Genomic DNA, 57012 nt, shown 5'->3' on the forward strand with positions numbered 1-57012 from the left:
GAAAAAAGGGCCCCAGAAGGACCCATAACTTATTTTTCATATTGAAAGTGGCGGATCGATAGGGATTCGAACCCTAGAGACGGTTCCCCGCCTACACACTTTCCAGGCGTGCGCCTTCGACCACTCGGCCACCGATCCGTTGCGGGGTGTTTAGCCTGCTCGTATGGGTGGGCGCAAGGGGGCAAATGGGCGGTTTTTGGGGTATTTCTGTCAGTGATATGGCCGCAATTGCGAAAACCCGCGCCTTGGGCCCTGCCCTAGATCGGGCTTTGGGTCCGGCCTCTCACTTTGAGGCGAAACGCGGCGCCTTAGGCCAGCAGCATCAGGTTCACGCGGCGGTTTTGTTTGCCCTTATTCTCGATCTTACCGATTTCGACGCGGCCAATTTCGGCGGTGCGGGCAACATGGGTTCCGCCGCAGGGTTGTAGATCAATATCGCCGATCTGGACCAGCCTCACCTGCCCCTGCCCCATAGGCGGGCGCACTGACATGGTTTTGACCAGCTCGGGTTTGGCCTCGAGCTCGGCATCGGTGATAAAACTGGTGCTGACCACCAAATCGCGGGCGATCAGCGCGTTCAAGGCCGTGTTAAGTGCTGCCACATCCACGGGCGGCTCTGGCATCATGAAATCCAGCCGGCCGCGCTCGGCTCCGATCTGGCCACCGGTGACCGGAAGCGGGATCACCACCGACAAAAGATGCAGCGCGGTATGCATTCGCATCAGTTTATGGCGCCGCGTCCAGTCAATTTGCTGCACCACTTCGACGCCTTCACGCGGCAGGGCTGCGGCCTCGGCGGGCACCAGAGCGATCAGCCCGCCCTCGATCCGCACCGCCGTGGCAATCTCAAGCTTGCGACCTTCCCAATAAATAAAGCCGCTGTCGCCAGGCTGGCCGCCGCTGGTGGCGTAAAACACCGAGGCCTGCACCACGATGCCGCCTTCGGGGGTATGGCCCAGCACCTGGGTCTTGGCCTCGCGCAGATAGGCATCGTCGCGAAACAGCAGCTGCGTCGTCATAGCTCTGGCTTTCCTTTTGCCGGGGCGGCCTTGGGCTGCGGTATGCTGCGCAGCGCTGCGGCCAATTCGTCGATATTGCGCAGGTGAATATCCTGCTGGGTGAAGGGAATTTCAATGCCATGTTCAGTGAAGGCACGCGCGATCTCGTGATTGATTTCCGAGCGCACAGAGACGCCAAAGTTCACATCGCGCAAGATCACCCGCATCTCGAAGTTGATCGAATCCGCGCCAAAGCCTGCCAGCACAATCTGCGGCGGCGGGGTCAGCACCACCATCGGCTGGGCTTCGGCAATCTCGAGCAGCACGGCCTCGACCTTGCGGGTGTCAGAGCCATAGGCCACCCCAATCGGCACGATCAGCCGACCCGACAGGCTAAAACGGGTGTAATTGGTCACCCGCCCCGAGATCAGATCCGAATTTGGCACGATGACATCGGACCGATCAAAGGTCTGGATCCGCGTCGAGCGCACCGAGATAGATTTGACGATGCCTTGGGTGGTGCCGACCTCGATCCAATCGCCCTCGGACACCGGGCGTTCGATCAGCAAAATGATGCCCGAAACAAAGTTCGACACCACCGTTTGCAAGCCAAAACCAATGCCCACCGACAGGGCCCCAGCCACAATTGCAAGGCCAGACAGATCAATCCCTGCGGCATTGATCCCCACCAAGGCCGCAAGGAAAATGCCGATATAACCTATGCCCGAGACAACCGCATTCTGCCCGCCCTGATCGAGCGCGGTGCGCGGCAAAACGCTGGTCTTCAGCGCGCTTTGAAACAGCCGGGTCAGCCCATAGCCAATACCAAAAATCGCGGCAAAAATCAAAAACACCGTGGGCGAGATGCGGGTATCGCCCAGCTGCACGCCCTCGCGGAATTGCGTCCAAAGCTCGGTCAGATCCGCCAGCCGCGCACCCCAGATCAGCGCAAACAGCGGCAGGGTCGCCAGCATCAGCGCAAAGCCGATCAGCACAGGAGCAAGGGCGGTCCGGCTGGCATCCTCGTCCTGCCGCGTCAGCAAAGCATAGCCGTCTTCGGTCAGTTGCTGCACCACCAAAAGCAGAGCCACCAAGCCCATCGACATCACCGCAGGATAAACCATTGCCGAGGCCGCCGAGATATAGCCGACAGCCGCCAGCACGGGCCCCAAGAGCCCCAGCAACATCGCCCCGCGCGCCAGCAGCAGGGCAAATTGCGTGACATAACCCGGCTTATCCTCGCTCGTCTCTGCGGCAGAAAGATGCTGCTGCAAGAAATGCCCCATCCGGAACAGCAAAAGCCCACAAATCACGATCAGCGGAAAGGAAATGACAGAGGTTGCGGCTTCGCTGGCCTGTTGTTGGTCCAATACCACCCGCCGCAGGGTCTCTAGGGCAAGCAAAACCCCGAAAGAGGCCGAAAGCACCCGCCCCTCGCCACGCCGCTCTGTCACCAAACCCAGCGGCGATGGCGCATGGGCTGCGGTTGGAAAAATCCGTCCCCCCAGCCAACGCACGCCGAAAAACTGCAAGCCCATCATCGGCAAAGCGCTGACAACCGCCGCACTTAACCCGCCCAGCATCGCGGTCATTTGCAGCGCCACCGTGATCAGCGCCACCCCCGCCAGCGGAATGGCAATCTGCCCCAGCGAGGCCGCAAAAGCCACCAACCGCTGCCCGCGTGCCGAGGTGCGGTCTTGCAGCCAGTCGATCTGGCGATCCACCCACAGCCGGCCACGCCACAAAATTGCCACCGCCAACACCAACAGCGCAAGCACAACCGGCAGCATATCGGCCAATTCGGCCCGCGCGATTGGGCTGGCCCATTTCAGCCGCAGCTCGTTGTAAAGTGACAGCGTGATCGAGGTGGCAGCCCCAAAAGCCGCAGGCCAATTGGCCGGATTGATCGGCATCGGCCAAAGTTGCAGCAGCTGATCGGCTTGGCGTTCGCGCAGCAGGGTGTCAATCTCGCGGATCAGACCATCGGCGCGCTGATAGGCCTCATCGGCGGCAATTCCGGGCGCTTGCAGTCGCACCAGCTGATCGGCCAATTCCGAGCGCCGCTTGGCAATCTCGTCGCTTTCGGTGGCACCTTCGGCAGGTGCTGGCCCCAAGGCTTCGATCTGGGTGCGCAGGGTTGCAATGCGGGCTGCATTGGCGTTCTGCGCGCCCAAAAATGCCGTGCGCCAATCCACCAGCAGGCTGCGCAGCTGTTCAATCGCCGCCGTGGTCGAGGCAGGTGCGGCAATCACCGCCTCGGCGCGATCAGCCATCGCCCCCCAAGCGGTATAATCCAAAGCAGCGCTTGCGTCGGGCTGTGGCACCACAGGGCTTGCAGGCGCCAAGACCATCGCCCCGCTGGCATCCACCGACGGCAGGTTTTGGCTTTGGCCCTGCCCTACAAAGGCAAGCGACAGCGTCAAAACGGCGAGAAAGGTCTTCAGCTGAAAGCTCATGCCTCTTCAAACACGCTGGGCAAAGTCAGTGGCGCGCGGTCAAGCCAAGTCGGCACTGGCAGGCCCTTTTCCTTCAGGAAAGCGGGGTTATACAGCTTTGACTGATAGCGATTGCCATAATCGCACAGGATGGTGACGATAGTATGGCCCGGCCCCATCTCGCGCGCCATGCGGATGGCGCCTGCGATATTTATCCCCGACGACCCACCAAGGCAGATGCCTTCCTCAGCCAACATCTCAAACACCAAAGGCAAGGCCTCGGCGTCTGAAATCCGGTAGCTCATGTCTGGGCGAAAGCCTTCCAGATTGGCGGTGATCCGGCCCTGACCGATGCCTTCGGTGATCGAGGATCCCGGGGCCTCAAAAGCGCCAGTGGTGTAATAGGCATGCAAGGCCGCCCCCTCGGGGTCTGCCAGACCAATCTTGACGCCATGGGGCTGCAAGGCCATGCCAACGCCAGCCAAAGTGCCGCCCGAGCCCACCGCGCAGATAAAGCCGTCGACCTTGCCGTCGGTTTGCTGCCAAATCTCTGGTCCCGTGGTTTCAATATGGGCTTGGCGGTTGGCGATATTGTCAAACTGATTGGCCCAGATAGCACCCTTGGGTTCGGTCATCGCCAAGGCCTGCGCCAAGCGGCCCGAATAGCGCACATAGTTGTTGGGGTTCTTATAGGGCGCTGCGGGCACCTGCACCAATTCAGCGCCTGCCAACCGCAGCATATCTTTCTTTTCCTGCGATTGGGTTTCAGGAATAACGATCACAGTGCGAAAGCCCATGCTGGCACCGACCAAAGCCAGACCAATGCCGGTATTGCCGGCAGTGCCTTCGACAATCGTGCCGCCGGGCTGCAACTGCCCCTTGGCCACCGCATCGCGGATCATAAACAGCGCCGCGCGGTCCTTGACCGATTGGCCGGGGTTCAAAAACTCGCATTTTCCCAAGATCGTGCAGCCGGTAATCTCGGAGGCCCGCTTCAATTTCAAAAGCGGCGTGTTGCCGATTGTCTCTGCCAGATCGCGGTGAATACGCATGATGCATCCTTTTATCTTTGCCTTAGGTGTAGGCTGCAAGGCGCATAAACTCAAGCGATGCCGCACGAAAAGAACCCTGCAAGCGAAATCCCCTGCGGGCTGGAACCCGCGCGTGATGGCCCGTGGTGTTTTAGAATAATTTTCCGCGCTCTTGGCGGTCTTGGGATGAAAATCAGGATAGAACCGTCGAAAAACCCTTCAAATCAGGTGCAATGTCCCGTTTTCCCCCATGCGATTGCTTGGAAGTTTCAGCATCATCTGCCGCTCAAAGGCAACGATACGCCCGATCGGCTGATAGCGGGACAGATCGACAAACTCCACATCCGTGCCAACTGACGCCTCGACATCCAGCTGCACCAAGCCGGCCGCCCACCCTTCTTCGTGGCAGAGGAACGCCTTGCACAGCACCACCACCTGCTCGCCAAAACGCAGCCGCACGCCAAGCCCCTGATCGTCACCATAAAACGCCAAGATAGCCCCCATGACCATCGGACTGGCCGGACCGCCGAACAGGCCATATTCCACGCCCTCTGCGGCCACCTCGCCCCCTTCGCTTAGCAAAATATCCCGCTCGGCAATCACGGCGGCGGCGGCAGCAATCGGGCAAATGCAGCGCAAACTGCCATAATCATCGCGCTTGGCCCCAAGGTCGGAGGGTCGCAGCTTGCGGCTCGCCTCAAGATAGGCGATCACCAGATCCACCCCTGCCACACCTCGGTTCTCCAACCACCAAGCCGATTGCGCCAAGGCCGCAGCGATTTCCATCGAATGCCCGGCATGCTGCGCCGCCAAGACCAAAGCCGCTTTCACTGTCTGATACGGAAGCTCTTGCACTGGTTACCCCATCCACACTTTGTGCAAAACTTTGCCCCAAAGGATTTTTAAAATCCAGCAGCAAAGTCATCTTTGAGGATGGCAAAAGAAAACGGGCGGCAGGTTTCCCCGCCACCCGTTTGCCCGCGCAAGCCGCCTCTGCTCAGCCGCGCGAAACCATCAGCCCATCGGCCTTCAGACCCATGTAGCATTCATCCAGCGATACCTTGGCGCGATCCACCAGAATATCAATCTCGTCCGGCGTGATCACCAAAGGCGGCGAGATGATCATCCGGTCGCCAACATGGCGCATGATTAGATCATTGGCAAAACAGCGCTCGCGGCAGCGATAGCCGACAGTGCCGGTCTCGGCTGCAAATTTGGCGCGATGCGCCTTATCGGGGGTCAGCGCAATCGAACCCATCAGACCTACCAACTTAGCCTCGCCCACCAAAGGATGATCCGCCAGTTCCGCCCAGCGCTTGGCCAGATGCGGATTGGCGACGTTTTGCACATGTTCGATGATCTTTTCTTCCTGCAAGATCCGCAGGTTCTCCAAAGCCACAGCTGCCGCAACCGGATGGCCCGAATAGGTGTAGCCATGGTTGAAATCGCCCGCCGAGCCCATCACCTCGGCCACCTCGTCACAAACGATCGAGCCGCCAATCGGCTGATAGCCCGAGGACAGACCCTTGGCGATGGTCATGATATGCGGCTTGATGCCAAAGGTCTGGCTGCCAAACCAATTGCCGGTGCGGCCAAAGCCGGTGATGACCTCGTCGGCGATCAGCAAAATGCCGTATTTATCAACAATGCGCTGAATCTCGGGCCAATAGGTCGAAGGCGGAATGATCACGCCGCCTGCACCCTGCACCGGCTCGCCGATGAAAGCGCCGACATTTTCGACGCCCAGCTGCAAGATCATCGTCTCCAGCTCTTGCGCCCGCATCAGCCCGAAAGCCTCGGGCGTCATATCGCCGCCCTGCTCCCACCAATTCGGCTCGCCAATATGCACGATGCCTGCGATCTTGCCGCCATGGGCGTGAATGCCCGACATGCCGCCCAAAGACCCGCCACCCATGGTCGAGCCATGATAGCCGTTCAACCGCGCAATGATGATGCGCTTTTCAGGCTGGCCCTTAATGTCCCAATAGCGCCGCACCATGCGGATATTGGTGTCATTGGCCTCTGACCCAGATCCAGCAAAGAAGATGTGGTTCATCCCCTCCGGTGCCAGTTCGGCAATCTTGGCGGCAAGTGCGATGGCAGGCACATGGCTGGTCTGAAAGAAGGTGTTATAATAGGCAAGCTGATCCATCTGCGCCTTGGCCACATCCCCCATCGAGGTGCGCCCATAACCAATGTTAACACACCAAAGCCCCGCCATGCCGTCAATAATACGGTGGCCCTCGCTGTCGGTCAGCCAAACCCCCTTGCCCGCCGTCATGATCCGCGCGCCCTTTTGGGCCAGCGCCGAATTGTCGGTGAAAGGATGCATGTGATGCGCTGCATCCAGCGCCTGAAGCTCTGCCGTGGGCATGTGGTTGGTGATCTTATTCATCTGCGGACCTTTCGCCTGACCAAATGGCAACCGCGATTCCGGCAGCCTTTGCCCCAGCCTAAGAGCAATCTGCGCAGGCTTCAAGGAATTTGATCAAATTCCGCCGTGCAACAACCCCGCCCGCACATGATCGACACCTTGGGTGATATCGCGCGCCATCGCAGCGGCCACCGCCGGCGCATCCCCCGCCCTTAACGCCGCCAGCGCCTCCTTATGCGCATCCGGCAGGCTCGAAGCCCCCGCCTCCCGCGTCACCACCCGCAGGCTTGGCCCAAAGCGCAACCAAAGCGAGCGCGCCATATCCAGCAAAACCCCCGCTCCCGCCGCCTCGTAAAGCGCAAAGTGAAAGGCGTGATTGCTTTGCAAATAGGCCTGCACATCGCCCGCAGCAATTGCAGCATCGACCTGCGCATCCAAATCCTGCAAATCTGCAATCAGCTCAGGCGTCACCGCCGCCGTCGCCAGCTCCGCAAGTCGTGGCTCTATGGTCAGCCGGGCAAAAGCCACCTGCTCCAGATCACTGCCCAATAGCCGTGGCACCGTCACCCGCCGATTGCCCTGCGGCAACAAAGCCCCCTCAGCCGTCAAACGTCGAATGGCCTCGCGCACCGGCGTCATGCCCGCGCCAAGATCAGCGATCAACCCCTGAATGGTCACCGGCTGACCGGGGGCGAGAACACCAAACAAAATCATATCGCGCAGCCGCGCATAGGTGAGCTCATGCGTGGGTATCTTGCGGCTGTCGTCACTCATGCAGACCAGACTCCCTTGAGGTGCTGGCCAGTTATGCCACCCAGCGCAGCTCATGCAACCCTCTCTTGCAGCCCAAGCCATCGCACAAGCCGCAAAATCCGCCAAAGTGGCGCAACTCTTGCCCTTTCATCTGTCTAAAAATATCCCACGGGGGTGCGGGGGTGTGAAACCCCCGCTGCGCGGCAAGCAGCTCTCGACCGATTTGGTCGGTCTTCGATCTGGCCAAAAGCGGGGGTTTCACACCCCCGCACCCCCGTGGGATATTTTTAGACAGATGAAGCAGGACAGGCACGGCGCAGCTGGATACGGTTGGCGGCAAGCCAATAGGCCAAGAGCAGCAAAGGTCCATTGCCGATCTCACCCGATTGCGCCAAGGCCATCAATTGATCAAAGGAGATCAGGTGGCCGCGAATATCCTCGGACTCTTCGGCGAGGCCAAAGATCCCTGCGGCATGGTCGGGGAGGTTGGTGAGGGCGAGATAGCTGTAGAGGAACTCGGTCAGAATGCCCGGGGAGGGGTAATACTGGGCCACCGGAAGCAAGGCGGTCAGGGTCAAGCCTGCCTCTTCCAGCGCCTCGCGGCGGGCGGCCTCTTCGGGGGTTTCGCCCGCGTCTATGCGTCCTGCAATCGCTTCAAGTTGCCAAGGCTGCGGATCGCCGCGCAGGAAGGGGCCGGTGCGGAATTGCTCGACCAAAAGCACACGGTCGCGCTGCGCATCATAGGGCAGCACCGTGACCGCGTCACAGCTGATAAAGCCGGCGCGGGTGACCTGCGGGCTGAGGCTGCCATCAAAGCGGCGAAAGCGCAGATCGGCCTCTTCCACCGCGAAAAACCGTTTATAGGGTTGGCGCAGGGCCTGACAGGCAACATCTTGGGTGCCAGCGGAGTGGCGCCGCGTCACCGGTGCCACTTGGGCTGCGGCGCGCAGGCGGGCCCCCGCCCGGGCCAGCAGCGGGCCAAGCCGGGCGGCCTCAACCTCGGCTTGCGCCACCAACGCGTATTCCGCGCCGTAACGCGCCGCCCATTGCGCCAAATCCCAAGCCGCAAAGCCCTGATCTGCCAGCGCGGTTTGCGGCAGCAGTGCTGTGGCTTGAACCTGTCCGCCCTGCGCCAGCTCGACCGTCACGCGCGCGCACCTTAGGCTGTTGCCTTCGAGCGCCGCCATCGTCTGTAAGTCTTCCGCCGCAAGTCCGCGCAGCAAAGCCCCCTGAGCCAGCCCGTCGTGCTGGCTTACCAGCAGCGCAGCGCCTGTCTCGGGATCGGCCGCCACCATCACGCCGCGCAGACTGGCAGGCTCGAAATCCAGATCGCGGCCCCTCCACAGCGGCGGATAGCGCAGCACCCCCCAGAGAAAGCAGCCCTCGCTCATGTAAACCGCCGCGCGGCCCATTCGGTCGCAAGCCCGCCCAAGACCCCGCCAGCCAGCAAAATCAGCAGCACATCTGGCTGCACCAGCAAGCGGCCCTGCGCATAAAAGATATCAAACACGCTTAAAAGCGCCTCAACCAAACCGTGATATTTTCCGCTGATCGAGCGCTTCAGCATCAGATAAATCGCCAAAAACAACAGGGCCCAGATCACTATAAACAGGCTTGTACGCAGCCCAGCGCCTGCGGCCTTGCCAAAGTTTTGGTGCCGACCTTTGGCGCCAAGCGTCGACCAGCCCAGCACGGCTCCGGTAACTGCCGCGATTTCGCGCATCCAAGCTGGGCTGCTGGTTGCGGGCAGTTGGGCGGCATAGGCCTGTGCGGCAAAGAAAGCTAGAACCGCAAATATCACGCCTGCCACCAGTTTCGCCGCAGTTGGCATCGCATCCTCACACACACTAGGGTCGTGTAAACGTCACTTGTATTACCTCACAGTTTCCTCCTTCAAAGGTTCCAGCACAAGAGGTCAAATAAAAGTTCCACATCCGTTTAAACCGCGCGTCAAAGCCCAGCTTTTCCACTTCGGACCAGCGATCATTGAACACATCATACCAACGCCGAAGGGTCTGGCTGTAGCTGCGGCCAAATTCCAGCGTATCGGTGACAGCAAGCCCCACCTTGCCCGCCTCTTGCGCCAAGATTGCAGCCGAGGGCAGCATTCCGCCCGGGAAGATGTATTTCTGAATGAAATCAACGTTCTTACGGTATGTGGCAAAGCGGTCATCCTGCACGGTGATCACCTGCACCACCGCCTGCGCCTTGGGTTTCAGCCTTGCGCGCAGGGTGCGGAAATAGCTGGGCCAATAGGCCTCGCCCACGGCTTCGAACATCTCGATGCTGGCGATGCCGTCATATTCACCGCGCACATCGCGGTAATCTTGCATCCGAATTTCAACCAGATCCGACAGGCCAAGCCGCGCCATCCGCGCCACGGCGTAATCATGTTGCGCCTGCGAGATCGTCAGCGCCGTCACCCGAAGCCCACGCTCTTTCGCGGCATATTCGGCAAAGCCGCCCCAGCCGCAGCCAATCTCCAGCACGTGATCGCCCGCCTGCACGCCCATGCGGTCGACCATCGAGGCGTATTTGCGCGCCTGCGCGGTCTCGAGGCTTTCTTGCCCATCGGCAAACAGCGCCGAGGAATAGGTCATGCTGTCATCCAGCCAAAGGCTGTAGAAGTCATTGCCCAGATCGTAATGCGCCGCGATATTCTTTTTTGCGCCGCGTTTGGTGTTGGATTGCATCCAGAACCGCAGCTTTTCAAACAGCCGCATCATTCCCATGCCGGGGAAGCTGTCGTAGACATCGTTGTTGCCCTGATGCACCAGATCCATAAAAGCCATCAGATCGGGACTGGACCATTCGCCTTCGACGTAGGCCTCGCTGAACCCCAAATCGCCTTCGCGGATCAGGCGGGCAAAGACATCATTGCTGTGCAAGGTCAGTTCAGCTACGGGGCCCGCCTCGGCGCCCTCAATGCGAAAGCGGCGGCCATCAGGCAGCACAAAATCCAGCCGCCCGCGTTGCAGCCGCTTGGCAATCGCAAAAACCGCGCCGAAATAGCGCGGCAAATTGCTTTGCCCTTGGGTCGAGGTTAAAATCCCCGCAGATGGACCTGCCATTGCCTCAGACGTCGCCATCATTTCCGCCGTTCCCTTCTTTTTGCGCGCTATAGGCCGCCAAAGCCCGCGCCCGCCCTTCTGCCAGTTCTACTATCGGTGCCGGATAACGCGCGCTTGCGTCAAGCCCCCAGCTTTTGGGGCAAGCGTCAAAAAACGACAAGGCCTGAGCTGCCGGCACACGCGCGCCCTCGGCGATCCAGCGCCGCCGATAGCGTTGATCGGCGTCAAATTTCTCGGCCTGACCTGCGGGATTGAACACCCGAAAATACGGTGCGGCATCGGGACCGCAACCTGCAACCCATTGCCAGCCCATGGCATTTGCCGCCGGATCCCAATCGGTCAGCACTTCGGCAAACCAAGCCAGCCCAACGCGCCAATCGGTCAGCAGATGTTTGGTCAGATAAGACCCCACGATCATGCGGGCGCGGTTGTGCATGCGGCCGGTGACATAAACCTCGCGCATGGCGGCATCGACAAAGGGTTCGCCCGTCATGCCGCGGCGCCAGCGTTCGGCATCGGCGTTATCGCCGCGCCAGCCAAAGCCTTCCCATTCGGGCCGCCAACAGGTTGTCTCGATCTGCGGCGCATGGTGCAGCAGATGATAGGCAAATTCGCGCCAGACCAGTTCTTTGCAAAAATGCTCGGCCCCAGCGGCGCCTTGGTGCAGCGCCCGCTGCCCCGCCGCCCAGATCGTGCGCGGGCCAATTTCACCCCAAGCCAGATTTTCAGACAACCCCGAGGTCGCCTGCGTCTCGGCTGGAAAGTCGCGCTCGATGCGGTAATCGGCCACCGAGGCTGCGATAAAGCCATCCAGCCGCGCCAGCGCTGCCGCTTCGCCAACCCGCTGATGCGGCAGCACAACGCCCGCACCGCGCCGCATCGCAGCGCCCATCTGCCAACTGCCCAGATCCTCGGACGCAGGCCAAAGCTCTGGGGCTGGCAGATGCGCAGGGGCGGGCACTGGCGGTGCAAAGCCGCGCGCCGAAACCGCGCGCCAGAACGGCGTATAGACCTTGTAATAGCCGCCCGTCCCCGTTGCGACCTGCCAAGGTTCGATCAGCAGCGCGCCTGAAAAGCTTTCAGCCTCAAAACCATCGGCGCGCAGACTTGCCTTTACCTCGGCGTCGCGGGTCTTGGCGGCGGGGTCATACATGCGCTGCCAATAGACCCCTGCTGCCCCCGTCTCGGCCAACAGGGCGCGCAAAACCGGCAAAGCCGCCCCGCGCCGCAGGATCAGCCGCGAGCCGATATCCGCCAAAACGCCGCCAAAATGCGCAAGCCCTAGCCCAAGGCGAAACCGCGCTGCGGCCCCCATCGCCTCGGTTTCAGGATCAAGGATGAACACAGGCAGCAAAGGCCGCCCTGTTGCAACAGCGGCGGCCAGCATGGGATGATCCGACAGGCGCAAATCCCGTCGAAACCATAAAATCAAAGGTGTTTTTGTCATCCCAACCCACGTTCTTTCAAGGGTTTACGCCCGAAAACGGGCCTTGGATCACTCGCACATCTCAGAAAGTCAGAAATCTTAACAAAAGGGGGGCCGCAGCCCCCCTGCCCGCGGTTACAGCACGCGGTCAAGCGCTGCGATCAGGCGCGCCACATCTTCGGCGCTGGTGTAATGGGCCAAAGACATCCGCAGCACACCGCGCCCCAGATCAACACCCATCGCCTCTAAAGGCCGCACGGCATAGAAATCGCCCGCCCAGCAGGCAATGCCTTCGCGGCCCAGCGCCTCGGAAATCGGCTCGGCTGCGCGGTCAAAGGCCACGGCCACGGTGGGCGCGCGGTCCTCGGCCCGCCTTGGGCCCAACAAGCGCAGATCGTTGCGCGCCGCCAGATAGTCCAGCAAGGGCGCGACCGCCGCCACCTCTTGCGCCCGCATCAGCCCATGCACCGCGCGGTTGCGCGCTGCCGGATCGGCTTCGGGGGCAAAGTGATGCGCGTGCAGCGCGTCGATATAATCGGCCATGCCCGCACAAGCCGCAATCTGCGCGTGATCGGGGCCAGCGGGGGTAAAGCGTTTGTACAAAGACCCTGCATTAAACGAATGGCCCTGCGCGGGCAGTTCTGCGCCAAAATCTTCGGTGATCACCATGATGCCCTGATGCGGCCCATAGGTTTTATAGGCAGAAAACAAATAGACATCGCAGCCAAGGCCTGGAAAATCGGGAAAGCCATGCGGGGCATAGGACACGCCATCGACCACGGTGCGCGCGCCTGCGGCACGGGCAATCTCGCAAATGGCTGATACGTCGTTGATCTCGGCCACCACATTCGAGCAATGCGGAAAGGCCACAAGTTTCACCCGACCGTCGGCCAAAAGTGCTGCTAGTCCCGCCGGATCAAGGCTGCCTGTGACAGGATCAATCTGCCACTCGCGCACCTCGATGCCCTCATCCGCCAGCCTGCGCCAGACGCCTGAATTGGCCTCATGGTCCTGATTTGTCACCACAATCGCCGCATTCGCGCCGCGCAACCATTGCCGCACCGCTTGCGCCAAAACGTAAGTGTTCGCCGAGGTCGAAGGCCCAAAAGACACCTGCGGCCCCGCCACACCCATCATCGCGGCAAGCCGCGCGCGGGCCTCGTCCATCTCGGCCCCGCCAGCTTGGGCGGCAGGATAGGGGCCATAGGGCTGCACCTTACGCTCGGTGTAAAACCGATGCAGCCGGTCCACCACTTGGGCGCAGGGGTAAGAGCCGCCCGCATTTTCAAAGAACGCATGGCTGGCGGTCAAATCTTGCGCAAAGGCCGGAAACTGGCTGCGCACGAAGGTCATATCAAGAGATGTCATCGCTGCTGTCTCGCTCATTTGTTCAGATCCACAACCACGCGGCCCTGCACCGCGCCGGTCAAAATATCGGCGCCAAGCTGTGGCAGATCGCCAAGACCGACCTCGCGCACCATGCTTTCCAGCTTGGCCATCGGCAGCTCTGCCGCGATGCGGGCCCAAGCCAGCTTGCGCCGCTCGAAGGGGCAAAGCACCGAATCAATCCCCAAAAGGTTGATGCCGCGCAACAAAAACGGAATGACCGATGCAGGCAGCGCCGAGCCGCCCGCAAGCCCCACGGCTGCAACCGAGCCGCCGTGTTTGATCTGGCCCAAGACCCGCGCCAGCATCGCGCCGCCCACGGCGTCAATGCATCCAGCCCAAGTTTCCGCTTCAAGCGGGCGCTTGACCGTCTCGGCCAGCTCCTCGCGCGCCACGATGCGCGATGCCCCCAGGGCGTGCAGATAGTCCGCCGTCTCGGGCCGGCCGGTGACCGCCGCCACCTGATAGCCGCGCGCGGCAAGAATAGCGGTGGCCACTGACCCCACACCGCCCGCAGCGCCGGTGACCAAAACCTCGCCCTTTTCTGGCGTAAGCCCATGATCTTCCAGCGCCATCACCGCCAGCATCGCGGTAAAGCCTGCCGTGCCAACCGCCATGGCTTGGCGCGTGCTGAGGCCCTGGGGCAGCGGCACCAGCCAATCGGCCTTGACCCGCGCCTTTTGCGCATAGCCGCCCCAATGCGCCTCGCCCACCCGCCAGCCTGTCAGCACAACCCGGTCGCCCGCCGCGTAGCGCGGATCGTCCGACGCCTCGACAACGCCGGCAAAATCGATGCCCGCCACATGCGGATAGTTGCGCACCAAACCGCCACCTTTGGCCGAAAGGCACAACCCGTCTTTATAGTTCAGCGTCGAATAGTCGACAGCCACCGTCACCTCGGCTTCGGGCAGCGCCGAGATCTCCAGATCGCGCAGCACCGCAACCGCCCCTGCATCGCCCTGCTGCTCCATCACAAGTGCCTTGAAACCCATCATCTGCCCTCGATTTGATCAAATTTTCCGAATTGACGTAGGGGAAGTCTTGTCAAACGCCCCTTTCCGCGCCGATCTTGCAATAAGACCTTGAGACAAGACCAGAGCCAATCTAGCTTAAATGCGATTTCGGCAAGTCAGAAGCAAATCTGGCACCGAACCCACCAACCGAGGAGCCTCCATGACCAAAGTTAAAACCCTACTGACCAGCACCGCCGCCGCCTTGGCTTTTGCCTCTGTCGCTCATGGCGAGGACGTCAATCTGACCGTCTTTGACTGGGCCGGCTTTGAAGAGCCATCGCTGATCACCTCGTTTATTGCCAAGCATGGCATGCCGACCTATGCCTTCTTTGGCGATGACGACGAGGCTTTCCAGAAAGTTTCTTCGGGCTTTAAGGCCGATGTGGCGCATCCATGCTCGCAGATGGTGCAGAAATACCGTGACGCCGGGCTGATCGAGCCTTGGGATGTCAGCCGTATCCCAGAATACGCCAATATTGCGCCGCGTTTTAAGGATTCGAAGATTTTCGCGGATGAGGCAGGGGTTTGGTATATTCCAACCGATTACGCCTATACCGCCATTGCCTATAACACCGAAAAGGTGCCCGCCGAAGACGTCGCCTCGCTGCAAGTCTTCGTGAACCCAAAATATGCCGGCAAAATCTCGCTGCCCGACAACACCGATGATGCCTTCTCGCTGGCCTATCTGGCCACAGGCGTGTCGGATTGGACCAATGTGACCGACGCTCAATTCACCGCCGCCGCCGCTTGGCTGCGTCAGGCGCATCAGAACGTGAAAACTTATTGGGTCGATCCGGCCGAATTGGCGCAGTTGATGAAATCGGGCGAGATTGACATCTCGTGGAACTGGAACGACGCCGTTGCCAATATGCGCAGCGAAGGCGTGCCAGTGGCGTTTCAGCGCAGCCCAAGCGAAGGCGTCTCAAGCTGGTTCTGCGGCTATGTGAACTTCAAAGACGCGCCGGGCTCGGAAGATCAGGCCTATGATTTCATCAACGCTTGGCTCGAGCATGATTCTGCCAAGGGTCTTTTGGCGAATTTTGGCTATGCCAGCGCCAATGACGCTGCCTTGAAAGATATTCCGCTTGCAGATCTGAAAGCAGGCGACGTTGACCCAATCGACACCACGTTGCTGGCTCAGGTGCCAATTGACCCAGGCTTCCGTGACAAGATGGTTCAGGAATTCGAACTGATCAAATCCGGTTTCTGATCACACAACACGCCACCGCCCAAGCCCTTGGTTTGGGCGGTGTTTTCAGCATCTCGCGGGCTCGTATTTTCAAGCCAGAAAGGCCCAGATGGCCGCCACAAAAGCCGTCGAAACCACCGAATTCACCGTCATCTCGCGGCGGATCAAGGGCTGGACGCCCTCGGTGATCTTGGATGTGGGGGCCAATGTCGGTCAAAGCGCCTTGGGGTTCATCAAGGCCTATCCGCAGGCCATGGTGCATTGCTTTGAACCCTTTCCCGCCAGCTATCGCAAATTGCTGGCCAATACCCGCGGTCATGACAGCATTATGGCGCATCAGATCGGTCTGGGGGCCAAGCCTGCGCTGCTGCAAATGTCAGACAGCGCAATTTCCACTCAAAACCGCGTTCTCTCGGACCACGACCCCGAAACCGGCATCGAGGTGGCCATCCACCAAGGCGCGGCGGTACTGAAACGGCTTGGTCTGGAGCATGTCTCTTATCTCAAGATCGACACCGAGGGCCATGATCTAGAGGTGTTGCAAGGCTTTGCGCCCTCGCTTGGCTGCATCGACTTTATTCAGGTCGAGGCCGGCATGAACCGTTATAACACCACCCATGTGCCCTATCAGCGGCTGGCTGATTTCATGAACGACCATGGTTTTTTGCTGTTCTATATCTTCGAACAGATCCTAGAATTCAAAAAGGCCGGTCGGCCGGTGCTGCGCCGCGCCAATCCGGTGTTTATCAATGCGCGGCTGGTTGATCTGGAGGGGATTTCCTGACGCGATGCGCCGGATCAAACCTGCCCTGCGACTGTCGTGACGCAAGCGCCTTGCACCTGCCTGCGCGCCGCCCTATATTAAAGCTGTCGCAGGCTTGCTTGCGACTATGGCGATAAACGCACCCATAATACACGGCTCGGACTCGGGGGCGGTACCCGACGACTCCACCAATACCCCTGTCTTTGCAGGTGCTTGGGGTCGAAATAGGATCGACGAACGTCTAAAGGGGCCAGCTTTTGCTCGGTGAGGTACCACCGTTATCGGTCCGAAACGTACAGTTGCAAATGACAACCGTGCTCCGGCAATGGCTTTGGCTGCGTAAGCAGTTCGAGTCGCCGAAACTAAGTCCCTGCGCTTAGCCGCGTAGGGCGGGGTCCGCCGGAACCTGGCAACAGAATCCGGCACTTTCCCCCTATGCAAAACCAGATGGCAGGCCTAACCTGCTTCGCGTCTATTCGCGACGAATATGACAGTTTTACAACAGGTTAGTGACAATGCCCCCAGCCAGCTTGGCCGATCTGACGGCGGTGTTTTTGCGCATTGGTCTGCTGTCTTTTGGCGGTCCGGCCGCGCAAATCAGCCTGATGCACCGCGAGGTGGTGGAAAAGCGCGGCTGGCTCAGCGAGCAAGACTATCTTTCGGCGCTCTCGTTTTGCATGCTGCTGCCTGGGCCCGAGGCGATGCAACTGGCCACATGGATCGGTTGGCGCAAGCATGGCACGCTCGGCGGGCTGATTGCGGGCGGATTATTCGTGCTGCCAGGCGCGGTTGTGGTGCTGCTTTTATCCATGATTTACGTCACTTGGGGCGAAATTCCGCTGGTGGCTGGTCTGTTTGCCGGCCTGCAAGCCGCGGTACTGGCCGTGGTCATCGAAGCGCTGCTGCGGGTGGCCAAGCGCGCGCTGAAAACACCACAGCAGAGGGTGATCGCCACACTGGCCTTCACGGCGCTGGCGGTCTTTGCCCTGCCATTTCCGCTGGTGATTCTAAGCGCAGCGCTTTGGGGATTTTTGCGCAGCCCTATCGCCCACCGCGCTGAAAACACAGCGAAACCCTGGCGGCAAAGCCTGCGCGCCGCCACGATCTGGGGCACGGTTTGGCTGGGACCACTTGCGCTAATGCTGGGCTTTGCCCCACCCTTGCTGGCCGAGATCGCACTGTTCTTTTCGAAACTGTCGCTGCTGACCTTTGGCGGCGCCTATGCGGTGCTGGCTTGGATGGCGCAAGAGGTGGTGCAGCAAAAACAATGGCTTAGTCTGCCACAAATGATCGACGGCCTGGGCCTTGCCGAAACCACGCCCGGGCCATTAATCCTTGTGACGCAGTTTGTGGGCTTTGTGGCGGCGGCAAAATCGGGGCTGCTGATGGGGCTTGCCGGTGCCGCCACAGCGCTTTGGATGACCTTTGCACCCTGCTTTTTATGGATATTCGCGGGTGGCCCGTGGATTGCGCATCTGCGCCAAGCCCCCCGTCTTGCGGCGGGCTTACAGGCCATCACCGCCGCCGTTGTTGGTGTGATTGCCAGCCTCTCGCTTTGGTTTGCAGGCCATGTGCTGTTTACCGCAAGCCTGCCGATCTGGCTTGGCCCGCTGCGGCTTAATCTGCCGGATCCAAGCAGTTTACGCCCGCTGCCAATCGCGCTCTTGATCGTGGCGGCCTATCTGCTGTTGCGCAGGCATTGGCCGCTTGGCTGGGTCTTGGCGCTTTGTGCCCTGACCAGCGCTGCACTTGCAGCAATCGTCACGCTGCCCCCTTCCCTTTGAGGCCGAATCCCCTATGCTGACCACAATTAGAAGGGGCTGCTCATGACAAAGTCGATTGAATACGGACTGCTGATGCACCGCGCAATGCGGGGCTTGATCCAGACCGTTCTCAGCGATGTTGCAGCAGCTGGCCTGCCCGGCGATCACCATTTCTTCATCACTTTTGACACCACGGTGCCCGAAGTTGTCATGGCCGATTGGCTACGCTCGCGCTATCCGGGTGAGATGACGATCGTGGTGCAGCACTGGTTTGAAGATCTGATCGTCACCGATGACGGCTTTGAAATCACGCTGAACTTCGGCAATCAGCCAGAGCATTTGGTGATCCCCTTTGACGCGGTGCGCACCTTTGTCGACCCTTCGGTCGAGTTCGGCCTGCGCTTTGAAAGCCATGAGGACGACGAAGACGACGAGGATGAGGGCCCAGAAGACGATCCAACACCGCCGCCGCAAGGCGAGGCACAGATCCTCAGTCTTGATAAGTTCCGCAAACAGTAACAGCGGATTTTTAGTCTGGAGGCCAGTATGGCCCACGAAGCACAGGTTTTTTTACGACAACTTCTTTCGAAACCTAAACAAATCTCGGCAATCGCGCCGTCTTCGCCTTGGCTTGCAAAAGCAATGTCGCAGGGCTTGGGGCCAAGCTCTGGCCGGGTGGTTGAATTTGGCCCCGGCACCGGCGCTTTGACGCGGGGCATTCTGGCGGCAGGAGTGGCGCCCGCCGATATCACCCTGTTCGAGATGAGCCCCGATTTTGTCACACATCTGCGCCAAACTCTGCCGGGGGTAACGATCCACAGCGCCGCCGCCCAGCTTGCGCCCAACCTTGTGCCAAAGGGCGTGGCGCGGGTGATCTCGGGCCTGCCGCTGTTGTCGATGCCCAGCGGCTTGCGCCATGCGATTGTGAAAGCCGGTTTTGACATTTTGGCCCCCGATGGGGTGTTCAGCCAGTTCACCTATGGGCCGAACCTGCCAATTTCTCCCGATGTGATGGCGGATCTGGGTCTAAGCGTGCGCAAGGGGCCAAAAGTCTGGCTCAATCTGCCGCCCGCGCGGGTTTATCATTTTTACCGCGCCTAAAAGCCGCAATCTTCAGTATACTGTCGCATACAGATTGAATTCTTAACCCTTCCGCGTTATGCCGCCCCTATCCCAAATAGGAGGCTTGCACATGTCCGCCACCCGCACCGAAACCGACAGCTTTGGCCCGCTTGAAGTTCCTGCAGACAAATACTGGGGCGCGCAAACGCAGCGCTCGATCATGAACTTCCCCATCGGCTGGGAACGCCAGCCCGTCGCGATCATTCGCGCGCTTGGGGTGATCAAAAAGGCCTGCGCTTTGGTTAATATTGCCCAAGGCGATCTGGACAAAGATCTGGGCACCACCATCGCCCGCGCCGCGCAAGAAGTGATCGACGGCAAGTTCGACGACAACTTCCCGCTGGTGGTCTGGCAGACCGGGTCGGGCACCCAGTCGAATATGAACGCCAATGAGGTGATCTCGAACCGCGCGATCGAGATGTTGGGCGGCGTGATGGGCAGCAAAAAGCCTGTCCACCCCAATGATCACTGCAACATGGGGCAATCCTCGAACGACACGTTCCCCACTGCGATGCATGTCGCCATTGGCATGATGGCGCGCGATGTGCTGCTGCCGGGGCTGCAAAAACTGCACGCGGCACTGGATGCCAAAGCGGTTGAATTCAAAGACATTATCAAGATTGGCCGCACCCATACCCAAGATGCGACACCGCTGACGCTGGGCCAAGAATTCTCGGGCTATGCCGCCCAAGTCGCCAAGGGCATCGCGCGGGTCAAGATGTGCCTGCCCGATATTTACGAGCTTGCGCAGGGCGGCACGGCGGTCGGCACCGGCCTGAACACCCGCGTCGGCTGGGATACCCGCGTCGCGGCTGAAATCGCTGCGATCACCGATCTGCCCTTTGTCACCGCCCCCAATAAGTTCGAAGCCCTTGCAGCACATGACGCCATGGTGATGTTCTCGGGTGCTTTGAAAACCGTGGCCGCCAGCCTGTTCAAAATCGCTAACGATTTGCGGCTGCTGGGCTCTGGCCCGCGTTCGGGTCTGGGCGAACTGATCCTGCCTGAAAACGAGCCAGGCTCGTCGATCATGCCGGGCAAGGTCAACCCGACCCAAGCCGAAGCGCTGACCATGGTCTGCGCACATGTGATGGGCAATGACGCGGCCGTGGGCTTTGCCGGATCGCAGGGTCATTTCGAGTTGAACGTCTACAACCCGATGATGTCCTATAACGTCTTGCAATCCATGCAGCTTTTGGGCGATGCGGCGGGCAGCTTTACCGATAATATGGTGGTCGGCACCCAAGCCAATACCGCCCGTATCGACAAGCTGATGAAGGAATCGCTGATGCTGGTGACAGCGCTTGCACCGACCATCGGCTATGATGCCGCCACCAAAGTTGCCAAAACCGCGCATAAAAACGGCACCACCCTGCGCGAAGAGGCGATTGCCTTGGGCTATGTCGACGGCGAAACCTTTGACCGCGTGGTGCGGCCCGAAGATATGATCGGCCCCAAAGGCTGATCATGGCAGAAATCATCAATCTGCGCGCGGCCCGAAAGGCCAAAGATCAGGCCAAGGCCCGCGCGCAGGCGGATGCAAACTCGGTGAAATACGGGCGGCGCAAGACCGATAAGGCGCTGGACGCCGCCCGGCTTGAAAAAGAAAAGCGCGATCTGGATGGCCACCAGCGCGACGACGCGCCATGAGCGGCCGCCCCGTCAAACACTCGCTGACCCTGCGCGGCCACCGCACCAGCGTGTCGCTGGAACTGGCGTTCTGGCAGGCCTTTCGCGAGATTGCCGAGGCCGAGGGCAAGACGCTGAACGCGCTGGCCGCCCAAATTGACGGCAGCCGCGAGGCCGATGTCGGCCTTGCCTCGGCGATCCGGGTGTTTATTCTGCGCCGCCTCAGCGGCGGCTGATCCGCAGCCTGATGCCATCGCGCGCGCGCACCGTCAGATGCGCGACGGGCACCGGATCTTCGCCCGCAACCGGTTCAAACCGAAAGCCGCGCGCCAATTGCGCCAGCAGCAAGACCCCCTCGACCATGGCAAAGCCAGCCCCAGTGCAAACCCTTGGTCCGGCGGAAAACGGCAGATAGGCATCGCGCGCGCAGGCCCTATTTTCCTCGGTCTGCCAACGGCTTGGGTCAAAATCATCGGGATTTTTCCAGATGCGTTCATGCCGGTGCAAATGCCAGGGGCTTAGCACGATCTGCCCGCCCTTTGCCACCAAACGCCCGCGCAAATCCTCGGGCGCGGTATTTTCGCGCACCATCATCGGCACCGGCGGATAAAGCCGCAGCACCTCGCGAAACACATCACGGGTATAGCGCAGCTTGGACAGCGCGGCGAAATCTGGCGCATCGCCCAAGGCTGCGGCCTCGGCTGCGACCTGCTCTTGCACCTGTGGATAAAGCGCGAGCATCAACAGCGCCCAAGCCAAGGCCGAGGCGCTGGTCTCATGGCCGGCCAGAAAGAAGATCGCCACCTGATCGACCATCTCGGACGTCTCAAAGCAGGCGCCGGTCAGCGGATCGGCCGTGGTCATGATCTTGGTTGCCAGATCATCGGGGGCGGTGCCTGCGGCAATTTGGGCGGCGCGCGCCTCGGTCATCTGGGTGATCAGCGCGCGGATCTTGGCCGCCGAAGCCTTGGTGCCACGCCGATGAAACCGCGGAACCCAAGCAGGCAGGGGCAGAAAGGCCGCCAAGTTCAGCAAAGGCTGGGTGCGTTGATAGTCGCGAAAGGCGTCAAAGACTTGCGAGGCGATCTGATCTTCGATCGGGATCGAGAACAGCGTGCGAAAGATCACATCGGCAGCGGCATGGCTCATTTCCGCCTCGACTTCGACCACGCCCAAGGGCATCCGCGCCACCGCCGCCTGCCCCGCCGCCGCGATGGCCGGAAAGGTATCGCGCAGCCGCCCGCCCTCAAAAGCCGGATCAATAATCCGGCGCTGCCGCTTCCAAACCTCGCCATTGGTGACGAAAACCGAATTGCCCAAGATCGGCCGCAACCCCTCGCTGATGCGGTTGGACTTTGGGAAATCTTCGGGACGCTCGACCAAGACCCGCGCCACCAAGGCCGGATCGTTGCACAGATAGCTGCGGAAAAACGGCGTGCGAAATTCGGCCATCCAAGCCCGATAGAGCCGCGCTGGCTGTGCAGACAGGATATCGGCGCGAAACAGCCGCAGATAGTGCCAAAGGGATACCCGATCAGCGCGGGCTTTCGGTTTTGGCGCGGTCATAGCATGTCTCGATAGCCAGAAAGTGGCGTCTCGATCCGGCTTTTCGAGGCCATGCGGCCCGCGTAGCGCTGTCGCAACGGCAGCGGGCCTGCGGTGATCTGGAAATAATCGTAATCCTTGGGCCGATCAAAAGCGCAAAGATACTGAAAATGCAGCCGAAAAAACCGCCAACGCAGCGCAGACCAGCGTTGCGGACTTAGCGATTGGGTGAAGGCCGCCGAAACCACCAGCGGCCAGCGCTTGCCAGCCGGAGCCACGCCAGTAACCGCCACCGGATCGCAAAGCGCAAAGGCGCAGCCGTCGCCGGGGGCGGTGACATCGACCCAAGCCAGCTGATCTTGCGCCGACAGATAGGCAAGATCGGCGCGCAGCCGCCGCGCTTGCGGCAGGAAAGACACCATCGGCACCACCTGCCCCAGCGACAGAAACGCCAGCGCACTCGCCCGCTCTGGCAGCCCCTCGCGCAGCAGGTCCGACAAGATCGACACCGCCAGATGCGCGCCAGAGGAATGGCCAACCACCAGCACCTCGTCATAGCCTTCGGTCAGGCTGGCGCGCAATGGCGCGCGAAAGGCGGCCATCCGCGCCTCAAGCTCGGGCGGATTGGCCCCGCCCGCTTGCGCCGAATAGGCATAGTCATGCATCAGGTAATAGGCAAAAATCTTATTGTCCCAGCGCCGAAACAGCGACAGCGCCGCCCAGATCACCGCAAGCGCCACGCCACAGCCCAAAACCGGATGCAGCCGTGCTGCAAGCCCGCCCAGCCCCCAGCCCGTGAGACAGGCCAGCCCCAGTTGCACCAGCAAAAACACAATCGGATAAAGCGCCGCGATCATCGGCCCCTTGCGCAGCCGCATCAGCCGAAACAGCGCGCCCGAGCCGATATAGGCCCAAGCGGTGCGCAAAAGCTGCACATAAGTCGCTGCAATCCCCTGCTGCATCGAGGTTTTGACGATGTCAGACCAGACCAGAACCTCGATATCCGCCTCAGCGCGCGCCGCGCCAAACTGGCCCGCCACATGCCAACCATAGGGGCCCTTGGTGGTTTTGGGTGTCAGCTCTAAGCCATAGCCCGAGATCTGCGCCTGATCCCTGCCCTCTTTGCGATAAAGCTCGCGGTAGCGGCGCGGGTGGATAGGATCATAGCCCGGAATATAGAACACGCGACGCCGAAACGGCGCTGCGGTCTGGGCGGTGCTGTGATCGGTTTGCATCAAAGCCTCGGGTTGCTGCAACGCTATCCTGACCAGCGAATGCGGCATTTCCAAGGGCAAATTCTAGCCAAGGCTGGCCAAGAACGGCAGATGTTCCAACAGCCAATAGGAAAACGACGAAAAGCCCCCCGTCAGCATCATCAAGCCGATGGTCCAAAGCAGCAGGCCCATGATCCGCTCGATCCGCTCGGCGTGGCGCTTGAAAAACGCAACCGCTGGCGAAAGCCGCGAGAAAAACGCGGCCACGGCCAAAAACGGCAGCCCCAAGCCTGCCGCATAGACCGCAAGCAGGGTCATGCCGCGCGCAACATTACCCTCTTGGGCGGCCAGCGACAAAATCGCGCCCAGTTGCGGGCCGATGCACGGCGTCCAGCCAAAGGCAAAGGCCAGCCCCAAAACATAGGCACCAAAGGCCGAGCCGCCCTTATCGCCCGCATCCAGCCGCATCTCGCGGTCCAGAAAGCCGATGCGAAACACGCCCACAAAATGCGCGCCAAAGATCATCACCACCACGCCTGCGGCAGTCGAAAAGGTTTCGGCATTGCCAAGGAAAAACGCCCCAAAGGCCGAGGCCGCAAGGCCAAAGATCATGAAGACCGTCGAAAGCCCCAGCACAAAGAACAGCGCTGCAAGGATGGGCGAGCGTCCGCCCTTCATCTCGCTGACGGAAATTCCCGACATATAGGCCAGATAAGGCGGCACAATCGGCAGCACGCAGGGGCTAAGGAACGACAGAACCCCTGCCAAAAGCGCCACAAGCATGGCGGGGAACAGGCTTGCGTCAATGATGTCTATGCCGAACATGGGGCCTCCGTTTTGGCAGATCTAGCGCGGTTTTCGGCAAAGGTCACGCGGTTGCGGCTCACTTCCGCGTGGGGAAATGTTTCACCCATGCAATTCGGGCTGGCGTGGGCTGCGCGGGCAGGCGAAACTGCGCCCGACAAGGAGGCGAAGATGCAGTGGGACGTCGAGATTGATTGCGCGGGGCTTTTGTGCCCGCTGCCAGTGCTGCGCGCGCGCAAGCGGCTGATGGGCATGGCTGCGGGCGAGGTTTTGCGGGTGCTGGCCACCGATAAAATGGCCGCGATAGATCTGCCGCATTTTTGCGCCCAAAGCGGGCATGAGCTGCTGGGCAGCAGCGAAAGCTGCGGCATCGACGCCTATCTGATCCGGCGCGGGGCCTAGAGCGAAAAAAGGGCGGCAGGTTTCCCCGCCGCCCCAATATCTTAGCCTTCAACAGCTTAGCGTCCCAAGGACCACCAGCCGCGCTTTTTCGGCTTTGGCTCGCCATCATCGGGCTCTGCCACAGCTTCAGGCTGGGCGGCGACAGGGGCCGGTTCAGCGACAGCTTCTGGCGCTGGGGGAGCAACGGCTGCCGGAGCGGGAGCTTCGACCACGGCTGCGGGCTCTGCCGCTACAGGCGCAGGCGCTGCGGCGACTTCAGGCGCAGGCTCGGCCACAACCACAGCGGCTTTGGCGCGGCTGCGGCGTGGCTTTGGTGCGACGGCTTCGGCATCACCGACCACGGCTTCCGCAACAGGAGCGGCTGCCTTTGCACGACCACGGCCACGCGACTTTGGCTTCTCAGCCTCAGCCGCCGGAGCCTCTACCACCACCACATCGGCTTCGGCTTTGGGTTCTGCTAGCGCTTCGGCGACCACGGCCAGCTCTGGCGCAGCTGCTTCAGCAGGCGCTGCCACAGCTTCGGCGGCTTTGCTGCCACCACGAACGCGGGTGCGGCGCCTGGGACCGGCAGGTTTTGCCGCATCCTCCACCACCACAGGCTGTTCAGCTGCGGTCTCTTCGCCTTCGTCATCCGCATCATCTGCGCTTGCGCCTTCGCCCATCGCCTCGCCGTTCTGGCCTGGCTTTTTGCGACGACGACGACGACGGCGCTTTTTGCCATTGCCCTGCGCGGCCTCGCCGGTCGTGGCTTCGGTGGTTTCCACCTCCTCCGCCTCTTCGACCTCATCCACTTCGTCGATCAGATCTTCGTCTTCTTCGACCACCGGCGCGCCCATCAGGCTGGCGTTGCCCGAGATCGCGGTTGGGGTTTCCGCCACGATCCGCGTCGCCGTCTTGAACTTTTCAATGGTGAAATCGGGGCTGATCATCGTCGGATCGCATTCAATGCGCACCGCCATGCCATAGCGGGCCTCGATCAGCGCGATATGCTCGCGCTTGCCATTGATCAGGAAGTTGACGATGCCAATCGGCGCACGCAGCAGAACTTCTTTCGACCGCTTGCGCGTGCCCTCTTCTTCCAGCGCGCGCAGAACCTGCAAGCCAAGGCTGTCGTCCGAACGGATCAGGCCGGTGCCATGGCAATGCGAACAAGGCTGTGTGGTGCTTTCCAGCATCCCCGGACGCAGACGCTGGCGCGACATCTCCATCAGACCAAAGCCGGAAATCCGGCCAACCTGAATGCGCGCGCGGTCGGTTTTCAGCTTGTCTTTCAGGCGCTTCTCGACGGCGGCGTTGTTGCGACGCTCTTCCATGTCGATAAAGTCGATCACGATCAGACCGGCCAAATCGCGCAGACGCAACTGACGCGCCACCTCTTCGGCGGCCTCGAGGTTGGTCTTCAGCGCGGTGTCCTCGATCGAGCCTTCTTTGGTGGCACGACCCGAGTTCACGTCGATGGCCACCAGGGCCTCGGTGATGCCGATCACGATATAGCCGCCCGATTTCAGCTGCACGGTCGGGTTGAACATCCCGCCCAGATAGCTTTCGACCTGATAGCGCGCGAACAGCGGCGTCGGCTCGTCATAGCGCTGCACGATTTTCGCGTGGCTTGGCATGATCATCCGCATGAAGTCTTTGGCGGTGCGATAGCCTGCCTCGCCCTCGACCAGAATTTCGTCGATTTCCGACGAATGCAGATCGCGGATCGAGCGTTTGATCAGATTGCCTTCCTCGTAGATCGCAGCAGGAGCAATCGACTTGAGCGTCAGCTCGCGGATCTGTTCCCAAAGCCGCATCAGATATTCGTAATCACGGCGAATTTCGGGCTTGGTGCGCTTGGCGCCTGCGGTGCGAATGATCAGACCTGCGCCTTCTGGCACTTCGATCTCTTGCGCGATTTCTTTCAGTTTCTTGCGGTCAGCGGCTTGGGTGATCTTGCGGCTGATGCCGCCGCCGCGCGCGGTGTTGGGCATCAGCACGCAGTAGCGGCCGGCGAGCGACAGATAGGTCGTCAGCGCAGCCCCCTTGTTGCCGCGCTCTTCTTTGACCACCTGCACCAGCATGATCTGGCGGGTCTTGATGACCTCTTGGATCTTATAGCGGCGCACGCGGGGTTTGCGCGGCGCGCTGATTTCTTCCGAGACATCTTCCTCGGCAATCGATTCAATCTCGTCATCGGTGTCCGAGGCGTGATCAATCGAACGATAAGGCGCATCGCCCTCTTCGCCAGAGCCGTGGGCGTCATCATGGTCATGGGCGTGATCGTGGTCGTGATCATGCGCTTCGGCTTCAACCGGGGCTTCGACGGGGGCTGCAACGACGGCTTCGGCTTGGCTGGTCTCGACCAAGGCGCTGTCGTTGCTGTCTTCGTCCAGATCGACGACATCCATGCCGTTGATTTCGCCGCTATGCAACGTTGGTGCGGGTTTTGCCGCCTCGGCACGCGGGCGCTGGTTGCGCTGTGGGCGGGGTTTCGAGCGACGGTTGTCTTCCTCGTCCTCGGCCCGGTTCAGCGCGCGTTCTTCTTCCAACAAGGCCTGACGATCCGCTGTCGGGATCTGGTAGTAATCAGGATGGATTTCGGCAAAGGCCAAAAATCCGTGCCGGTTGCCGCCGTAATCGACAAAGGCCGCTTGAAGCGAAGGCTCCACCCGGGTGACTTTGGCAAGATAGATGTTTCCGGCAAGTTGGCGTTTGTTCAGGGTTTCAAAATCGAACTCTTCGACCTTGTTTCCATCCACCACGACGACCCGAGTTTCCTCGGCATGTGTGGCGTCGATAAGCATTTTCTTAGACATATTGATCCATTGCGCCCAGCAGGAAATCTTCGCCTTGGCGGACCAAAGCGAGGGGAAAACATGTCAGGGCGGCTTGTTCGGGCGGCTGCGCGCAACGCAAGACGCAAGGCAGCGCCCTGTGGGCGCCCCTCGTCAGTCATTGCCAATGTCGCGCACATCATCGCGGTTCACGTCTGAGCGGCTTTTAGGCGCCCACCTTAAAAAGCACGCTTATGTCTGTTTTATCAGTCACTTACGCGCAATGCTCCGACCTTTCGGTCGATCTTAAGCCACTGGTTTCGGCGCGCAAAGGCGCATCACAGCACAGTGGCAGGGAATGTCGTGGCCACGCAACGTGACCTGATTTCACCCTAGTGGCAAACAGGGCCATCTGACAATGGGTGATTTGCGCAGAATGCGGTGTAAACAACCCAAGCGCGATCTAAACATAGTCCGATCGGCTGAGCGCGTATTTCGCCATCTTTTCGTTCAGCGTGCGGCGCGGCAGGCACAGCTCGTCCATCACCGCCGTAATGCTGCCCTTGTGGCGGCGCATGGTGTTGTCGATCAACATGCGCTCGAAGGCCTCGACATAGTCTTTCAGCGGCTTGCCTTCGGTGGTCAGCGCCGGACCAGAGGCCTCGTTATCGGCCATCAGCAGGCTGGCAATCGACCCCGAACCGCGGCGGTTTTGCAGCACCGCGCGTTCTGCGATATTGACCATCTGGCGCACATTGCCCGGCCAAGGCGCTTGCAGCAGTTGGGCGGCCTCTTGCGCGGTGACTTGCGGGGCATCGCAGCCATATTCTTCGGCGAATTGCTCGCTCGCACGGGTGAACAGCGTCAGGATGTCTTCGCCACGCGCGCGCAGCGGTGGGCAAATGATCGTCATCGCGCCCAAGCGGTAAAACAGATCGGGCCGCAGCACATCTTCCAGCGTTTTATCGGGCGCATGTTCGTTGCAGATCGCGATGATCCGCGTTTCGGGGGGCAGACCCTGTTCGTTGATCAGCGTCAGCAGCCGCGATTGCAAACCATGGCTCAGGCTTTCGATGTCTTCCAGACACAGCGTGCCGCCGCGTGCATCCTCGATCATCGGCAGATTGCCATCCTCGGAGGGGCCAAACAGCTTGGCCGCCAGCTGATCTTCGCCCCAAGCCGCACAAGACACGGTGATGAATTTCTTTGACGCGCGCGGCCCCACCGCATGCAGCGCATGGGCGACCAGTGTTTTGCCGGTGCCGGTTTCGCCGTCAATCAGCACATGGCTGTCGGCTTGGCCCAGATCGAGGATATCTTCGCGCAGCCGCTCCATCGCGGGGCTGGCCCCGACCAGCTTTTTCATCAAGACCGAGCCATCCGACAGTTCTTTGCGCAGCGCGCGGTTGTCCAGCGTCAGGCGGCGCGCGATGGTGGCGCGTTTGGCAAGTTCGGTCATCCGGTCTGGGTTGAACGGCTTTTCCAGAAAATCATAAGCCCCGATCCGCATCGCTTCGACCGCCATCGGCACATCGCCGTGGCCGGTGATCATGATCACCGGCAGGCCCGAATCCATGCCCATCAGACGTTTCAGAAACGCCATCCCGTCCATGCCCGGCATTTTGATATCCGAGACCACAACCCCCGGCCAATCCGGCCCCAGCGTTTTCAGCGCTTCTTCGGCACTGGCAAAGGTTTCGGTGTCAAAGCCCGACAGCGCCAGCCACTGGCTGATCGAGGCGCGCATATCGGCCTCGTCATCCACGATCGCCACTTTCATTGCCCGTGCCATACCACCCTCATTCCGCTGCTTTGGTTTCTGTGCCCAAGACGGGCAATTGTATCTCAAAGACCGCGCCACCCTCATCGGCATTGCGCGCGGTCAAACGGCCCCCCAGATCGGTGACAATCCCAGAAGAGATCGCCAGCCCAAGGCCAACCCCGTCTCCGGGTTTCTTGGTGGTGTAAAACGGCTCAAACACCGAGCCGATTTCCGAAATACCTGTGCCATTGTCGCGCACCGCCAAAATCGCGGTCTCGCCCAGCGACAGCAACAGGTCAATCTGCGGGTCTTTCACATCCTTGGTGGCATCCAGCGCATTGCGCAGCAGGTTGATAATCACCTGTTCCAGCCGCAATCGATCGGCCATGACCATCACTGGCTGGCGCGGCACGGTGCGGGTGATCTTGACCACGCGCTGTTTCAGCTGCGGCTCCATCATCGCCAGCGCCGAGGACACACAAGCGCGCATATCCACCGGCTCAAAGGCCTCACCGCCCTTGCGGGCATAGGATTTCAGCTGCCGCGTGATCGCGCCCATGCGGTCAATCAGATCGTCGATGCGCTGAAACGACGACAGCGCCTCGTCGGGGCGTTTGCGCTGCAACAACAGCCGCGCGCCCGCCAGATAGGTTTTCATCGCCGCAAGCGGTTGGTTCAACTCATGGCTGACCGCCGCCGACATCTCGCCCAAGGCTGCCAGTTTTGACGATTGCGCCAGCGTCAGCTCGGCCACCTCAAGGTTCTTTTGCGCCTTTTCCCGCTCGGCAATCTCGCGCGACAGCCGCGCGTTCAGCAGACGCAATTCCGCCGATTCCCGCTGGAACGACATCGACTGCGACCAGGCCCTGCGCGACAAAAGATAAAACGTCAGCGCAGCCAGTATCGCAAAGCCCATGATTTCAAGCGCAATGACGCCATTCACCCTTTCGCGCACGGAATCGTAAGCGGTAAAGGTCAGCATGCGCCAGCCCTGAAACGGCACCCGTGCCTCGGTGCGCAGCACGGCCTCGCCCGACAGATAAGCATCGGGTGGGTTCTGCGCCCATTCGGTGGCGTTTTTCAGCGCCCGATCCAAGGCCGAAGCGCTGTCAACCGAGGTAAGCGCCTGATCTATCGGCTTGCTGCGCCAAGCAGAGTTGGTCGCCAAAATCACCGTGCCTGCGGAATCTGTGACCACCACCGCATCTTGCAGCCCCGCCCAAGCGCGTTCATGCTTCATCATATCGACCGCCACGACGATGGCGCCAAGGATCTGGCCGTTTGCCTCGATCACCCGCGAATAGGTGAAATCAAAGCCACCACCCTCCTGCGGGCTGGCCGAAAACACGGTATCGCGCGAGCGCAGCGCATCGACAAAATAGGGTGCGCTGCGGTGGCTTGCGCCCAGAACATTGCGATTGGTCGCCCCCACGGCAAAGCCGTGCCGATCCAGCAGCATGATCGAGGCCACACCAATCTCACGCTGCACTTCGATCAGACGCAGGGTTGTGCCGATAAAATTGCTTTTGACCAAGGCATCCCGGATCGCCGGATCATCGGCCAAAAGCAAAGGTACAACCGAGGTGCGTTGCAACTCGGAAATGATATTGCCGGAATAAAGCGCAAGCCGCAGTTCGGCGCGATTGCGGGTGGTTTCGGTGAACCGCTCACTCAGCCAGCGATTGGTGGTCAGCACCACAGCAATCGCCAGCAACATCAAAAGCATAACCGCCAGCCGAATGCCCCATGACACACCGGTTTCTGACTCGTTCAGCTGATTTGATCTTTGGCGCATACGCATGGGCACAGTTTAAGCTCTGCCGCTTTGCGCCTCAAGCAGGGGCGCTTTAGGCAAGCGCCATCCCGCCCATCAGGGCTGCAAACAGCGCAGCCCCATCGGTGCCGCCTGCGGCTGCATCCACAACCCGCTCGGGGTGCGGCATCATCCCCAGCACACGACGATTTGCCGACAACACGCCGGCGATATCGGCCACAGCACCATTTGGGTTCTGGCTGTAGGTAAAGGCCACGCGATCTTCGGCCTGCAACTGCGCCAAACCTTCGGCGTCGATGGTGTAATTGCCATCATGATGCGCCACAGGCACAGAAATCTCGGCGCCCTTGGCATAGCCTGCGGTAAAGGCGCTGTCGGTGGTCGCAACCTTAAGCCCAACGGTCTTGCAGATAAACTTCAGCCCTGCATTGCGCATCAAAGCGCCGGGCAGCAACTGCATCTCGGTCAGAACCTGAAAGCCGTTGCAGATTCCCAGCACATAGCCGCCGCGTGCCGCATGGGTCTGAATTGCCGCTGCAATCGGGCTTTGCGCCGCAATCGCGCCGCAGCGCAGATAATCGCCAAAGGAAAAGCCGCCCGGCACGCCGACGACATCGACGCCCTGCGGCAACGTGCTATCTTTATGCCAAACCCGCGCAACCTCGAAACCGGCGCGCTCAAAAGCAACGGCAAGATCACGGTCGCAATTGGACCCCGGAAAGGTAACGACAGCGGCTTTCATGGACAGGCTCCGATCTTACAGGATTTCGACGCGGTAGCTTTCGATCACCGCATTGGCGAGCAGCTTGTCGCACATGGCATCGACAGCGGTTTTGGCAGCGGCGGCATCGGTTTCGGCCAGATCAAGCTCGATCACCTTGCCCTGACGCACCCCGTTTACCCCGGCAAACCCCAAGCTGCCCAGCGCATGGCGCACGGCCTCACCCTGCACATCCAGAACTCCAGCTTTCAACATGACAGTCACGCGCGCTTTCATAGCTTTCCCTTCAGGCTCAGGTTTCGCCGCCCCATACCGCCCCACGTCGCGCACGACAAGGGGTCAGTTGATCAGCGTTGGTTTCATCGGATGCGTCACATTCGAGGGCAGAACCCCCAAGCGCCGCGCAAGTTCGGTATAGACGTCGGGCAAAGGCCCCGGTTCGGCCAAAGGCAGGCCATCGCCACGATCGACCACGGGTCGCATATCCCACAACCGGCAGCTGTCTGGCGTGATCTCATCGGCCACGATCAGCCGCATGAAATCGCCATCCCAGACCCGGCCAATCTCTAGCCGGAAATCTGCCAGCCGAATGCCGATGCCCAGCATCACACCCGACAAAAAGTCATTCACCCGCAGCGAAAGCGCAATGATATCATCCAGATCCTGCTGGGTGGCCCAGTTAAAGGCGACGATATGTTCTTCGGCGACCATCGGCAACTGAAGCCGGTCGTCCTTCAGGTAATATTCCACAATCGGGCGCGGCAGCGGCGTGCCTTCGGGAATGCCCAAACGCTCGGCCAATTCGCCTGCGGCAAAGTTGCGCACCACGACTTCAAGCGGAATGATCTCGGCCATCCGCACCATCTGCTCGCGCATGTTCAAACGGCGGATGAAATGCGTCGGCACCCCGACCGAGTTCAAACCCGCCATAAAGAATTCTGACAGCCGGTTGTTCAACACGCCCTTGCCTTCAACAGCCGCAGGGGCCGCCTCTTGCGCGGTGGGCGCGGAATCATCCTTGAAATATTGGATCAGAGTGCCCGGTTCCGGTCCTTCATAAAGGATCTTCGCCTTGCCCTCGTAAACCTTCTTCCTGCGCGCCATGGATGCTCCGATACGAAAAGGCCGATAGGGTGGCATAGTCCACCCCTGCCCCTGTTGACTGCGCTATAGTCCAAGCCAAGCCCTGCGGCAAGGCGCGCAACCCCGATAATGGCGCGCAAAGCGGCGGCTGTGCGGCCAAAGTGGCTTTCCCACTTGAAGCGCGCGGCACAGATGGGCATATGGAAGGCAATATTTCCTGACCAAGAGGGCCTGCCATGACCAGCTTTGACAACCGCGAACACGCCTTTGAAGCCAAATTCGCGCATGACGCCGAAATGCAGTTTCGCGCCGAAGCCCGCCGCAATAAGCTGGTTGGCCTTTGGGCCGCCGCTTTGCTGGGCAAAACCGGCGAAGAGGCAGACGCCTATGCGCTGAGCGTGATTGCCGCCGATTTTGAAGAAGCCGGCATCGAAGATGTGGTGCGCAAAGTCGCCGCTGATCTTGCAGGCAAGGCCAGCGAAGACGAGGTGCGCGCGCAAGTGGGCGCTTTGTTGGCTGTCGCGAAATCGCAGCTTATGGCTGAATTCTAAGCCCGGGCTTATCACATCTGTCTTTGGGCCGCCCCTTCACGGGGGCGGCCCTTTTTTATGCCGCGGCGGCGGCTTAAATTTCACTACAATTTGAAGTGTTAAGCTCATCTTTGCCCAATTGCGCGACACCTAGGCTCTGGGTCGCGGGGTCGGGCATGAAACACCACATCAAATCCGCGCAGGCTTTGGCCCGCGCAGAGGATCATACGGTCCATTGGCTGAAATTTGGCCTGCGCGCGGCGCTGTCTGTGCTGGTCTCGCTTGGCTTTATCTGGCTCCTGCTGCAACGGCTGAACCACATCGATCTGGCAGAGCTTCTTGCAGGATTTGAACGACTTAGCCCCGAAAGCTGGCTGGGGGCACTGGCGCTTACGGTGGTAAGCTTTACCGCCATTGGTCATTATGACGCGGCGCTGCACCAGCATCTGGGCAGCGCGGTTGCTCCGGCTGTTGCGCGCCGCGCGGGCATCTGTGCGATTGCGGTGTCGCAAACGCTGGGCCTCGGGCTGCTGACCGGATCGATTCTGCGCTGGCGGCTGTTGCCAGGCACCTCGCTTTGGCAGGCCACACGATTAACCGCGCTGGTAGCTTTGTCGTTTCTGGCGGGCTGGGGCTTTGTGACCGCGCTGACGCTGTGCCTTTTGCCCGATGCGCCGTTTCGACTGCCTGCGAGTTTGGCCTTGGGGCTGCTTTGTCTTACTGGCGCGGTTGCGCTCGCCCCGCCGATCTGGGCCAGGGCGCTGCCGAATGGCTTTACCCTTGCCAAACTGGGGGTGCTGACGGCGATTGACACATTTGCGGCGGCGGCGGCACTGTGGATGCTGTGCCCGCCCGAGATGGCGCTGCCCTTTGCAACGCTGCTGCCTGCCTTTTTGCTGGCCTTTGGCGCGGGTTTGATCTCGGGCGCACCAGGCGGTGTCGGCCCTTTCGAAATGGCGCTGCTGGCGCTTTTGCCCAGCCAGCCCGAAGCCGCCCTTTTGACGGCGGTTCTGGCATGGCGAGCCTGCTATTACGCGCTGCCAGCGCTTTTGGGCGCGGCGGCTGCGCTTCACGGCAGCAAACCCTGCACCGAGGCGCCCGCTGCAACTGCTTGGCAGCTTTTGCGCTTGGCCAAACGCGCCGAATCCGGCTTGGCGCTGCAAGGCGAGCATCAGCTGATCGCAGCCCCCCCACAGGCGGCGTTATTGGTCGCACGCACGCGACATTTTGTCGTGGGTCTGTTTGATCCAATTGCCGCGCGCGCGCCCGCAGAGCTGGCTGCAAGCTTAAGGCATCTCCAAAAAACTGCCCGCGCCGCCAATTGCAGCATGGCCTTTTACAAAGCCAGCGCCAGAACCGCCGTCACGGCGCGCGCAGCAGGCCAAGCCTGCCTGCGCATCGCGCAAGAGGCGGTTATCGAGCCCGCGCGCTATCAACTGGACAGCCCCCGCCGCGCCGGTCTGCGTCGCAAGCTGCGCCGCGCCACCCAAGCCGGTCTGCACATCAGCCAACCCAGCGTGCAGCGCGACTGGGCGAAGCTACGCGCGCTGGCTGAAGATTGGGCGAAACTGCATGGCGGCGAGCGCGGCTTTTCTATGGGACGGTTTTGCCCGCACTATTTGAACTACCAAAGGCTTTATATTGCTTGGCAAAACGCGGCACCGATTGCCTTTGTCAGCTTTCACATCGGTAAAAACGAATGGACGCTGGATCTGATGCGCCATGGCGCGGCGCTGCCCGATGGCTGCATGCATCTGCTGATCCAGACTGCGATCGAAGATGCCGCCCGGCTGGGGGTGGCGCGGCTGTCACTGGCAGCAGTGCCGGAATGCCGGCTGAAAAATCGGCTGCTGAACCGCCTCTTGGGGCGGATGACGGCGCAAACTCAGGGGCTTGTGCGGTTCAAATCCAGCTTTGCGCCGCGCTGGCAGCCGCTTTATCTGACCGCACCAAACCCCGCCGCTCTTTTGGCCGCAGCAGCCGAGATTGCCCAAGCCATCCACCACCCCGCCCCGCTGCGCCCACCAAACCCGCGCGCAATCGAACATGATCATGCAGAGTTTGAATTTGCCTCTGACGCCACGGCATGGCAGAGACAAAAGGAATGAAGTCTGACGAGGTATTCCATGGACGCGCTTTCAAATCTGCTTGCAACCCGTGATTGGCTGATGGCCGATGGCGCGACGGGCACCAATCTGTTCAACATGGGCCTCTCGGCGGGCGAGCCACCAGAGTTCTGGAACAGCGACAAGCCCGACAATATCCGCCAGCTTTACCGCGCGGCCGTCGAGGCGGGGTCGGATATTTTCCTGACCAATACCTTTGGCGGCAACGCCAGCCGGCTGAAACTGCACGGGGCGCAGGGCCGCGTGCGCGAGTTGAACCGTCTTGGTGCCGCACTTGGCCGCGAGATTGCCGATGCCTCGGGCCGCAAGATTGTGGTTGCAGGCTCGATCGGGCCTACGGGTGAGATTTTCGAGCCGATGGGCACACTGACCCATGCCGCTGCGGTCGAGATGTTTCACGAACAGGCCGAAGGGCTGAAAGAGGGCGGCGCGGATGTGCTGTGGGTCGAGACCATCTCGGCGCCCGAAGAATATGCGGCGGCGGCAGAGGCCGCAGCGCTGGCGGGCATGCCTTGGTGCGGCACGATGAGCTTTGACACCGCAGGGCGCACCATGATGGGCACCACTTCGGCTGCGATGGCTGCAATGGTGGATGCGCTGGCAAACCCGCCGCTGGCCTTTGGCGCAAATTGCGGCGTAGGTGCCTCGGATCTGCTGCGCACGGTGCTGGGCTTTGCTGCTGCGGGGTCAGCGCGGCCGCTGATTGCCAAGGGCAACGCCGGCATTCCGAAATATCACGACGGCCATATCCATTATGACGGCACCCCCGAGTTGATGGCCGAATATGCGGTTTTGGCACGCGATGCCGGGGTGAAAATCATCGGCGGCTGCTGCGGCACCATGCCAGAGCATCTGAAGGCGATGCGGGCCGCACTGGAAAGCCGCCCCAAGGGCCCGACACCGTCTTTGGAAGATATTGCCGCCAAAATGGGCGGATTTTCATCGGCCTCGGATGGCACCGGCGACACCTCGGGCGACCCCAAGCGCGAAAGACGCGGGCGGCGCGGCTAAATCACAGGGCGGAGGGGGCGCTGCCCCCAAGCGGCGCTTGCCAAGGCAAGAGCCGCTTCCCCCGGGATATTTGTGCCAAGATGAAAGCCTAGAACAGGGTGAGCTGATCGCCTACGCGTTGTGGTGGCGCAAACAGGTCGCAGCGCAGCGGCGGCAGTTTGACCGCAAGGCCGAGCCTGTCGATCGCGATATTGAAGCGGCGAGCCAAGAGATCGGCCCAGAGCCCGTGACCGCGCATGCGGGTGCCAAAGCTGGGGTCATAGTCTTGGCCGCCCTGCATCTCGCGCAGGCGCGCCATCACCTTAGTGGCGCGGTCGGGGGCGTGTTGGGCAAGCCAGTCTTGAAACAAAGGCGAGACCTCCCGCGGCAGGCGCAGCGGGATATAACTTGCGGCCGAGGCGCCGGCACTTTTTGCGGCGGCGAGCAGGTTTTCGACTTCGTGATCGGTCAGGCCCGGGATCACCGGCGCGATCATCACGCGCACCGGAATGCCGGCCTGGGCCAGCCGTTCGATACTCTGCAAGCGGCGAGCCGGCGCAGGCGCGCGCGGCTCCATCCGGCGCGAGAGGTCAGGGTCGAGGGTGGTGAGCGAGATGCCGACGCGCAAAAGGCCTTGGGCGGCAAGATCGGCGAGGAGATCGAGATCGGCCTCGATCAGCGCGCCTTTGGTGGTGATGGCAACGGGATGGCGGAAGGCATGCAGCACGCAGAGAAGCTCGCGCATCACGCCATATTGCGCCTCGATCGGTTGGTAGGGGTCGGTATTGGTGCCAAGCGCCATCACCGCGACGCGGTAGCTTTTGGCGCGCAGCTCGCGATCGAGCACCGCGCCAAGGCCCGGGCGGGCGATTAGCCGGGTTTCGAAATCCAACCCCGGCGAGAGGTTCAGATAGGCATGGCTGGGGCGGGCATAGCAATAGATGCAGCCATGTTCACAGCCACGATAGGGGTTTATTGAGCGGTCAAACGGCAAATCAGGCGAGCGATTGTAGCTGATGGCCGAGCGCGCCACCTCGACCCGCGTTTGCGTGCGCAGCATCTGCGGATCGGGCGGATGCCAACCATCGGCGATGGCGTTGCGGGTCTGGCCTTCGAACCGGCCCATGGCGTTTTCCAGCGCGCCACGGCCGCGCGCCTGAAGCCCCAAAGGCAGGGTGGTTTTCAGATCATCCATCAGTCAAAATTAGAACAAAGCAGCAACGAATCCAAGCGATTTCTTTAATGCGACCTCTTGAAGTCGGCTTTCACTTGGCGCATGTCGCAAATCGAAAAGTGTCTAACGGGCTTTGGCCTCATCACCCTAGTAACTGCCCAAGGAGTTCCAAGATGGCCGACGACGAAATCATCCTGTCCGAGCTTTCGGATGACGAACTCGTGCTGCAAATGCACGATGACCTTTATGACGGCCTGAAGGAAGAGATTGAGGATGCCGTAAACATCCTGATCGAACGCGGCTGGGCCCCCTATGATGTGCTGACCAAGGCTTTGGTCGCCGGCATGACCATCGTGGGTGCTGACTTCCGCGATGGCATCTTGTTCGTGCCAGAGGTGCTTTTGGCCGCCAATGCGATGAAGGGTGGCATGTTCATCCTGAAGCCGCTTTTGGTTGCGACCGGCGCGCCGCGCATGGGCAAAATGGTGATCGGCACCGTCAAGGGCGACATCCATGACATCGGCAAGAACCTTGTCGGCATGATGATGGAAGGCGCGGGCTTTGAGGTGCGCGATCTTGGCATCAACAATTCGGTCGAGAAGTATCTGGAAGCGCTGGAAGCAGAGCAGCCTGATATCCTTGGCATGTCGGCTTTGTTGACCACCACCATGCCCTATATGAAGGTCGTGATCGACACGATGAAGGAAAAAGGTCTGCGCGATGACTATATCGTGCTGGTTGGTGGCGCGCCGCTGAACGAAGAGTTCAGCAAGGCCATCGGCGCTGACGCTTATTGCCGTGACGCAGCCGTTGCTGTCGAAACCGCCAAAGCTTTGGTGTTGCGCAAGCACAACCAAGCCAACGCCTAAATCCGATCACTTTCGTGCAATGAATCGCCTCGGGCCCTTGTCCCGAGGCGTTTTCATAGCCACGTTAGCAGGGAGATCGGAGGACGTCATGCCATTGCCAACTTTCCTATTCCTGATTCTGACAGTGCTTCTTGCCGCGGGGCTAAGCATCACCTTGGTGCATATGACTGGGGCTTCGATGGTCTGGCTGGGCCTGCTGGCGTTGTTTGCCGCTTGGGGTGTGCGCGGGCTGAAATGGCTTTAGCGCTGGACGACGGCACGCTGACCGAGGTTGGCTTGCCGCCAAGTCATCAAGGCCGGATCTTGCTGATCGCTTGCGGGGCCTTGGCGCATGAGGTGCTGGCGCTGAAACGGCAAAACGGCTGGGATCACATGGATCTGCAATGCCTGCCCGCCAATCTGCACCTTTACCCCGAGAAGATCACCGCAGCCGTCGCCGCAGCCGTGGCGCAATACCGCAGAGCCTATCAAAGCCTGTTTGTGCTTTACGCCGATTGCGGCACCGGCGGGCTTTTGCAGGCCAAGTGCCAAGAGCTTGGCGTCGAGATGATCGCGGGCCCGCATTGCTATTCGTTTTTCGAAGGCAACGCGGTTTTCGCCGAAAAGGCCGAGACCGAATTTACCGCCTTTTATCTGACCGATTTTCTGGTGCGCCAGTTTGATGCCTTTGTCTGGCGGCCAATGGGCCTCGACCGGCATCCGCAATTGCGCGACATGTATTTTGGCAATTACACCAAGCTGGTCTATCAGGCGCAGACCGACGATCCCGCGCTGGACCTGAAGGCCGAAGACTGCGCCAGACGGCTTGGCCTGGCTTACGAGCGCCGCTTTACCGGCTATGGTGATCTTGCCACGACCATGGCTGCGGTCGCAAAAGGCTAAGGCGCAGAGAAAGCTTGCCCAAAGCCACCGCGCCCAATTGGCAAGCCCCCTGCAAAAGCCTATCTTTGCGCCATGGCCGCTTTGAACCCGATCTTTGATGCACTTGCTGACCTGCGCAGCTTTCTGGGTGACCGGCTGTCGACGGCTGCGCCGATCTTGGCGCAACATGCGCAAAGCGAAACCCATATCACGGCGCGCGCGCCCGATGCGGTGGCCTTTCCAAACAGCACCGAAGAGGTGGCACGCATTGCCGCCGTTTGTGCCAGCCACGCCATGCCGATGGTGGGTTGGGGGGCAGGCAGCTCGCTTGAAGGCCATGCTTTGGCGGTGCAGGGTGGGCTGACGGTTGATTTTCGGCTGATGAATCAAATCCTTGCCGTCTACCCCGAGGATATGTTGGTCGTGGTGCAACCCGGCATCACGCGCGAAAGGTTGAACCTGGATCTGCGCGACACCGGCCTGTTCTTTCCCGTCGATCCTGGTGCCAATGCCAGCCTTGGCGGCATGGCCTCGACCAGGGCTTCGGGGACAACGACGGTGCGCTATGGCTCGATGCGCGACAATGTGCTGGGACTTGAGGTGGTGCTGGCAGGCGGGCGGGTAATCCGCACTGGCAGCTCGGCGCCGAAAACCGCTGCGGGCTATGACCTGACGGCGCTGATGGTGGGATCAGAGGGCACGCTGGGGCTGATCACCGAGCTGACGCTGCGCCTGCATGGCCAGCCCGAAGCGGTTTCGGCCGCGACCTGCGGCTTTGCCGACATCGCATCGGCGGTCGATTGCGTGATTGCCACCATTCAGACCGGCCTGCCGATGGCGCGGATCGAGTTTCTGGACGAAGCCAGCGTGCGCGCCTGCAACGCCTTTCACGCCACCGCCCTGCCCGAGCAGCCACAGCTTTTGGTCGAATTTCACGGCAGTCCCGCAAGCGTGCAGGAACAGGCCGAACGCTTTGGCGCGATTGCGCGCGAATTTGGCGGCAGCGCCTTTGCTTGGGCGCGTGCGGCTGAAGACCGCAACCGGCTTTGGCGGATGCGCCATCAGGCATATCCAGCCATTCTGGCTATGCGTCCGGGGGCCACCGCCTATGTCACCGACGTCTGCGTGCCGATCTCGGCGCTGGCGCAAGCGGTGCTGGAAACCCAAGCCGATATCGCCGCCAGCGGCATCACCGGCCCGATCTTGGGCCATGTGGGCGATGGCAATTTTCACGCGATCCTTTTGGTGTCGCATGACAATCCTGCCGAACATCTTGCAGCCGAGCGTCTGTCCACCCGCATGGCCGAACGCGCGCTGCGTTTGGGTGGCACGGTGACGGGCGAGCATGGCATCGGCTTTGGCAAGCTGCATATGATGGCCGCCGAACATGGCGCGGCCTGGACGGTGATGGGCCAGATCAAACGCGCGCTTGATCCGCATAACCTTATGAATCCTGGAAAGCTGGTACCCCAAAAATGACTCCCGAAGATTTCCCTCGGCTTTTCGCCGCCGCCTTTGCCGCGCGCGATGCCAGCCAAATGGCCGCTTTCTTTCAACCCGACGCCACCTTTGGCAGCCTGACTGGCCTTTGGGTGGAAACCCCCGAAGAGATTTTGGCAGGATTCGAGGCCGAAATGACCGGCGTCTTCAAATCCGCACGGCTGGTGACGGGTAAAGGCACGCTGCGCGATTTGTCGCCCGAGGCCACGCTGCTGCGGCAACGCTATACGGTTTCGGGCGCACAAGACGAACAGGGGGGCGAACTGCCGCGCTTTGCCGCCATGCTGGTTGCCGTGTTGGAAAATGGCCGCGACGGCTGGCAGGTGCAGGCGATGACCTTTATCGCCCTGCCCTGATTAGCCCAAAAGCGCGCGCGCAGCCTCGCGCGCGGCTTCGGTGACACTGTCGCCAGATAGCATCCGCCCGATCTCTTCGATGCGCTCGTCAGGGTTCAGCGGCACCACGGTGGAGAGGGTCTGGCCCTTGACCACGCGCTTTTCCACCCGCCAATGATGCCCGCCCAAGGCCGCCACTTGCGGCGAATGGGTCACCACCAAGACCTGCGCTTGGCCTGCCAGTGATTTCAGACGGCGGCCCACAGCATCAGCGGTCGCCCCGCCCACGCCGCGGTCGATCTCGTCAAAGATCAGCGTCAGACCCGGCGTGTCGCCGGTCAGACAAACCTTCAACGCCAGCAAGAACCGCGACAATTCCCCGCCCGAGGCGATTTTGTTCAAAGCACCCGCCGGCGCGCCGGGGTTGGTGGCCACGGCGAACTGCACCGCATCGACGCCTTCGGGGCCCTGTTCACCCAAGCTGACTTCGGTGGTGAAAACTGCGCGCTCCATCTTCAGCGGTGCGAGTTCCGCCGCCATCGCACGGTCCAGCCGTTGGGCAGCCGCACGGCGCGCCTTGGTCAGCGCCATCGCCTCGCGCTGAAAGCTGCGCTGCGCCTCGGCCAGGGTCTGTTCCAGCTTGGCAATGCCCGCCGCCCCGCCATCAATCGCCGCAAGCCGCAGCCGCAGGCCATCAGCAAAGCCGCCCAGATCATCGGCCAAAACGCCATGCTTGCGGGCCAAAGCGCGGATCGCAAACAAACGCTCTTCCATCGCGTCAAGTTCAGAGGGGTTGAAATCCAACTGCCGCAAGCAGCTTTCGACCCCCGCCTGCGCATCGCCCAATTCGATCAGCGCGCGCCCCAAAGCCGCAAGCGGCGCGTCAAGCTGGCCATTGGCACGGTCCGATGCGCCCTCTAGCCAGCGCATCGCCTCGCGCAGCGTCGCCTCGCCGCCATCAGTCAGGCCGGCATAGGCGCGCTGAATGTCGGCGCGGATCTTGGCCGCGCCCTGCATCATCCGTCGCTTGGCGTCCAAGGTCGCCTCTTCGCCCTGCTCAGGCGCCAGCTTATCCAGCTCTGCCACCGCATGGCGCAGATAGTCTTCCTCGACCTGCGCGCGTTCAAGCGCCGCTGTTGCCTGTGCCAAAGCATCGCGTGCTGCCGATTGCGCCCGCCATGCCGCACGCGCTGCTGTCAGATCGACGCCCGCGAAATCGTCCAGCAGATTGCGATGCCCGCGCGGATTAAGCAGGCCACGGTCATCATGCTGGCCGTGCAACTCGACCAAAGTGTCCGATAGCTCGCGCAGAACCTCGCCCGAAACGCGCCGATCGTTGATATAGGCGGTCTTGCGGCCATCGGCGGTGTTCACCCGCCGCAGGATCAACTCGTCAGGATCAGGAAAGCCCGCTGCCGCCAGAACCGCCCGCGCGGCATGGCCCGCAGGCAGATCAAATTCGGCCGTCACCTCGCCTTGTGCTGCGCCTGCGCGCACCAATTCCGCCCGCCCGCGCCAGCCAAGCACAAAGCCCAAAGCATCAAGCAGAATGGACTTTCCCGCGCCAGTCTCGCCAGTCAGCACATTCAGACCAGGTGCGAATTCAAGGCTGAGATGGTCAATGATCAGCACATCGCGAATATCAAGGCTACGCAGCATCGCCCACACCATAGGCCGCCGCCGCTTTTGCGGTGATCACAGCCACTGCCCCTTGATCATCTGGCGGTAAACCTGCGCCAACCAATTCGAGCCCTTTGGCTTTGGCTCCAAACCCTTGTCTTTCAACAGCTTGAAGCTGTCCTCGTAAAAGGGGCTGGATTGATAGTTATAGCCCAAAATCGCGCCAGCCGTCTGCGCCTCGTCTGTCAGACCCAGCGCCAGATAGGCTTCAACCAGACGGTGCAACGCCTCGGCGGTATGGCTTGAGGTTTGGAAATCTTGCACAACGGCGCGGAACCGGTTGATCGCGGCCGCGTAATTGCCGCGTTTCAGATAATAGCGGCCAATTTCCATGTCTTTCGAGGCCAGATGATCAAAGGCCATCTCGAATTTCAGCTGCGCCGATTTTGCGTATTCGCTGTCTGGATATTGCTCGATCACCACCCGCAGCGCCTGTAAGGCCTGATAGGTCAGCCCCTGATCGCGGCCAACCTCGTCAATCTGATCGTAATAGGACAGTGCCAGAAGATAGGCCGCATAGGCTGTGTCTTCCTCACCCGGATAATAATCCAGATAGCGCTGCGCCGCGGTGCGGGCTTCTTCGTATTTCTTGAATTTATGCAAGGTAAAGGCCTGCATGATCAGCGCGCGCTTGGCCCAAGCCGAATAGGGGTAAAGGCGCTCGACCGTCTGAAAGTATTCCAGCGCTTGGCCCTTTTTGGCGGATTTATCCTCAAGCAGGAATTCGCCGCGCTTAAAGATGTCTTCGGCGCTCAGTGTCTCAAGCGGCACATCGTTGGCTTTCTGCGCCGCACAAGCTGCCAGCGTGCCGAGCAAAACCGCACCGCACAGCATCCGCAGCGCTTTCCCTGACTGTCTGCCTGCCATCTTCCGCCTACCTTAATTTCCCGCGCAAGAGCCACCACTAAGGGTCGCGTTCATCACGCTTTGCAAACACCTATCACAGAAAAATCGCCGGCGCAAAATGGCTTTCTTAAGCTTTGGCGGTTTCGCTTCACTATAAATCAGCTGGCAGCAAACCGACCCGCGCGCAAGTCCGATGCTAACGCGGCAGATCGCCGCGATGCACACCAACGCCGGGCAATTTGCCACCGGTATGGCCTTCGCAATTGTGATAGGCCCAAGCGTCAGGCTGGGCAAACAGCGCGCGCAATAGCTTGTTGGTCAAGGCATGCCCCGCACGCACGCCGGTATAGCGGCCCAAGAGCGGCGCGCCAGCCAAAGCCAAATCGCCCATCGCATCCAGCATCTTGTGGCGCACAGGCTCGTCGGCATGACGCAGGCCGCCCGGCGACAGCACATTCGAGCCGTCAAAAACCACCGCGTTTTCCAGCGTGCCGCCCAAAGCCAGCCCACGTTCGCGCATCGCAATCACATCCGCATTGCGGCAAAATGTTCGGCTGTTGGACAGTTCACGCACAAAAGCGCCATTTGCCATGTTCAAGACCATCGACTGCTTGCCAATTGCGGCTTCGGCGAAATCAATGCGGAAGTCGATTTCCAGCATTTCAGAGGGTTCCAGCCGTGCCACCGCATCGCCATCGCGCACTTCAACTGCGCGTAGCACCCGTATGGCCAATACCGGCGCATCTTGCACCAGAATGCCCGCTGTCAGAATGCCGTCTACGAAAGGTGCAGCCGAGCCGTCTAAAATTGGAACCTCTGGCCCATCCACCTCGATCAGCGCATTGCTTATTGCAGATCCAGCCAAGGCCGCCATCACATGCTCAATCGTCGAGACCGACACGCCAGCGTCATTGGCAATCAACGTACAAAGCTTTGAGGGCACAACCGCATCCCAAACGGCAGGAATCCGCGCATCCTGCGCCCCAACATCGCTGCGCAGGAACCAGATCCCATGCCCAACCGGAGCTGGATGAATTTTCAGCGTCACAGCCGCACCAGAGTGCAGGCCCTTGCCCTGAAAAACAGCCGTGGATTTTAGCGAATACTGCAACAAAACTCTCCGATGTGGGCGAAATGCACAGATTCCGCCATTGCCCCTTAGCTAAGTCGAAGCAAGCGGAAGCTCAATTCACAGTTTGTAACTGTCTGTAACAGAGAATTAACCCTACAAGCCCTTGATAGAAAACAAAAAAGCCCGGAAGGTCCGGGCTTTTTCCAATATGTTACCAAAAGCTTAGTTGGCTTGACGGCGCAAGAAGGCTGGAATCTCGATGCGTTCCTGATCGGCAGACATCTCTTGCTCGTCATCATAAGAGGTGACGGGTGGCTGCTGGCGGGCCGAAACCGCGCGCTCTTGGGCGGCTTCGCTTTGGCCACCCGCCATGCGATTGATCAGATTGCCAATGCCAAAGCGCGGACGCTCTGCTGGTTTTGGCGCAGGGGCGGCTGCGGGCTGACGTTGCTGTGGCTGTGCCATGCCGGGGCGTGCGCCCTGCTGGATTGGCGATTTGCTAACAGCGGCTTGCAGACGAGCCAAGGCTTCTGGCGAAGGCGACCCCGCTGCGCGCGGACGCGGCGCGACAAAGCTGCCGGCATCATTGTCAAGCGATGCTGCTTGGCGTGGTGGCTGCGGCTGTGCGGCCTGCGGACGGTAGGCCGGAGCCGGCATATCGTCTTCGGCCAGCGCCTCGGGCTGCTGTTGCGGTTGCGGCTGTGGTGCAAAGCTTGGCTGATGCGACTGGAACAGATCGGCAGCCACCGGCTGCGGCTGGGCTGGCTGCGGCGCTGGGGCTGCAACCTGCGTGGCGACATGCGACACGGTCAGCTTCGGCTCTGGGGCTGGCTGACGCAAAGGCTCGCCCATCGGGCGGCGGGCAACCGGACCTTCAGCGCGAGCCGCGGTGACATCAATCCCCGTGGCCACAACCGAAACCCGCAAAACGCCGTCAAGCGTGGTGTCCAGCGTCGAGCCGACGATGATATTCGCATCTGGATCGACTTTTTCACGGATGATATTTGCCGCCTCGTCCAATTCGAACAGGGTCAGATCATAGCCGCCAGTGATGTTGATAAGCACGCCCTTGGCGCCATGCAACGAAATCTCGTCAAGCAATGGGTTGGCAATCGCCTTCTCGGCGGCCTCAACGGCGCGGTTTTCGCCCGAAGCTTCGCCGGTGCCCATCATCGCCTTGCCCATCTCATCCATCACCGCGCGCACATCGGCGAAGTCGAGGTTGATCAGGCCAGGACGCACCATCAGATCCGTGACACCCTTAACGCCCTGATAAAGCACATCATCCGCCATCGCAAAAGCGTCGGTGAAGGTGGTGCGCTCATTGGCCAGACGGAACAGGTTCTGGTTTGGAATGATGATCAGCGTGTCGACAACCTTTTGCAGCGCCGCAATGCCCTCTTCGGCTTGCTTCATCCGCTTATTGCCCTCAAACTGGAACGGCTTGGTGACAACGCCGACAGTCAGCACGCCCAATTCACGCGCAGCCTGCGCGATGATCGGGGCCGCGCCTGTACCGGTGCCGCCGCCCATGCCTGCGGTGATAAAGCACATATGCGCGCCCGCCAGATGGTCAACGATTTCTTCGATGGTCTCTTCTGCGGCAGCAGCCCCAACCGTGGGACGCGCGCCAGCACCCAAACCTTCGGTCACTTTCAGACCCATCTGAATCTTAGAGGTTGCCTTGCTTTGCTGCAAAGCCTGTGCGTCGGTGTTCGCAACCACGAACTCCACACCCTCAAGATTTTTCTCGATCATATTGTTGACCGCATTGCCGCCGGCACCGCCAACGCCAAACACCGTGATGCGCGGCTTCAGCTCGGTTTCTGTCGAAGTCATGATCAGATTCAATGCCATTTTTTGTCCGCCTGTTTTTATGCGGGCTGCCGCCGCTGTTTGCCGTGTCAGCGTTCAAAACCTGTCCCGAGGCCGAAAACGCATATTTATCCCCGATTCTATCCACATGAAGCCGCAACGTCACGCAAAAAAGTCACAGATTCCACCAAATATAGCTGAATTCCGCTTGTTTTTCACGGCATATTGCCGACTTGCGTAAATGTAGCGGTTTACCAGTTGTCCTTAAACCAACGGAAGGCCCGTTTCAGCGAGCGCGCTGGATAGCGTTCGGTCGGAATGTCAAAGTCCCACCACTCGTCTTGCGGGTGGCTGGCGAAAAGGCACAGGCCCACAGCGCTGGAAAACGCAGGCCCGGTTGCCGCCTGCGGCAGGCCCTGCACCCGCATCGGGCGACCCATACGAACACGCTGGCCCAAGATGCGGCTGGCCAAACCATCCAAACCGGGGATCTGGCTTGCGCCGCCGGTCAGTACGATCTGCTGGCTGGGCAGGCTGTCAAAGCCTGCCACATCCAGCCGCGCGCGCACTTCTTCCAGAATTTCCTCGACCCGTGGCCGCATGATGCCGATCAACTCGGTGCGGCTGATTTGACGCCGATCTTTTTCCCAATCGCCACTGTCGCCGCCGATTTCGATCATCTCGCGGTCGTCCATCCCCGTGGCATGCACGCCGCCGTGTTTGGTCTTAATGCGCTCGGCCACCACCAGCGGCACTTGCAACCCCTTCGAGATATCTGACGTCACATGGTCGCCGCCCATGCGCACGCTATCCGCATAGATCATATGCTTTTTCATAAAGATCGAAATGCCCGAGGCACCGCCGCCCAAATCAATGCAGGCAGCCCCAAGTTCTTGCTCGTCTTCCACAAGGCTGGAAATCGCCGAGGCATAGGCCGAAGAGGCAATGCCCGCCAGTTCAAGGTCACAGCGCTTGATGCAATACAAAAGGTTCTGCACCACGCTTGCATCGACCGAAAGCATATGCAGATCGCAGGCCAAACGGTTGCCAATCTGCCCGCGCGGATCGCCCAGACCCGAGCGGTGATCCAGCGCAAAGTTCACCGGCTGGGCGTGCAAAATCTCGCGGCCCTCGCCAAAATCTGGCACATCGCAAGAGGCCAGCACCTGGGCCACATCCTGCTCACTGACCACCGAGTCTTGTAGATCCCACTCGCCCGCCAAGCCATAGCTGCGCGGCTCTGCCCCCGAGAAACAGGCGATCACATGGTCCACCCGCACGTTTGCCATCTTTTGCGCGGCCTGCACTGCGGTGCGAATGGCGCGCTCGGTTTCATTCATCACCGCGATTTCGCCAAAGCGCACCCCGCGCGATCGGGTGGTGGCAGCGCCAATCACCCGAAACCGCGACTGACCCGCCATCGAGCCCACGCCATCGACCTCGCGGTCGGCCTCGATGCCGTCAAAGCGCAGCACAAGACAGGCAATCTTCGAAGTGCCGACATCCAAAATCGCCACCACACCGCGCTGCATCGCTGCCCGCCGCATGTGCCGCATCGCCCGTTGGGATTGATAAAGGTCGGTCATAGGTTGTTCCCTGCGCTCGGTGCCAGCCCTTGTGCCGCGCGGGCCTCGTTCAAAGCGAACGGGGCCAGACGCAGCGCGGGCCGGTCTTGATTTCTAAGGTCGATAGAAAGGATGTCGCGATCCAGCAGCTTTTCTGCCTGATCTAGCGCCAAAAGTCGTTCAAGGGCCGCAATTGGATTGCTTTGCGGCAGCCGGATGGTCTGATTGCGGTCCAGCACCAGATTCCAGCGCCGATCCCCGACCCGCACCAAGCCGCGCAGACGGGACGCTATCGGCGCGGCAGCGTCAAAGACCTGCATCGCTTCGCCAAGAGCGCGGTCTGCCCCCTCGCCTGCAACCAGTGGCAAATCGGCGCGATCGGCGCGCGCAATCAGGCTGGCCACGCGGTGGCCGGTCTTGTCCAACAACTCCAGCCCCGTGTCCTTACGCCAGACCATCACCGGCTCGCGTTCGGTCAACAGCACCAGCAAAACACCTCCCGAGCGCACCCGCAATTCGGCCGAAGCCACGGCGTCCAGCGCCTCGATCTTGGCGCGCAAGGCGGCCAGATCCAGATCAAACGACGACATCGGCAGGCGCAGCGCAAGTTTCGCGCGCACCGCATCCGACAAATCGCGCGAGGCGCCCTCGACCGACATCAAAGACACCCGAAACTCGGGGCGCTGCTGAAACTGCTGCTGCAAATTGGCAAAGCTTTGCAAAATCGCGCTGCGGCGGGCATCACTGGCAAAGATAGCCAAGCCCAGCAACCCAATCACCACCACCGGCCCGCCAAAGCGGAACAGGCCGCGAAACACCGGCGTCAGCCACAAGCGCTGCATGCGGTACTGCCAGCGCGAAGGGGCCGGATCGCGGCGCAGATAGGCAGGATCAGCGCGGCGGCCTAGCGGTTGCATGAGGCATCCTCCACGATCCAGGCGCAGAACTCGGCAAAGCTGATGCCGCAATGCGCCGCCTGCTCAGGCGCAAGCGAGGTTGCGGTCATGCCGGGCTGGGTGTTGGTTTCCAGCAGGATCAAACCATCCAGCCCGCGCGCCTCGTCCCAGCGGAAATCGGTGCGGCTGATGCCACGGCAGCCCAAAGCCTGATGCGCGCGCAGGGCATAGTCCAGACAGGCGGCCTCGATCTGGGCAGGGATCTGCGCAGGCAGCACATGGCGCGATCCGCCAACCTTGTATTTCGCGTCAAAATCATACCAACCATCGGTCAGGATATCGGTGACACAAAGCGCGCGATCCCCCATCACCGTGACCGTCATCTCGCGCCCCGGCGCATAGGCCTCGACCATCACGGTTTCGGGCATGGTATCGGCAAGGCGCGGCGCATTGCTGCCCGCCTGCACGATATAAACCCCGACAGAGGAGCCCTCGTTATAGGGTTTGACGACATAGGGCGGCGGCAAGACATGGCCTGCCGAGACCGCATCGCGGCTGGCCAGAACCGATTGCACCACGGGCAAGCCATTGGCGACATAGACCTCTTTGGTCTTAATCTTATCCATCGCCAGCGCTGACGCCAGAATGCCGGAATGGGTATAGGGCAGGCGCAGCCATTCCAGCAGGCCTTGCACCGCGCCATCTTCGCCCCAAGGGCCATGCAGCGCATTAAAGCAAACGTCGGGATTCAGGGCAATCAAACGTGCAGAAAGATCGCGGTCGCAATCGACCTCGACCACCTGATATCCGGCCTCCCGCAGAGCGGCGGCGCATGCGCGCCCAGTGGACAGAGAAACCTCCCGCTCGGAAGAAAAACCGCCCATCAAAACTGCTACTGTGGAGGCTGCTCTGTTAGAGCCATCCGCCATTTTACTGCCTCATCCAAGCCTTTGATGGCCTGTGATATTTGTTATATTCGTCAGGGCCGTTCGCCGACCCGCATTATTTCCCACTCTAGCGTGATCCCGCTGTTTTGGAAAACCTTTTTTCGCACGTTTTCGCCTAAATCTTCCAAATCTGCCGCCGTCGCCCCCCCTATATTGATCAGAAAGTTCGAATGCATCGGCGACATCTGCGCACCACCCAAGGTTGCGCCGCGCAGACCGGCCTCATCTATGACCTTCCATGCCTTCAGCGTCTGGCTGTCATCGGCGCGCCCCGTGCTGGAATGGCCGACCGGATTGCGAAAGGTCGAGCCCGCCGAGCGGTCTTTGGTGGGTTGGCTTGCGTCGCGTTTGGCGATCTGGTCCAACATGCGAGCATCCAGCGCTTCGGGGTCAGCGGGGTTTGCGTGAAATCGGGCACTCAGCAGCACCCAGCCTTCGGGCAGGCTGGATTGACGATAGCGCAGATCAAGGTCTTTCGCCGCGATCTCGACAATCTCTCCCGCGCGTGTCGCGCATCGCACCGCGATCAGATGATCGGCGACATAGCTGCCATAACAGCCCGCGTTCATCCGCACAGCGCCGCCGATGCTGCCCGGAATGGTGCGCAAAAACGTCAGATCCAGCCCCGCCTCGGCCGCACGACGTGCGACATGGGCATCAAGCGCCGCAGCCCCCGCAGTGACCACGCCGTCTTTGCAAGCAATCGCGTTAAAGCCGCGCCCCAGCCGGATCACCACCGCCCGCAGCCCGCCATCGCGCACGATCAGGTTTGATCCAACGCCGATAGGAAACACCGCCACATTATCAGGCAGGGCGCGCAGGAAATCGCACAGGTCTGCTTCATCCGCCGGTTGAAACAGATAATCGGCTGGCCCGCCGACGCGCAGCCACGTCAGATCGGCCAGCGGGCGGTTTGCGGTCAGGGTGCCGCGCACGGCGGGCATTGAAGACATGGCTGTGCGCCCTTTCATAAATCCGCCAAAGTCACGCGCGGCCTTTGCCGCCTAGTGTGCGCTCAGCCGTGCCGGCAAGCCATTGGCCCAAGCCGAGATCGTGCCCGCGCCAAGGCAAACCACCATATCGCCGGGTTGTGCCTGTTCTTTGACCAGCCGCGCCAGATCCGCCTCGTCCGAGATGCCGCGCGCGTGGCGGTGGCCATGCGCGATCAGCCCTGCGATCAGATCATCGCGCGAGGCCCCCGCAATCGGGTCTTCACCCGCCGCATAGACATCGGCAATCGCCACAACGTCAGCCTCATTAAAGCAGGTGCAGAAATCCTCGAACAAGGAATGCAGCCGCGAATAGCGGTGCGGTTGATGCACGGCAATCACGCGGCCCTTGGTGGCTTGGCGCGCGGCTTTCAGCACCGCGGCGATTTCCACCGGATGGTGGCCGTAATCGTCGATGATGGTGACGCCGTTGACCTCGCCCACACGGGTAAAGCGGCGGTTCACGCCGGCAAACCCGGCCAAAGCCTCGCGGATTTCGTCTTTCTTCATGCCCAGATGGCGCGCCACAGCAATCGCCGACAGCGCGTTCGAGACGTTATGATCGCCCGGCATTGGCAAGGTGCAACCCTCGATCACAACACCCTGCCCTTCGCCTTGCAACGCCACATCGAAATAGCCGATGCCGTTTTCAAAGCGCAGGTTGATGGCGCGCACATCGGCTTGGGCGTTAAAGCCAAAGGTGACGATGCGCCGATCGGTGATCTTGCCAACCAAGCTTTGCACCTCGGGGTGGTCGGTGCAGCAGACCGCAAGACCGTAGAACGGGATATTCGAGACGAAATCCAGAAAGCCTTTGCGCAGCGCATCAAAGCTGCCCCAATGTTCCATATGCTCGGGGTCGATATTGGTGACAATGGCGATGGTGGCAGGCAGGCGGTTGAACGAGCCGTCGGATTCGTCGGCCTCGACCACCATCCATTCGCCCGCTCCCGCCCGCGCGTTCGACCCATAAGCATGGATCACGCCGCCGTTGATCACGGTCGGGTCAAAGCCGCCTTTGTCCAGCAAGGTTGCAACCATCGTCGTGGTGGTGGTTTTGCCATGTGTGCCCGCAATCGCGATGTTCGAGCGCAGGCGCATCAGCTCGGCCAGCATCTCGGCGCGGCGCACCACGGGCAGACCACGCCGGCGCGCCTCTTCCAGCTCGGGGTTGCCCTTTTTGATCGCGGTCGAGACCACCACAACCGAGGCCTCGCCGATATTGGACGCGGCTTGGCCTTCGAAAACAGTGGCGCCAAGGCTTGCAAGCCGGTCAGTGATCTTGCTGGCCTTGGCGTCCGAGCCTTGCACGCGGAAGCCTTGGGTCATCAGCACTTCGGCGATGCCCGACATACCAATGCCGCCGATGCCGACAAAGTGGATCGGGCCCAGTTCCATTGGCAGTTTTGTCGCATTCATCGCGGTTACGTCCTTGTTGCTACGGTTTCCACCAAGGCCGCAAGGCGTTGCGTGGCATCAGCGCGGGCCTGCCCGAAAGCATTGCGCGCCATTTGGCTGGCGGCTTCGGGGTTGCCCAATATCAGGGCGATTTGCGCGCTGAGGCTGGCGGCGTCAAGCTGGTTTTCGGGGATCAGGCAGGCTGCCGCCGCCTCGACCAGCCCACGCGCGTTGGCGGTTTGATGATCGCCCGTCGCCGCCGCAAAAGGGATCAGGATCGCAGGGCGGCCGATCACCGAAATATCGGCCACAGAAGAGGCCCCCGCCCGCGAGATCACAAGCTGCGCTTCGGTCAAACGGCGCGGAATATCGGCGAAGAATGGCGCAACCTCGGCCGGAATGCCGACCTCGGCGTAGGCGGCAATGACGCGGTCGATATCCTCGGCGCGGGCTTGCTGGGCCACGCGCAGATGCCGCCGAATAGGCTCTGGCAGGGCTGCAATCGCGGCGGGCACCACATCGGACAAAATCCGCGCACCTTGGCTGCCGCCGATCACCAACAGCTCCATCGGGTAATCGCCCGGCGCGATATAGCCCGCGCCCGAACGGTCAAGCACAGCCGCACGCACGGGGTTGCCGGTATGCTCGCCCTGCACGCCTGCGGGCAAATCCGTGGGCCAAGTGCCACAGGCCACACGGTCAACCCGCGGCGCAAAGATCTGGTTCACCTTGCCCAAAACGCCGTTTTGTTCGTGGATCATCCGCGGCCTGCGCAAAATCCAAGCCGCCGTCAGCGCCGGAATAGACGGATAGCCGCCAAAGCCCACCACCACATCGGGGCGGTCGCGCAGGCTGGACCAAAGTGCGGCCAGAACGCCGCCTGCGATGCGAAACGGCACAGCCAGTTTCGCCACCAAACCGCCGCGCGCAAAGGTGGCCGACGACAGCGTCACGATCTGCACCTGATCTGGAAAGCCGCCGGCATAGCGCGCGCCGCGCGTGTCGGTCGAAAGCTTCACCCGCCATCCCCGCGCCAGCATTTCTTCGGCCAGGGCTTGGGCTGGAAACATATGTCCGCCCGTGCCGCCTGCCGCGATCAACAGCAAAGGCATCAGCGCCCCCTGCGGAAAATGTCCGACATTTGCCCCTGCGGCCGCGCACGGGTCAGCGCTAGCAACATGCCAACGGTGATCCCCGCCGCGATAACCGACGAGCCGCCATAAGACACGAAAGGCAGCGTCATGCCCTTGGCCGGCAGCAACCGCACAGCAACCCCCATATTGATCATCGCCTGCACGCCAAAGACACAAGCAAGCCCGGTGCCCGCCAGACGGATAAAGGGATCACGTTCGCGCGTCAGCCGGAACAGGCTGCGCACCACAACAGTGGTGTAAAGCGCAATGATTGCCAGCACCAGAACCAGCCCATATTCTTCGGCCGCAACCGCAATGATGAAATCGGTATGGGCGTCCGGCAGGGTCCATTTCACCTGACCTTCGCCAACGCCGACGCCAAAGAAACCGCCCTCTTGAATGGCGCTGGTGGCATAGCCCATCTGGCTGCGCGGATCGACGTCGGAGGACAAAAACCCATCAATTCGGCGGGCAAAGTGTTCCGAGGTGTTATAGGCGGTCACCCCTCCAACACTGGTCAGGCCCAGCACCGCGATGATCAAAAACATCGGTGCGCCCGAGACAAAATAGATCACACCCCAGCCAAACAGCACCAGCATGGCTTGACCAAAGTCGGGCTGAAACGCCAAGAACAGCACCACGGTGACGACAAGACCAAAAGACATCAGCTTGCCCGGCGGGCCGTTCAGGTCTTGCGACGAGGCCATAAGCCAGGCGATCACCACCATGAAGCCAGGCTTTAGAAACTCCGACGGCTGCACCGAGACAAAGCCAAAGCTGAACCAGCGCACAGCGCCTTTGCCAAAATCCGTGCCCAAAACTGGCAAGGAAATCAGTGCCAGAAACGAAAGGCCAAAGCCCACCACCGCCAAGCGCCGCACCATATCAGGCGTCATCATCGACACGCCAACAATCGCCAGCAGCGCAAAGCCGCCAAAAAACGCCTGCCGCTGCACATAGTAGAACGAGGGCAAACCGTTGCGTTCGGCCAGAGGCACCGAGGCCGCAAGCCCCAGCAACAGCCCAATGCCAAACAGCATCAGCACAGCCGTCAGCGACCATCTGTCAATCGTGCGCCACCAGCGTGGAAGCACGGGTTCAGATGTGCGCGATGGCATCGAGCCATAGACCATCTCTGTCATTGGAAATCCGCCTGTATTTTGCCGAGTTGCTGCCGATATGCCCGATTTGCTTCGGATCTGTAGGAAAGAGTAGCTAAGAAACCCGCCAAAGGCTAGAGAAAAGGCAGCGCCCAACCGCAAGATCTAGGCGGTTTTATGCCAAAGCTGCGCCCCGCCCTGCCGCCCCGCACGGGCTTAGGCGGGCAGCGCCTGCACCTGTGCGGCAAAATCCTCGCCGCGTTTTTCAAAGTTCGGGTATTGGTCAAATGAGGCGGCAGCCGGGGCCAGCAGCACCACCTCGCCCGCCTCGGCCTCTTCGGCGGCGCGTGCGACGGCGCGCTGCATGGTCTCGCAGATCTCATGCGGCAGATCCCCCAGCTCTAGCGCGAAATCCCGTGCCGAATGGCCAATCAGATAGGCCTTTTTCACCGAGCCCACAAAGGGCAGCAGCGCCGCAATCCCGCCCTCTTTGCCCATGCCGCCCGCGATCCAGCGAATGGCGGGAAAGGCTTGCAGCGCCTTGGCGGCACTGTCGACATTGGTGGCTTTGCTGTCGTTGACAAAGCGCACCCCTGCCCGCTCGCCCACCAGTTGGCTGCGGTGCGGTAAGCCTGCAAAGCTGTGCAATGCGGCTTCGATCTGTTTCGGCCCCAGCCCAAGACTGCGGCAGGCGGCATAGGCCGCGCAGGCGTTCTGGTGGTTATGCGCGCCCGGTAGGCCCGCAATCGCACGCAGATCAATCGAGGCCACTTGCTTGCCGCGCCGCCATTCGGAAAGAAAGCCTTTGCGCGCAAACACCGACCAGCCAAATTCTTCCAACTTGCTGCCCGACGAGATGCGGATCACCCGATCATCCTGCGGGCCTTCCGCCAATTGGTTGGCCAAGAACCGCCCCTCGGCCTCGTCCACCCCCACCACGGCGCGGTCGGGGCCACCTTCGGCAAACAGGCGCCGCTTGGCCGCGAAATAGCCGCCCATGCCGTTGTGCCGGTCCAGATGGTCGGGCGAAAGGTTGGTAAACACCGCGATGTCAGGCGTCAGCGCGCGCGCAAGCTCGGTTTGATACGAGGAAAGCTCTAGCACCACCACCTCGCCGTCTTCGGCCGGGTCCATATCCAGCACGCCGCGCCCAATATTGCCCGCCATCTGGCAAGGCCGCCCGTCTTCGCTTAGAATATGGTGGATCAGCGCCGTGGTGGTGGATTTACCGTTCGACCCTGTGACGCAAATCACCCGCGGCGTGGTTTCAAAATCATCCCAAGCGCTGGTGGCAAAGCTGCGGAAAAACAGGCCGATGTCATTGTCGACCGGCACGCCGGCGTCAAGCGCGCGGGCAATCAGCTTGTGCGGCGCGGGGTAAAGATGCGCAATGCCGGGCGAGGTGACCAAAAGCGCCACCTCGGCAAAGGCCCCGGCACGGGAAAGATCATGGCAGACAAAGCCCTCGGCCTCGGCCCGCGCCCGCGCCTCGGGGCTATCGTCCCAGACCAGCGCCTCGGCGCCCCCCGCCACAAGCGCCCGCGCGGTCGCCAGACCAGAGCGGCCAAGGCCAAGAACAGCAACTTTGCGGCCAGCATAGCCAGTGACGGGAATCATCGAAGCGCCTTTCAAAGGGATCAGTGGCAGAATGCACCGAACCCACCCCAAGCCGCAATGGGCCGCAGGCTAGGGTGCGGCGGCTTTAGCGCACCTTCAGCGTCGCAAGGCCGATCATGGCAAGGATCAGGCTGATGATCCAAAAGCGGATGACGATTTGCGGTTCGGCCCAGCCTTTCTTCTCGAAATGGTGGTGGATCGGGGCCATCAGGAAGACACGTTTGCCGGTGCGTTTGAAGTAAAGCACTTGGATGATCACGCTTAACGCCTCGACCACGAACAGACCGCCGACAATGGCCAGAACGATCTCGTGCTTGGTGCAGACCGCAATTGCGCCCAGCGCGCCGCCAAGGGCAAGGCTGCCGGTGTCGCCCATGAACACCGCAGCCGGCGGGGCGTTATACCACAAGAACCCCAAGCCCGCGCCAAACAGCGCCGAGGTAAAGATCAACAGCTCGCCCGTGCCCGGCACAAAATGCACGCCAAGATATTCGGAAAAGTTAAAGTTGCCAACGATATAGGCGATCACACCCAGGGTGCCAGCCGCGATCATCA

Annotated in this window: 52 protein-coding genes, 1 tRNA gene and 1 other RNA gene (1 of these 54 only partly in view); 18 read left to right on the forward strand and 36 right to left on the reverse strand. The window is 61.0% G+C overall.

Features of this window, described 5'->3' with window-relative positions:
* Positions 1 to 48 precede the first annotated feature (48 nt).
* The 13 genes from V7Q10_RS04925 to V7Q10_RS04985 all read right to left on the reverse strand — a co-directional run bounded on the left by V7Q10_RS04925 (position 49) and on the right by V7Q10_RS04985 (position 14469).
* A tRNA-Ser gene (locus V7Q10_RS04925) sits at positions 49 to 138 on the reverse strand.
* A 170-nt stretch (positions 139 to 308) separates the two neighbouring features.
* Complete coding sequence (locus V7Q10_RS04930; protein WP_333867943.1) at positions 309 to 1019, reverse strand: alanyl-tRNA editing protein; 711 nt, start codon at positions 1017 to 1019, stop codon at positions 309 to 311.
* The gene (locus V7Q10_RS04935) at positions 1016 to 3454 is read right to left on the reverse strand and encodes a DUF3772 domain-containing protein (RefSeq protein WP_333867944.1); all 2439 of its coding nucleotides are present in this window, start codon (positions 3452 to 3454) and stop codon (positions 1016 to 1018) included. Before V7Q10_RS04935 ends, V7Q10_RS04930 begins: the two co-directional genes overlap by 4 nt.
* On the reverse strand, positions 3451 to 4485 hold the full coding sequence (locus V7Q10_RS04940) for a cysteine synthase A (protein ID WP_333867945.1): 1035 nt from the start codon (positions 4483 to 4485) through the stop codon (positions 3451 to 3453). The genes V7Q10_RS04935 and V7Q10_RS04940 overlap by 4 nt, the downstream gene beginning before the upstream one ends.
* 198 nt (positions 4486 to 4683) lie before the next feature.
* Entirely contained in the window at positions 4684 to 5319 is a 636-nt protein-coding gene (locus tag V7Q10_RS04945) for a hypothetical protein (protein WP_333867946.1), read from the reverse strand.
* A 142-nt stretch (positions 5320 to 5461) separates the two neighbouring features.
* Positions 5462 to 6859: an aspartate aminotransferase family protein gene (locus V7Q10_RS04950; protein WP_333867947.1), complete on the reverse strand. Its 1398-nt coding sequence runs from the start codon at positions 6857 to 6859 to the stop codon at positions 5462 to 5464.
* A 93-nt stretch (positions 6860 to 6952) separates the two neighbouring features.
* Positions 6953 to 7612 carry a GntR family transcriptional regulator gene (locus V7Q10_RS04955; protein ID WP_333867948.1) on the reverse strand — a complete coding sequence of 220 codons (660 nt, stop codon included), beginning with the start codon at positions 7610 to 7612 and terminating at the stop codon, positions 6953 to 6955.
* Between the two features lie 266 nt (positions 7613 to 7878).
* A complete protein-coding gene (locus V7Q10_RS04960; RefSeq protein ID WP_333867949.1) occupies positions 7879 to 8982 on the reverse strand; it encodes an NUDIX domain-containing protein in 1104 nt (367 codons plus the stop codon).
* Complete coding sequence (locus V7Q10_RS04965) at positions 8979 to 9422, reverse strand: TrgA family protein (RefSeq protein WP_333867950.1); 444 nt, start codon at positions 9420 to 9422, stop codon at positions 8979 to 8981. The genes V7Q10_RS04960 and V7Q10_RS04965 overlap by 4 nt, the downstream gene beginning before the upstream one ends.
* A gap of 16 nt (positions 9423 to 9438) precedes the next feature.
* A complete protein-coding gene (locus tag V7Q10_RS04970; protein WP_333867951.1) occupies positions 9439 to 10683 on the reverse strand; it encodes a cyclopropane-fatty-acyl-phospholipid synthase family protein in 1245 nt (414 codons plus the stop codon).
* A complete protein-coding gene (locus tag V7Q10_RS04975; RefSeq protein ID WP_333867952.1) occupies positions 10667 to 12109 on the reverse strand; it encodes a cryptochrome/photolyase family protein in 1443 nt (480 codons plus the stop codon). Before V7Q10_RS04975 ends, V7Q10_RS04970 begins: the two co-directional genes overlap by 17 nt.
* 114 nt (positions 12110 to 12223) lie before the next feature.
* Positions 12224 to 13456, reverse strand: coding sequence for an aminotransferase class V-fold PLP-dependent enzyme (locus tag V7Q10_RS04980; protein ID WP_333868023.1), 1233 nt, complete (start codon positions 13454 to 13456; stop codon positions 12224 to 12226).
* A 14-nt stretch (positions 13457 to 13470) separates the two neighbouring features.
* Positions 13471 to 14469: an MDR family oxidoreductase gene (locus V7Q10_RS04985; protein ID WP_333867953.1), complete on the reverse strand. Its 999-nt coding sequence runs from the start codon at positions 14467 to 14469 to the stop codon at positions 13471 to 13473.
* A 178-nt stretch (positions 14470 to 14647) separates the two neighbouring features.
* Here V7Q10_RS04985 and V7Q10_RS04990 point away from each other — a divergent pair, with 178 nt between their 5' ends.
* The 9 genes from V7Q10_RS04990 (at position 14648) to V7Q10_RS05030 (ending at position 21189) form a co-directional block, all read left to right on the forward strand.
* A complete protein-coding gene (locus tag V7Q10_RS04990; protein WP_333867954.1) occupies positions 14648 to 15697 on the forward strand; it encodes an extracellular solute-binding protein in 1050 nt (349 codons plus the stop codon).
* Between the two features lie 88 nt (positions 15698 to 15785).
* Positions 15786 to 16460, forward strand: a complete 675-nt coding sequence (locus V7Q10_RS04995; protein ID WP_333867955.1) for an FkbM family methyltransferase — start codon at positions 15786 to 15788, stop codon at positions 16458 to 16460.
* A 46-nt stretch (positions 16461 to 16506) separates the two neighbouring features.
* Positions 16507 to 16866: a transfer-messenger RNA gene (gene ssrA, locus V7Q10_RS05000) on the forward strand.
* A gap of 88 nt (positions 16867 to 16954) precedes the next feature.
* Positions 16955 to 18223, forward strand: coding sequence for a chromate efflux transporter (gene chrA / locus V7Q10_RS05005; RefSeq protein ID WP_333867956.1), 1269 nt, complete (start codon positions 16955 to 16957; stop codon positions 18221 to 18223).
* A gap of 42 nt (positions 18224 to 18265) precedes the next feature.
* Positions 18266 to 18721: an SspB family protein gene (locus V7Q10_RS05010; RefSeq protein ID WP_333867957.1), complete on the forward strand. Its 456-nt coding sequence runs from the start codon at positions 18266 to 18268 to the stop codon at positions 18719 to 18721.
* A gap of 123 nt (positions 18722 to 18844) precedes the next feature.
* Complete coding sequence (locus V7Q10_RS05015) at positions 18845 to 19303, forward strand: class I SAM-dependent methyltransferase (protein ID WP_333867958.1); 459 nt, start codon at positions 18845 to 18847, stop codon at positions 19301 to 19303.
* A gap of 91 nt (positions 19304 to 19394) precedes the next feature.
* Positions 19395 to 20789, forward strand: coding sequence for a class II fumarate hydratase (gene fumC, locus V7Q10_RS05020; protein ID WP_333867959.1), 1395 nt, complete (start codon positions 19395 to 19397; stop codon positions 20787 to 20789).
* 2 nt (positions 20790 to 20791) lie between these two features.
* Positions 20792 to 20974, forward strand: a complete 183-nt coding sequence (locus V7Q10_RS05025; RefSeq protein ID WP_333867960.1) for a DUF4169 family protein — start codon at positions 20792 to 20794, stop codon at positions 20972 to 20974.
* Complete coding sequence (locus tag V7Q10_RS05030; RefSeq protein ID WP_333867961.1) at positions 20971 to 21189, forward strand: ribbon-helix-helix domain-containing protein; 219 nt, start codon at positions 20971 to 20973, stop codon at positions 21187 to 21189. Before V7Q10_RS05025 ends, V7Q10_RS05030 begins: the two co-directional genes overlap by 4 nt.
* On the opposite strand, the gene V7Q10_RS05035 is transcribed toward V7Q10_RS05030, so the two are convergent.
* The 3 genes from V7Q10_RS05035 to V7Q10_RS05045 form a co-directional block, all read right to left on the reverse strand.
* Complete coding sequence (locus V7Q10_RS05035; protein WP_333867962.1) at positions 21176 to 22519, reverse strand: cytochrome P450; 1344 nt, start codon at positions 22517 to 22519, stop codon at positions 21176 to 21178. The genes V7Q10_RS05030 and V7Q10_RS05035 overlap by 14 nt on opposite strands.
* Entirely contained in the window at positions 22516 to 23733 is a 1218-nt protein-coding gene (locus V7Q10_RS05040) for a hypothetical protein (RefSeq protein WP_333868024.1), read from the reverse strand. The genes V7Q10_RS05035 and V7Q10_RS05040 overlap by 4 nt, the downstream gene beginning before the upstream one ends.
* A 63-nt stretch (positions 23734 to 23796) precedes the next feature.
* A complete protein-coding gene (locus V7Q10_RS05045) occupies positions 23797 to 24537 on the reverse strand; it encodes a cytochrome c biogenesis CcdA family protein (protein ID WP_333867963.1) in 741 nt (246 codons plus the stop codon).
* A gap of 150 nt (positions 24538 to 24687) precedes the next feature.
* Here V7Q10_RS05045 and V7Q10_RS05050 point away from each other — a divergent pair, with 150 nt between their 5' ends.
* Positions 24688 to 24918 carry a sulfurtransferase TusA family protein gene (locus V7Q10_RS05050; protein WP_333867964.1) on the forward strand — a complete coding sequence of 77 codons (231 nt, stop codon included), beginning with the start codon at positions 24688 to 24690 and terminating at the stop codon, positions 24916 to 24918.
* Between the two features lie 56 nt (positions 24919 to 24974).
* Here V7Q10_RS05050 and V7Q10_RS05055 read toward each other — a convergent pair whose 3' ends face one another.
* From V7Q10_RS05055 to V7Q10_RS05080, 6 genes are all read right to left on the reverse strand, one after another.
* Positions 24975 to 27716: an Rne/Rng family ribonuclease gene (locus V7Q10_RS05055; RefSeq protein WP_333867965.1), complete on the reverse strand. Its 2742-nt coding sequence runs from the start codon at positions 27714 to 27716 to the stop codon at positions 24975 to 24977.
* A gap of 421 nt (positions 27717 to 28137) precedes the next feature.
* On the reverse strand, positions 28138 to 29466 hold the full coding sequence (locus tag V7Q10_RS05060; RefSeq protein ID WP_333867966.1) for a sigma-54-dependent transcriptional regulator: 1329 nt from the start codon (positions 29464 to 29466) through the stop codon (positions 28138 to 28140).
* 7 nt (positions 29467 to 29473) lie between these two features.
* Positions 29474 to 31237, reverse strand: coding sequence for a sensor histidine kinase (locus V7Q10_RS05065; protein ID WP_333867967.1), 1764 nt, complete (start codon positions 31235 to 31237; stop codon positions 29474 to 29476).
* A gap of 46 nt (positions 31238 to 31283) precedes the next feature.
* Positions 31284 to 31952: a phosphoribosylformylglycinamidine synthase subunit PurQ gene (gene purQ / locus V7Q10_RS05070; RefSeq protein ID WP_333867968.1), complete on the reverse strand. Its 669-nt coding sequence runs from the start codon at positions 31950 to 31952 to the stop codon at positions 31284 to 31286.
* Between the two features lie 15 nt (positions 31953 to 31967).
* Positions 31968 to 32207 (reverse strand): phosphoribosylformylglycinamidine synthase subunit PurS, encoded by a 240-nt coding sequence (gene purS, locus V7Q10_RS05075; protein WP_333867969.1) that lies wholly within the window; start codon positions 32205 to 32207, stop codon positions 31968 to 31970.
* Positions 32208 to 32270: 63 nt separating this feature from the next.
* Complete coding sequence (locus V7Q10_RS05080) at positions 32271 to 33035, reverse strand: phosphoribosylaminoimidazolesuccinocarboxamide synthase (RefSeq protein ID WP_333867970.1); 765 nt, start codon at positions 33033 to 33035, stop codon at positions 32271 to 32273.
* A 215-nt stretch (positions 33036 to 33250) separates the two neighbouring features.
* Between V7Q10_RS05080 and V7Q10_RS05085 the strand changes: the two genes are divergently transcribed.
* The 3 genes from V7Q10_RS05085 (at position 33251) to bmt (ending at position 36681) form a co-directional block, all read left to right on the forward strand.
* Positions 33251 to 33565 carry a DUF1476 domain-containing protein gene (locus V7Q10_RS05085; protein ID WP_333867971.1) on the forward strand — a complete coding sequence of 105 codons (315 nt, stop codon included), beginning with the start codon at positions 33251 to 33253 and terminating at the stop codon, positions 33563 to 33565.
* A gap of 155 nt (positions 33566 to 33720) precedes the next feature.
* Positions 33721 to 35652, forward strand: a complete 1932-nt coding sequence (locus V7Q10_RS05090; RefSeq protein WP_333867972.1) for a phosphatidylglycerol lysyltransferase domain-containing protein — start codon at positions 33721 to 33723, stop codon at positions 35650 to 35652.
* A gap of 18 nt (positions 35653 to 35670) precedes the next feature.
* The gene (bmt, locus tag V7Q10_RS05095) at positions 35671 to 36681 is read left to right on the forward strand and encodes a betaine--homocysteine S-methyltransferase (protein WP_333867973.1); all 1011 of its coding nucleotides are present in this window, start codon (positions 35671 to 35673) and stop codon (positions 36679 to 36681) included.
* 88 nt (positions 36682 to 36769) lie between these two features.
* On the opposite strand, the gene V7Q10_RS05100 is transcribed toward bmt, so the two are convergent.
* The gene (locus V7Q10_RS05100; protein WP_333867974.1) at positions 36770 to 37855 is read right to left on the reverse strand and encodes a PA0069 family radical SAM protein; all 1086 of its coding nucleotides are present in this window, start codon (positions 37853 to 37855) and stop codon (positions 36770 to 36772) included.
* Positions 37856 to 38007: 152 nt separating this feature from the next.
* Here V7Q10_RS05100 and V7Q10_RS05105 point away from each other — a divergent pair, with 152 nt between their 5' ends.
* The 5 genes from V7Q10_RS05105 (at position 38008) to V7Q10_RS05125 (ending at position 41420) form a co-directional block, all read left to right on the forward strand.
* On the forward strand, positions 38008 to 38703 hold the full coding sequence (locus V7Q10_RS05105) for a corrinoid protein (RefSeq protein WP_333867975.1): 696 nt from the start codon (positions 38008 to 38010) through the stop codon (positions 38701 to 38703).
* An 88-nt stretch (positions 38704 to 38791) separates the two neighbouring features.
* The gene (locus V7Q10_RS05110) at positions 38792 to 38947 is read left to right on the forward strand and encodes a hypothetical protein (RefSeq protein WP_333867976.1); all 156 of its coding nucleotides are present in this window, start codon (positions 38792 to 38794) and stop codon (positions 38945 to 38947) included.
* Positions 38938 to 39585: a DUF1638 domain-containing protein gene (locus V7Q10_RS05115; RefSeq protein ID WP_333867977.1), complete on the forward strand. Its 648-nt coding sequence runs from the start codon at positions 38938 to 38940 to the stop codon at positions 39583 to 39585. Before V7Q10_RS05110 ends, V7Q10_RS05115 begins: the two co-directional genes overlap by 10 nt.
* A gap of 72 nt (positions 39586 to 39657) precedes the next feature.
* Entirely contained in the window at positions 39658 to 41043 is a 1386-nt protein-coding gene (locus V7Q10_RS05120) for an FAD-binding oxidoreductase (RefSeq protein WP_333867978.1), read from the forward strand.
* Entirely contained in the window at positions 41040 to 41420 is a 381-nt protein-coding gene (locus V7Q10_RS05125; protein WP_333867979.1) for a DUF4440 domain-containing protein, read from the forward strand. The genes V7Q10_RS05120 and V7Q10_RS05125 overlap by 4 nt, the downstream gene beginning before the upstream one ends.
* Here the strand turns inward: V7Q10_RS05125 and recN are convergent, their stop codons facing one another.
* The 13 genes from recN to mraY form a co-directional block, all read right to left on the reverse strand.
* Positions 41421 to 43058 (reverse strand): DNA repair protein RecN, encoded by a 1638-nt coding sequence (recN, locus tag V7Q10_RS05130; RefSeq protein ID WP_333867980.1) that lies wholly within the window; start codon positions 43056 to 43058, stop codon positions 41421 to 41423.
* A gap of 36 nt (positions 43059 to 43094) precedes the next feature.
* The gene (locus tag V7Q10_RS05135) at positions 43095 to 43946 is read right to left on the reverse strand and encodes an outer membrane protein assembly factor BamD (protein WP_442885823.1); all 852 of its coding nucleotides are present in this window, start codon (positions 43944 to 43946) and stop codon (positions 43095 to 43097) included.
* A gap of 175 nt (positions 43947 to 44121) precedes the next feature.
* The gene (gene lpxC / locus V7Q10_RS05140; protein WP_333867981.1) at positions 44122 to 45036 is read right to left on the reverse strand and encodes a UDP-3-O-acyl-N-acetylglucosamine deacetylase; all 915 of its coding nucleotides are present in this window, start codon (positions 45034 to 45036) and stop codon (positions 44122 to 44124) included.
* Positions 45037 to 45219: 183 nt separating this feature from the next.
* Positions 45220 to 46854 carry a cell division protein FtsZ gene (gene ftsZ, locus V7Q10_RS05145; RefSeq protein WP_333867982.1) on the reverse strand — a complete coding sequence of 545 codons (1635 nt, stop codon included), beginning with the start codon at positions 46852 to 46854 and terminating at the stop codon, positions 45220 to 45222.
* Positions 46855 to 47063: 209 nt separating this feature from the next.
* Complete coding sequence (gene ftsA, locus V7Q10_RS05150; protein ID WP_333867983.1) at positions 47064 to 48398, reverse strand: cell division protein FtsA; 1335 nt, start codon at positions 48396 to 48398, stop codon at positions 47064 to 47066.
* On the reverse strand, positions 48395 to 49294 hold the full coding sequence (locus tag V7Q10_RS05155) for a cell division protein FtsQ/DivIB (RefSeq protein ID WP_333867984.1): 900 nt from the start codon (positions 49292 to 49294) through the stop codon (positions 48395 to 48397). The genes ftsA and V7Q10_RS05155 overlap by 4 nt, the downstream gene beginning before the upstream one ends.
* A complete protein-coding gene (locus V7Q10_RS05160; protein ID WP_333867985.1) occupies positions 49282 to 50202 on the reverse strand; it encodes a D-alanine--D-alanine ligase in 921 nt (306 codons plus the stop codon). Before V7Q10_RS05160 ends, V7Q10_RS05155 begins: the two co-directional genes overlap by 13 nt.
* Before the next feature lie 50 nt (positions 50203 to 50252).
* Positions 50253 to 51173: a UDP-N-acetylmuramate dehydrogenase gene (murB, locus tag V7Q10_RS05165; RefSeq protein WP_333867986.1), complete on the reverse strand. Its 921-nt coding sequence runs from the start codon at positions 51171 to 51173 to the stop codon at positions 50253 to 50255.
* A gap of 51 nt (positions 51174 to 51224) precedes the next feature.
* Positions 51225 to 52628 (reverse strand): UDP-N-acetylmuramate--L-alanine ligase, encoded by a 1404-nt coding sequence (murC, locus tag V7Q10_RS05170; RefSeq protein WP_333867987.1) that lies wholly within the window; start codon positions 52626 to 52628, stop codon positions 51225 to 51227.
* 5 nt (positions 52629 to 52633) lie between these two features.
* Complete coding sequence (locus V7Q10_RS05175) at positions 52634 to 53719, reverse strand: UDP-N-acetylglucosamine--N-acetylmuramyl-(pentapeptide) pyrophosphoryl-undecaprenol N-acetylglucosamine transferase (protein ID WP_333867988.1); 1086 nt, start codon at positions 53717 to 53719, stop codon at positions 52634 to 52636.
* On the reverse strand, positions 53719 to 54882 hold the full coding sequence (locus tag V7Q10_RS05180) for a peptidoglycan glycosyltransferase FtsW (protein WP_333867989.1): 1164 nt from the start codon (positions 54880 to 54882) through the stop codon (positions 53719 to 53721). The genes V7Q10_RS05175 and V7Q10_RS05180 overlap by 1 nt, the downstream gene beginning before the upstream one ends.
* Before the next feature lie 174 nt (positions 54883 to 55056).
* Positions 55057 to 56457, reverse strand: coding sequence for a UDP-N-acetylmuramoyl-L-alanine--D-glutamate ligase (murD, locus tag V7Q10_RS05185; protein ID WP_333867990.1), 1401 nt, complete (start codon positions 56455 to 56457; stop codon positions 55057 to 55059).
* Between the two features lie 85 nt (positions 56458 to 56542).
* Positions 56543 to 57012, reverse strand: partial view of a phospho-N-acetylmuramoyl-pentapeptide-transferase gene (gene mraY, locus V7Q10_RS05190; protein WP_333867991.1) — the 3' end only. 613 nt of this gene lie beyond the right edge of the window; the window shows 470 of its 1083 coding nt (coding positions 614–1083); the start codon falls outside the window, past its right edge — the gene reads right to left on this strand; it ends in the stop codon at positions 56543 to 56545.

This window comes from Cypionkella sp. (assembly GCF_036782355.1).
Lineage (GTDB): Bacteria > Pseudomonadota > Alphaproteobacteria > Rhodobacterales > Rhodobacteraceae > Cypionkella.

Coding starts and splice junctions, on each gene's coding strand:
- V7Q10_RS04930 (WP_333867943.1), bottom strand. CDS start 1,019: ATGACGACGCAGCTGCTGTTTCGCGACGATGCCTATCTGCGCGAGGCC.
- V7Q10_RS04935 (WP_333867944.1), bottom strand. CDS start 3,454: ATGAGCTTTCAGCTGAAGACCTTTCTCGCCGTTTTGACGCTGTCGCTT.
- V7Q10_RS04940 (WP_333867945.1), bottom strand. CDS start 4,485: ATGCGTATTCACCGCGATCTGGCAGAGACAATCGGCAACACGCCGCTT.
- V7Q10_RS04950 (WP_333867947.1), bottom strand. CDS start 6,859: ATGAATAAGATCACCAACCACATGCCCACGGCAGAGCTTCAGGCGCTG.
- V7Q10_RS04955 (WP_333867948.1), bottom strand. CDS start 7,612: ATGAGTGACGACAGCCGCAAGATACCCACGCATGAGCTCACCTATGCG.
- V7Q10_RS04960 (WP_333867949.1), bottom strand. CDS start 8,982: ATGAGCGAGGGCTGCTTTCTCTGGGGGGTGCTGCGCTATCCGCCGCTG.
- V7Q10_RS04965 (WP_333867950.1), bottom strand. CDS start 9,422: ATGCCAACTGCGGCGAAACTGGTGGCAGGCGTGATATTTGCGGTTCTA.
- V7Q10_RS04970 (WP_333867951.1), bottom strand. CDS start 10,683: ATGATGGCGACGTCTGAGGCAATGGCAGGTCCATCTGCGGGGATTTTA.
- V7Q10_RS04975 (WP_333867952.1), bottom strand. CDS start 12,109: ATGACAAAAACACCTTTGATTTTATGGTTTCGACGGGATTTGCGCCTG.
- V7Q10_RS04980 (WP_333868023.1), bottom strand. CDS start 13,456: ATGACATCTCTTGATATGACCTTCGTGCGCAGCCAGTTTCCGGCCTTT.
- V7Q10_RS04985 (WP_333867953.1), bottom strand. CDS start 14,469: ATGATGGGTTTCAAGGCACTTGTGATGGAGCAGCAGGGCGATGCAGGG.
- V7Q10_RS04990 (WP_333867954.1), top strand. CDS start 14,648: ATGACCAAAGTTAAAACCCTACTGACCAGCACCGCCGCCGCCTTGGCT.
- V7Q10_RS04995 (WP_333867955.1), top strand. CDS start 15,786: ATGGCCGCCACAAAAGCCGTCGAAACCACCGAATTCACCGTCATCTCG.
- chrA (WP_333867956.1), top strand. CDS start 16,955: ATGCCCCCAGCCAGCTTGGCCGATCTGACGGCGGTGTTTTTGCGCATT.
- V7Q10_RS05010 (WP_333867957.1), top strand. CDS start 18,266: ATGACAAAGTCGATTGAATACGGACTGCTGATGCACCGCGCAATGCGG.
- V7Q10_RS05015 (WP_333867958.1), top strand. CDS start 18,845: ATGTCGCAGGGCTTGGGGCCAAGCTCTGGCCGGGTGGTTGAATTTGGC.
- fumC (WP_333867959.1), top strand. CDS start 19,395: ATGTCCGCCACCCGCACCGAAACCGACAGCTTTGGCCCGCTTGAAGTT.
- V7Q10_RS05025 (WP_333867960.1), top strand. CDS start 20,792: ATGGCAGAAATCATCAATCTGCGCGCGGCCCGAAAGGCCAAAGATCAG.
- V7Q10_RS05030 (WP_333867961.1), top strand. CDS start 20,971: ATGAGCGGCCGCCCCGTCAAACACTCGCTGACCCTGCGCGGCCACCGC.
- V7Q10_RS05035 (WP_333867962.1), bottom strand. CDS start 22,519: ATGACCGCGCCAAAACCGAAAGCCCGCGCTGATCGGGTATCCCTTTGG.
- V7Q10_RS05040 (WP_333868024.1), bottom strand. CDS start 23,733: ATGCAAACCGATCACAGCACCGCCCAGACCGCAGCGCCGTTTCGGCGT.
- V7Q10_RS05045 (WP_333867963.1), bottom strand. CDS start 24,537: ATGTTCGGCATAGACATCATTGACGCAAGCCTGTTCCCCGCCATGCTT.
- V7Q10_RS05050 (WP_333867964.1), top strand. CDS start 24,688: ATGCAGTGGGACGTCGAGATTGATTGCGCGGGGCTTTTGTGCCCGCTG.
- V7Q10_RS05055 (WP_333867965.1), bottom strand. CDS start 27,716: ATGTCTAAGAAAATGCTTATCGACGCCACACATGCCGAGGAAACTCGG.
- V7Q10_RS05060 (WP_333867966.1), bottom strand. CDS start 29,466: ATGGCACGGGCAATGAAAGTGGCGATCGTGGATGACGAGGCCGATATG.
- V7Q10_RS05065 (WP_333867967.1), bottom strand. CDS start 31,237: ATGCGTATGCGCCAAAGATCAAATCAGCTGAACGAGTCAGAAACCGGT.
- purQ (WP_333867968.1), bottom strand. CDS start 31,952: ATGAAAGCCGCTGTCGTTACCTTTCCGGGGTCCAATTGCGACCGTGAT.
- purS (WP_333867969.1), bottom strand. CDS start 32,207: ATGAAAGCGCGCGTGACTGTCATGTTGAAAGCTGGAGTTCTGGATGTG.
- V7Q10_RS05080 (WP_333867970.1), bottom strand. CDS start 33,035: ATGGCGCGCAGGAAGAAGGTTTACGAGGGCAAGGCGAAGATCCTTTAT.
- V7Q10_RS05085 (WP_333867971.1), top strand. CDS start 33,251: ATGACCAGCTTTGACAACCGCGAACACGCCTTTGAAGCCAAATTCGCG.
- V7Q10_RS05090 (WP_333867972.1), top strand. CDS start 33,721: ATGAAACACCACATCAAATCCGCGCAGGCTTTGGCCCGCGCAGAGGAT.
- bmt (WP_333867973.1), top strand. CDS start 35,671: ATGGACGCGCTTTCAAATCTGCTTGCAACCCGTGATTGGCTGATGGCC.
- V7Q10_RS05100 (WP_333867974.1), bottom strand. CDS start 37,855: ATGGATGATCTGAAAACCACCCTGCCTTTGGGGCTTCAGGCGCGCGGC.
- V7Q10_RS05105 (WP_333867975.1), top strand. CDS start 38,008: ATGGCCGACGACGAAATCATCCTGTCCGAGCTTTCGGATGACGAACTC.
- V7Q10_RS05110 (WP_333867976.1), top strand. CDS start 38,792: ATGCCATTGCCAACTTTCCTATTCCTGATTCTGACAGTGCTTCTTGCC.
- V7Q10_RS05115 (WP_333867977.1), top strand. CDS start 38,938: ATGGCTTTAGCGCTGGACGACGGCACGCTGACCGAGGTTGGCTTGCCG.
- V7Q10_RS05120 (WP_333867978.1), top strand. CDS start 39,658: ATGGCCGCTTTGAACCCGATCTTTGATGCACTTGCTGACCTGCGCAGC.
- V7Q10_RS05125 (WP_333867979.1), top strand. CDS start 41,040: ATGACTCCCGAAGATTTCCCTCGGCTTTTCGCCGCCGCCTTTGCCGCG.
- recN (WP_333867980.1), bottom strand. CDS start 43,058: ATGCTGCGTAGCCTTGATATTCGCGATGTGCTGATCATTGACCATCTC.
- V7Q10_RS05135 (WP_442885823.1), bottom strand. CDS start 43,946: ATGGCAGGCAGACAGTCAGGGAAAGCGCTGCGGATGCTGTGCGGTGCG.
- ftsZ (WP_333867982.1), bottom strand. CDS start 46,854: ATGGCATTGAATCTGATCATGACTTCGACAGAAACCGAGCTGAAGCCG.
- ftsA (WP_333867983.1), bottom strand. CDS start 48,398: ATGACCGACCTTTATCAATCCCAACGGGCGATGCGGCACATGCGGCGG.
- V7Q10_RS05155 (WP_333867984.1), bottom strand. CDS start 49,294: ATGCAACCGCTAGGCCGCCGCGCTGATCCTGCCTATCTGCGCCGCGAT.
- V7Q10_RS05160 (WP_333867985.1), bottom strand. CDS start 50,202: ATGGCGGATGGCTCTAACAGAGCAGCCTCCACAGTAGCAGTTTTGATG.
- murB (WP_333867986.1), bottom strand. CDS start 51,173: ATGTCTTCAATGCCCGCCGTGCGCGGCACCCTGACCGCAAACCGCCCG.
- murC (WP_333867987.1), bottom strand. CDS start 52,628: ATGAATGCGACAAAACTGCCAATGGAACTGGGCCCGATCCACTTTGTC.
- V7Q10_RS05175 (WP_333867988.1), bottom strand. CDS start 53,719: ATGCCTTTGCTGTTGATCGCGGCAGGCGGCACGGGCGGACATATGTTT.
- V7Q10_RS05180 (WP_333867989.1), bottom strand. CDS start 54,882: ATGACAGAGATGGTCTATGGCTCGATGCCATCGCGCACATCTGAACCC.
- murD (WP_333867990.1), bottom strand. CDS start 56,457: ATGATTCCCGTCACTGGCTATGCTGGCCGCAAAGTTGCTGTTCTTGGC.